The sequence below is a fragment of the Pseudomonas mosselii genome, assembly GCF_019823065.1.
In the GTDB taxonomy this organism is placed as follows: domain Bacteria; phylum Pseudomonadota; class Gammaproteobacteria; order Pseudomonadales; family Pseudomonadaceae; genus Aquipseudomonas; species Aquipseudomonas mosselii.
On the sequence record NZ_CP081966.1, the window covers coordinates 2918013 to 2974095 of the forward strand.

The following is a 56083-nucleotide window of genomic DNA, read 5'->3' on the forward strand; positions in this document are numbered from 1 at the left end:
CGGCCCCAGAACTTCACCGTGAGGCTGGCGTCGCTGACGATGGTACCGACGCTCATGCGGTGACGGCGCGCCAGCCGCGCGTCGGGTACCTGCCAGAGGCCGCTGGCGTCCGGCTCGGCACGGCGAAAGTCAGGGTAGGCGGTGAGCGAATGGCCGCCATGGCGGATGAACGCCAGCGCCCACTGCCACTGGGCGTCGGTCAACGCCCGGTACGACCAGGCTTCGCGCACCTCAGCGAGCAGCTCTTGGGCATGAAACCCATCGCCAAGCGCCATGCTCACCAGGTGCTGGACCAGCACGTCCAGCGGATGCTCGGGCGCCTGGCGCGCCTCGACCTTGCCTTCGGCCACCGCAGTGCGCGCGGCGGCGGCCTCCAGCAGCTCCAGGGCATGGGTCGGTACCAGGGTCGCCCGGGACGCTCGCCCCGGTGCGTGACCGGATCGCCCGGCGCGCTGCATCAGGCGCGCCACGCCCTTGGCCGAGCCGATCTGCAGCACCCGTTCGACCGGCAGGAAATCCACTCCAAGGTCCAGGCTTGAGGTACACACTACCGCTTTCAACTGGCCGAGCTTGAGGGCCTGCTCGACCCAGTCGCGCACCTCGCGCGACAGCGAACCATGGTGCAAAGCCAGTAACCCGGCCCAGTCGGGGCGGGCCTCGAGCAGCGCCTGGTACCAGTTTTCCGCCTGCGAGCGCGTGTTGGTGAACACCAGCGTGGTGGCGCTGCCCTCCAGCTCGGCGATGACCTGTCCGAGCATGCGCAGACCCAGGTGGCCGGCCCAGGGAAAGCGCTCGAACACAGCCGGCAGCAGGGTGTCGATGCGCAGGTCCTTGGCGGTGCGGCCTTGCACCAGCCGGCCGGCGGGCATCAGCACCTGCCGGGCGTGTTGCAAATTGCCGAGCGTGGCCGACAACCCCCAGACCAGCAGGCCAGGTTGCCAGCGGCGCAGACGGGCGAGTGCCAGCTGCAACTGCACACCGCGCTTGTTGCCCAGCAGTTCGTGCCATTCATCGACCACCACCATGCGCAGGCTGGCGAAGGCTTCGCGGGCACTGGCCTGGGTCAGCAGCAGGGTCAGGCTTTCCGGTGTGGTGACCAGGGCGCTGGGCAGTCGCCGTCCCTGACGCGCACGTTCGGCGCTACCGGTATCGCCGGTGCGCAAGCCGACGCGCCAGTCTATTCCGAGCGCATCAAGGGGCGCCTGGAGGGCTTTTGCCGTATCGGCAGCCAGCGCGCGCATCGGCGTGATCCACAGTACCGTCAGCGGGGCCAAGGCTGGTTTCCTGGCCCCACGCGTTGTCAGCGCCGCTGGCTGGACGAAGCGATCCAGCGCGGCGAACCATACCGCGTAGGTCTTGCCGGCACCGGTGGCGGCATGCAGCAGGCCCGACTCGCCCTGATCGACGGCCTGCCAGACCTCCTTCTGGAAGGCGAAGGGTTTCCAGCCTCGCTCGGCGAACCAGGTCGACGAAGGCCGTGGCCGTTTCGCCGTCACCATCAGAGCAGCCCCTGCAGCGTGGCCAAGGTGTCGGCCTGTTCTATGGTCTTGTCGGTGCGCCAGCGCAGCATGCGCGGGAAGCGCACCGCAATGCCGCTCTTGTGGCGCCTGGACAGGGAGATGCCTTCGAAGCCCAGTTCGAACACCAGGGTCGGCGTGACACTGCGCACCGGCCCGAACTTCTCCACGGTGGTCTTGCGAATGATCGCATCGACCTTGCGCATTTCATCGTCGGTGAGGCCGGAATAGGCCTTGGCGAACGGAACCAGGACGCGCTCGCCCGGGGCGCTGTCGTCCCACACCGCGAAGGTGTAGTCGCTGTACAGGCTGGCGCGGCGACCATGGCCACGCTGGGCGTAGATCAGCACCGCATCGACGCTGAACGGGTCGATCTTCCATTTCCACCACACGCCGAGGTCGCGGGTGCGCCCGACGCCGTACAGCGAATCGCGGCGCTTGAGCATCATGCCTTCGACGCCGAGCTGACGGGAGGACTCGCGCTGACGGGCCAGCGCCAGCCAGTCTTCGCCACCCAGCCTGGGCGACAGGCGCAAATGCGCGTCGCCGACTTCGTCGACGAGTTGTTCCAGCTGTGCCCGACGTTGATCCTGGCTGCGGTTGCGCCAATCCTGGCCTTGCCATTCCAGCAGGTCATAGGCCAGCAGGGCTGCCGGCAACTCCTCTAGCAGCTTCCTGCCGAGCGTCTTGCGGCCGATGCGTTGCTGCAGCAAGGCGAACGGCTGCACGCCGAACCCGTCGCCGACGGCGTCCTTGCAGATCACCAGTTCGCCATCGAGCACCGTGCCTTCGGGCAGCGCGGCGGCCAGGTTGGCAAGCTCGGGAAAACGCTCGGTGATCAGCTCCTCGCCGCGCGACCAGAGCCAGCCACGCCCGTCGCGCTTGATCAGCTGGGCGCGGATACCGTCCCATTTCCATTCCACCAGCCAATCCTGGGCAGGTCCGAGCAAGGCCTCGAACCGCTCGACCGGCTCCTGCAGCGGGTGCGCCAGGAAGAACGGGTAGGGTTGGCCGCCACGCTGGGCGTGCTCCTCGTGGGATTCAGGGGCAATCAGGGCCAGGTAGCGCTGCGGCGTCGGCCGGTGCGAAAGGTCGGTATAGCCCACCATGCGCTGCGCCACGCGCTTGGCGTCGACCCCGGCCAGGCTGGCCAGCGCCCGGGTCACCAGCAGTTTCGAGACGCCGACGCGAAACGCGCCGGTGAGCAGCTTCAGGCTGACCATCAGGCCCTGGCGGTCAAGCAGCGCCCAAAGCTGCTGCAGGCGTTCGCCCAGTGCTTGCGGAGGCAGCCCGCGTAGCGGCAGCAACTGCTCCAGCCACCATACCAGGCTGTGCTCCGAAGCCTGAGGCGACTCGGGCAACAGCAGCGAGATTGTTTCGGCCAGGTCGCCGACCGCCTGGTAACTTTCCTCGAACAGCCACTCGGGCAACTGGCAGCGCTGAATGGCCAGCTCGCGCAGCAGACGGGTCGGCACCACTTGCCGCGGGCGTCCGCCGGCCAGGAAGTAAACCGCCCAGGCGGCGTCGGCCGGTGGGGCGCTGGCGAAGTATAGCTGAAGCGCGGCAAGCTTGGCATTGCTCGAAGTCGTGGCGTCGAGCCGGGTGTAGAGGTCGGCGAAGGCTTTCATGGCACCGGCGCCTCCCCAGTGTCGTCTTCCTCGCCGTACTCGGTCTGGAAGGCGCGGGCATCCAAGCCACGTTCACCGAGGTAACGGACCAGCACGTTGACCTGGCCGTGGGTGACCATCACCCGTTCGGCCCCGCTCTGCTCGATGGCCCAGAGCAGGCCGGGCCAGTCGGCATGGTCGGAGAGCACGAAGCCGCGGTCCACGCCGCGCCGCCTCCGGGCGCCGCGCAGCAGCATCCAGCCGCTGGCGAATCCATCGCTGTAGTCGCCAAACCGTCGCAGCCAGGTGCTGCCGGCGGCCGACGGCGGGGCGAGCACCAATGCCTGGCGCAGCAGCGGATCCCCCCGGGTGGTCGCGGTGGCGGACAAGGTATCGGGCAGGTGTATGCCGGCCTCGCGGTAGACACGGTTCAGCGGTTCGACGGCGCCGTGCACCAGCAGCGGGCCGATACTGGCATCGATGCCATGCAGAACTCGCTGTGCCTTGCCGAAGGCATAGGCGAACAGCACGCTGGCGCGTCCGGCGGCGGCATTGGCGCGCCACCAGGCATCGATGTCGGCGAACAGGCGGGCTTGGGCTTGCCAGCGATAGATCGGCAGGCCGAAGGTCGATTCGCTGATGAAGGTGTGGCAGCGCACCGGCTCGAAGGGCTCGCAGGTACCGTCCGCTTCGACCTTGTAGTCGCCCGAGGCGACCCATACTTCGCCATGGTACTCCAGGCGCACCTGGGCCGAGCCGAGCACATGGCCGGCCGGGTTGCAGGCTCAGGGTAACGCCACGGTGCTCCAGGCGGGCGCCGTAGGGCAGGGTCTGCAGGTCGATGTCCTCGCCCAGTCGGGCGCGCAGTATGCCCGCGCCGGGCGCGGCTGCCAGGTAGTGACGATTGCCCCGGTGGGCATGGTCGCCATGGGCATGGGTGATGACCGCCCGGTCCACCGGGCGCCACGGGTCGATGTAGAAATCACCGGGAGGGCAGTACAGGCCCTCGGGGCGGGCGACGATCAGCTCCATGGCGCACCTTGGCCTTGGGGGTTAAAAGCTCAGAGCGTCGGGAGACGGGACAGGTTCATTCGGGCCAACGTCCGATCTCAGGATCGACGTCGGACGTTGACCCGTCGGTTAGGCGCGGAAGAACGCCAGCAGATCCTGGTTGATGACTTGCGCGTGGGTGGTCGGCATGCCGTGGGGGTAGCCCTTGTAGGTCTTCAGGATGCCCTGGGGCAGCAACTTGGCCGACAGTGGCCCTGAATTGTCGTAGGGCACGATCTGGTCGTCGTCACCATGCATCACCAGCACCGGGACGTTGACTTTCTTCAGCGACTCGGTGAAGTCCGTCTGGGAGAATGCGACAATGCCGTCGTAGTGCGCCTGGGCGCCACCCATCATGCCCTGGCGCCACCAGTTGAGGATCACCCCCTGGTCCGCCTTGGCTCCGGGGCGGTTGTAGCCGTAGAACGGACCCGCCGGAATGTCGTGATAGAACTGCGCCCGGTTGGCCTTGAGCTGGGCCTGCAGGTCATCGAATACCGACTTGGGCAGCCCGCCGGGGTTGCTGTCGGTCTTGACCATCAAGGGAGGAACCGCAGCGATGATCGCGGCCTTGGGCACCTTGTCTTCGGGATGGCGGGCCATGTAGTGGATCACCTCGCCGCCGCCGGTGGAGTGGCCGACATGGATCGCGCCCTCGACGCCCAGGTGCTTGACCACTGCGGCCACATCGTCGGCGTAGTGGTCCATGTCGTGGCCATCCCAGACTTGGCTTGAGCGGCCATGGCCACGGCGGTCGTGGGCGACCACGCGATAGCCTTCGGCGACGAAGAACAGCAGCTGGGCGTCCCAGTCATCGGCGCTGAGCGGCCAGCCGTGGTGGAAGAAAATCACCTGGGCGTTACGCGGCCCCCAGTCCTTGTAGAAGATTTCGACACCGTCTTTGCTTGTGACGTATCCCATTGTGCTTCTCCTTTTTCCAGGGTGTGGAGCGGGCAGGCCGGTGACGGTTCACTTGGCCACCGGACAACTCTAGGATTAAAGTGCGCTTGAAGGTCAATACAATTTCAAAGGTGCCGCATGAGAATAGGAGAGCTGGCCAAACTCACAGGGTTGGCTGCGTCGCGTATCCGTTTTTACGAGGCCAGCGGGCTGATCAGCTCGGTCGAACGCAAGGCCAATGGTTATCGCGACTACGACGCCGACGCGGTGTGGGTGCTGGAAATGATCACTAACGCCCAGGCTGCGGGATTCTCGCTGGAGGAAATCCGCCAGCTGCTGCCGGCCAAGGCCAAGGGCTGGCAGCATGACGAACTGCTGGGCGGGCTCAAGCGCAAGGTCGAGGAGATCGAGCGGCTGCAGGAGCGCCTGGCGCGCAACAAGGCGCAGCTGCTGCTGGTGATCGAGGGGATCGAGAGCAAGCCCGAGGGCATGCCTTGCGTGGACAATTCGCAACGGGTGCTGGAGCGGTTGCGCGAGGAGCTCGCCCAGGACAAGGCGCGGCGAGCTACTGACGTTTAGGCGCTCGCCCAGCCCTTTGGGCTGCGCTGTCGCGCAGGGAGCTGTCATCCCTGTGGGAGCAACTGTCTTGCTCAATTTTTAGATTCTGGCGCGATCCTTGTGGGAGCGGCCTTGCGTCGCGAAAGGGCTGCGCAGCAGCCCCGGCAATTTTGATGGTGGCTCAGAACCTGGGGTCGCTGCGCGCCCTTTCGCGACGCAAGGCCGCTCCCACAGGGATAACAGTTCCCTGCGCGACAGCGTAGTCCGCAGGGCTGAGGAATCTCCTACATGAGGCGATCACCGTCAGTTCCGTCTCAGTCGCCCGAGGCCAGCGCCGCCAACGGCTTGGGCGCATACAACGCGCTCTGGAACTCGGGTACGTACTCGTACTTGACCATCCGCCCCAGCCGCAGATCGCGGATATAGCGCGACAGCTCGCCATCCCCCAGCACCAGCTGCGCCGAATCCCCGCTCATGCTCGAGGCATGCAGGGTCTGGCGCGAGGTGGCATAGCCGTAGGCCAGCTGGCCCTGGTGGTCGAGGTTGGTGAAACTGTTGGTCACCAGGCCCGGTTCATCGGACAGCCCGTCGAGCTTCTTCGCCCTGAAGATCACATCCACCTTGCCACTCTGCGCATCGCCAATGTCGTAGATCACAGCCCGCGCATCCTCGCGGCGGTCGATCGCGGTCAGCCACTTGGGCAGGTTGTAGCCCACCACGCCGCGCACCCGCGCCAGCTCGGTATTGACCGGCAGCTTGAGCACATAACCCCAGAAATCCTTGGACATCGACTGGCCGATCAGGGAGAAGGGCCCGAGATTCGCCTTGCCGGGTTTGCTGGTGATGATCGACAGGGCGATCTCGTTGTAGCTGTCGTTGTCGCAGTAGTCATAGGTGTAGGCGGTAAACGCCACCAGCCCGCGCCCCGGCCACACCTGCAACGGCTGCACGTGTTCCAGCACTTCGGCGGGCATCAGGGCGCGCAGGCGGTCCAGGTCGGCGGTATAGACGGCGGTGACGCGGCTGTTCCTGTAGTAGAAGTTCGGCGAATAGGAGGTAAAGCCCATGTCGACTCGGGTCTTTTCCAGGCCCTTGAACCAGCTCAGGTCGATGCCCGGCGCCTCGGCCTGGATCACGGCCAGCGGCGGGTTGGAACGGTAGCGGTCGTACAGCCCGCCCTTGAGCACCGGCACCGAGCGCCCTGCAATGTCGATCTGCGTGGTTTCGGCGTGTTCAGGGAGGCCATTGGCGGCGTAGGCGACGGGCATCAGCAGGGCACTGGCCAAGGCGGTTGCGCTTGCGAGTTTCACGGTGCGGTATCTCCAGGGGTGGGTAGAGGCAGTCACTGCGCAATCACCCTAACGTTCAACCCAACTTGAGAGTCAATGCTCAAATGTTCGCCAATCCAGGGCTTGACCTTAAAGTTGGCTTCAAGGCTAACGTCTGCGCAACGCCACTTTCTCGAGGTATTGCCGATGGACGTGTTCTCCCCCCTGACCCTGCCCAATGGCGCGGTCGTCCCCAACCGCATCGCCAAGGCCGCCATGGAGGAAAACATGGCCGATGCCGACCATGCGCCATCGGATCGGCTGATGCGCCTGTACCAGGCCTGGGCGCAGGGTGGCGCCGGACTGCTCATCAGCGGCAACGTCATGGTCGACCAGCGCGCCATGACCGGCCCCGGCGGCGTGGTGCTGGAGGATGACCGGCACTTGGAGCGTTTTCGCCAGTGGGCCGCCGTTGGCCGCTCGAAGGGGGCGCAGTTCTGGTTGCAGATCAACCACCCCGGCCGGCAGATGCCGGCGAGCCTCGGGCAGCAGACCTGGGCCCCCTCGGCCGTGGCGTTGGACCTGGGCAACATGTCCAGGCATTTCGCCACCCCGCGGGCGATGCCCCCGGAGATGATAGACGAGGTGATCCGGCGCTTCGCCAACTCCGCGTGGCTTGCCGAGCAGGCCGGCTTCAGCGGCGTGCAGATCCACGCGGCCCATGGCTACCTGCTCAGCCAGTTCCTTTCGCCGCTGAGCAACCAGCGCACCGACCAGTGGGGCGGCTCCCTGGACAACCGCGCGCGGCTGCTTCTGGAGATCGTCAAGGCGGTGCGCGCGGTGGTGTCGCCGGGCTTTGCCGTGGCGGTCAAGCTCAACTCGGCGGACTTCCAGCGCGGCGGCTTCAGTGCTGACGATGCCCGGCAGGTGGTGCGCCTGCTCAATGAGCTGGCGGTCGACCTGGTGGAGCTGTCCGGTGGCAGCTACGAGGCGCCGGCGATGCAGGGCCAGGCCCGGGATGGCCGCACGCTTGCGCGTGAAGCGTACTTCCTGGAGTTCGCCCGGGACATCCGCACGGTGGCGAAGATGCCGGTGATGGTCACCGGCGGTATTCGCCGTCGACCGGTTGCCGAGCAGGTGATGCAGAGCGGCGTCGAGATGGTCGGCATCGGCACCGCCCTGGCCATCGCGCCGGCCTTGCCCCGTGCGTGGCAGGCGGGGCAGGTCGTGGTGCCGGAACTGCGCCCGATCACCTGGAAGAACAAGGCGCTGGCTTCGCTGGGCAACATGGCCATGGTCAAGTTCCAGCTGCGCAGGCTAAGCGAGGCCAAGGCGCCCGAACCCGGGGTTTCGCCTTGGTGGGCACTGCTGCGCCAGCAATGGACCGATGCCATTCGCGCCAGGCAGTACCGGCGGCGCATGGCACAGGCCTGACACCCCAGGGCGCCAAGGAGATGCGATAATGGCCGCGCTATCACTAGAGGCGCACCATGCTGACCATCTCCAACAACGTGCATCTGCCGGATGCCGAGATCGAACTGACCTACATCCGCGCCCAGGGCGCCGGCGGGCAGAACGTCAACAAGGTCTCCAGCGCCGTGCACCTGCGCTTCGACATTCCGGCCTCGTCGCTGCCCGCGTTCTACAAGGAGCGGCTGCTGGCGCTGCGCGACAGCCGCATTACCGGTGATGGCGTGCTGATCATCAAGGCCCAGCAGTACCGTACCCAGGAACAGAACCGCACGGACGCGCTGGAGCGTCTGGCCGAGCTGATCATCGGTGCCGGCAAGGTCGAGAAGAAGCGCCGGCCGACCAAGCCGACCCTCGGTTCGAAGGCCCGCCGCCTCGATTCGAAGTCCAGGCGCGGCACGATCAAGGCGGGGCGCGGCAAGGTGGACTTCTAGCGAACTTGGCCAGGCCTGCTTTGCCTGCCTATAGCATTCACGAATAAAAAACAGGATTGAAATTACCCATTGCCCTGATGAGCAGGATCAATTTAGTGATCGGTGACAGGCTCCTTACCCTTTTCGAGGCGCATCAAGACGCCTGAAAAGAACCCTTAGGAGTACCCCATGATCCCTTTGCTCAAGCTGTTCCAACCCGGTCGCCTGCTGGTGGCGGGCAGCCTCGCCGCCAGTCTGCTGTCGCTGTCCGTGCAGGCCGCCACCCTGACCCGTGACAACGGCGCGCCGGTGGGCGACAACCAGAATTCGCAGACCGCCGGCCCCAACGGCTCGGTGCTGCTGCAGGACGTGCAGCTGCTGCAGAAGCTGCAGCGTTTCGACCGTGAGCGCATTCCCGAGCGCGTGGTGCATGCTCGCGGCACCGGCGCCCATGGCCAGTTCACCGCCAGTGCCGACATCAGCGACCTGAGCATGGCCAAGGTGTTCCGCCCCGGCGAGAAGACCCCGGTGTTCGTGCGCTTTTCCTCGGTGGTGCACGGCAACCACTCGCCGGAAACCCTGCGTGACCCGCGCGGCTTCGCCACCAAGTTCTACACCGCCGACGGCAATTGGGACCTGGTCGGCAACAACTTCCCGACCTTCTTCATCCGCGACGCGATCAAGTTCCCGGACATGGTCCACGCCTTCAAGCCGGACCCGCGCAACAACCTCGATGACGATTCGCGCCGCTTCGACTTCTTCTCCCATGTACCGGAAGCCACCCGCACCCTGACCCTGCTGTACTCCAACGAAGGCACGCCGGCCAGCTACCGCGAGATGGACGGCAACAGCGTGCACGCCTACAAGCTGGTCAACGCCAAGGGCCAGGTGCACTACGTCAAGTTCCACTGGAAGAGCCTGCAAGGGCAGAAGAACCTCGACCCGAAACAGGTCGCCGAGGTCCAGAGTCGCGACTACAGCCATATGACCCACGACCTGGTCAGTGCGATCAACCAGGGCAAGCTGCCGAAATGGGACCTGTACATCCAGGTGCTCAAGCCCGAGGAGCTGGCCAAGTTCGACTTCGACCCGCTGGACGCGACCAAGATCTGGCCCGACGTGCCGGAGCGCAAGATCGGCCAGATGGTGCTCGACCGCAACGTCGACAACTTCTTCCAGGAGACTGAGCAGGTGGCCATGGCGCCGTCGAACCTGGTGCCGGGCATCGAGCCATCCGAGGATCGCCTGCTCCAGGGGCGCCTGTTCGCCTACGCCGATACCCAGATGTACCGTATCGGCGCCAATGGCCTGAGCCTGCCGGTGAACCGCCCGCGTGCCGAGGTCAACACCGTCAACCAGGATGGCGCGATGAACGCCGGGCACACCGACAGCGGCGTGAACTACCAGCCGAGCCGCCGCCAGCCGCGTGACGAGCAGGCCGACGCGCGTTATGTGCAGACCCCGCTGAGCGGCAGCACCCAGCAGGCGAAGATCCAGCGCGAGCAGAACTTCAAGCAGGCGGGCGAGCTGTTCCGTTCCTACGGCAAGAAGGACCAGACCGACCTGATCAACAGCCTCGGCCAGGCACTGGCGACGGCGGACGAGCAGAGCCGCTACATCATGCTGTCGTTCTTCTACAAGGCGGATGCGGACTACGGGGCTGGCCTGGCCAAGGTGGCCAAGGCCGACCTCGAGCGGGTCCGGGAGTTGGCGGCGAAGCTCAAGGACTGAACGGCCATTGCTGCGCAGGTCCTTTGATTTGAAGCTGCAAAAACGGATGTATCGGGCCAACCGGTACGTCCGCTCCCGCACGACGACCATGCTGCCCGGCGCGGCTTACTTTCTGGTGAACTTGTCGCCTGGCACATGCAAATACGACATCACGCTTTCAGTGAGGTTGGTGGCCAGTTTCACCGCCTCCTTGTTGCGCGCCATGACCCCGGCCACCAGGCCTTAGCGGCGAGGCCGGGGAGTCGGCGATGGCCAGCAGCACGTCCGGTCCGGTGATCGCGGCCAGGCGGTAGGCGGCGTTCACGTTGCCGCCTTCCATGCTGATGGCGCAGGTGTTCTTGCAGAATGGATTGTGTACTACGTGCCATGTATGAAAGCACTTTTGATCATATATTTCAGGCCTACGTGCAGGTTTTGTACGATATTTTCGCTAAATAGTATGATTTAAAAGCGCTCCGTCTTCCTGACGCATCGTGCCCGCGCATGCTCGACGTCGAACGCTTTCGTGCGGTGCGTCACTGAGGCTCGAAGATCACATGGCACTGTATCTCAGGCTCAGGATGGAGCCTGAGATACAGCGGTCAATCGGCCGCGCTCAGGAGGCCGATGCAGCCACTTGCAACTGCACCCGCCGAAGCCTGCCAGTCAACGGCACCACCTCGCCTCCCGGTGTCGGCAGTGCCCGCCCCACCAGCCCCATGCCTTCGCTTACCAGCACCGCATCCTTTACCAGGCACAAGTTGGAAGGGGTGTCCAGGTCACGGGCTAGCACGGTCACCTGCTGCGTTTGCAGATTGCAATGCAGGAGCCGCCCGCTGAAACGGGTAAAACCGCCATGCCGCGGTTCGCCTTGCCAGTCGGGCGTCAAGGGTTGCTGCAGGCTGTCGCAGAGCTCCAGCACCAGCAGGTTGCCGTCGCGGTCCAACGCCAGGCCGGTGGGCAGCTGCAGGCCAGCGATCACGATGTCGATCCGGCCACTGTCCGGCCAAACCCGGATCACCTGGCCTGCCTTGTCGGCGAAGTCGATGCCCCGGCGACCTGGATCATCGTGCAGCTCGCCGGAGAACAGGCTGATCAGCACCGCGTCGGTGGCCGGCTCGTACACCAGCGTGACAGGCACGGCCTCCTGGCCTTGGTCCAGTTCGGGCAATGCCACCAGCACATGCTCCTGCTGGCCGTCGGCGAACTCCACCAGCTGGTTGCTGTCGGGCTTCACCGCCAGCCAGCTGCGACGGGTCGGGTGGTAGCACAGCGCATTGAGGTTGCCGTGGCTGTGAAACACCGGCTCGGGCGGCGTGAACCGCAGGTCCAGCAGCCGCGAGCCGCCGACGTAGTCGGTCTGGCTGGCCAGGCAACGGCCATCACCGCAGGCGATGTCAGACAGGCCCATGATTTCGTCGCGCCACATGCGTGCCTGCATGTTCATGGCGCGAAAGCCTTGGGCCACGGTTTCCCGAGGCAGGTAGGCGCCGGGGGCGCGCGGGTCCGGTCGCAGCCGGCTGATGCGGCCGCTGAAGGCCTGTGCGGCCAGGCCCGAGCCGGCTTCTGCCAGCAGCAGGCTGCCATCGGCCTGCAGGCAGACGCCGCGGGGGTTGAGCAGGCCCTCGGCGATGAACGTGCTGGACCGCAGGGTTTCCTCAGGATGTATCGGGACAAGCACAGGCATGGGAGCTCTCCGTGAACAATAGGTCAGTGCGGCTGCTGTGGCGGCTGCCAAGGCTCACCGGTCAGATAGGCACGCAGCAGCGCCCGCTGGCTGGGCGACATCGAGCGCACCACCGGCATGAACAGCGTGGTGTTCTTGTAGGCGTCCGCGGTGCGGGCGAGGATCGGCGCCTTGGCGGCCATGATCGCGTCGGGCTGGTTCAGCGGGACGTAGCGGGACATGGCGGGGAAGGCCAGGTAGTGGAACCGCAGCACGTTGGGGTACACCTGCTGCCAGGTGACACGGCTACCCCTGGGGATGCCGAAGTCGGTCTGGGCGAATTTGCGGAAATTGGTGAAGTAGCCGCCGGCGGCCAGGCCGTTGACGCTGTAGCTCAGGGCGACGAAACCGGCCTGCCCAGCGGTGCCGGGCCTGACCTTGACGGGCACGCTGACCGTGAGCTGGCCGGGATTGACGGGCAGCGAGTCGGGAACATCGAGGAAGTCCCAGTTCTGCGGCGAGCCGTATGACGGGCCCGAGGGCGCGGTGCCAAGGTTGATCTTGCAGGGCGTGGTCACCGGACCGCCCAGGTAGCGGACCTGCAACGTGATCGACAGGCCATTGGGGTAGTCCTCGGTGTAGACATTGCGCTGGTCGGCGTAGACCCGATAGACCGACTCGCACGCATGCAGCAGGGTCCCGGCGACCGCGCCGGGCGCATCGACGTGCAGGACCGAGGATTTCGCTGCCTGTTGCTGGCTGGGGTTGAGCGGCAGGTCGACGATACCGCCATACACGTAGTAGTTGAACAGCGGATTGCTGTTCGGGTCGAGGGTGGCCAAGGGAACCGCGCCGGCGGTCAGGGTGACCGGCCCGTAGTTGGCGTTGGGCCCAATGGGGCTGGTGATGTCATCGCGCACGGCCCTGAAGGTCTGCTTCGGAATCAGGTTGACCATGTCGACGCTCAGCAGGCCATTGTCGCCCAGCTCGGCATAGGCCGTACTGCCGGTGCTCTGGTTCACCAGCTGGCGACCGGCCTGGCAATTGAGCGGTTCATTGGCGAAGGCCGGGGCCAGGGTGCCGATGACCCGGCCGATGCTCGGGTTGGGGGTATAGCGACCGGCGGCATAGTCGGCGTCCAGTTGCGCGGTGGTCATGGCCGGGCACATCTCGAACATCACGAAGCGCAGCACGATCCCGGTTGCTCCGGGCGCCTGGATGATCGCCCGCAGGCCCGGGCTGTTGCGGTTCCAGCTGACGATGCTGGTGAGCGGGAAGGTCAGCTGAAAGGTGCCGCTCAGGCGGAACGAGCCTGGTGCATCCATGGACGTGGGCAGGAGCACGCGCTTCTTCACATCCAGGCTGCTGCAGACGGTGTTGCCGTGGATCAGCAGCTGGATATTGCTGCTGGCGCCGATCTGCAGGCCACCGACGAATATCTGCGTGGTGGTGGTCGAGGTCGGGTCCAGGTCCACCATCATCGGCCCGGAGACCGGCGCCTGCCCGGTCACCGGGTCCACCGAGCCGAGCAGGTACACCGGCTGCCCCACCAGGTCGCCGGTGGTGCCGACATTGCCCGGGCTGCCCTGGGAGCTGATCAAGGCGTTCTGCAGGTCGACGACATGCTGCCCGTAGTGGTTCCAGCCGCCGGCGGTGTAGTAATCACCCGTCGGGGCATTGAGCATCGCGTTCAACTGATCGTCGGTGAAGGACTGGGCACCCGGGGCCAGGGTCGAGGTGGTCAGGTCGAAGATCGGCCACTCATCGTTGCCCTCGTAGGGAATGGTGGGCGAGTTGTTCGGCAGGCTGACATCGGTACGGATGCCACCCCAGAAGTTCAGGCGCGGGCCATTCAGGATGCTCATGGTTCAATCCTCGTCCTTGATGGGTTTGCCCAGGGGGGAATGGGCGAATTTGAACAGGTAGGAGTAGTCGGACTTGTAGGGGCTCTTCACCGGCGTCGCCATGGAGTGGCAGTTCATGCAGCTGCTGTTGGGCTGGATGTAGCTTTCCATGGTGACGTTGGCCGACAACGCGGGCGTCGGCTGGCCCAGCGGGTTGCCGGGGTTGTCGGGCATCAGCGGACGCTGGGTGGTGATCAGCTGGTAGTACTTCAGCACGCTGCGTTGCAGCCCTGGAGCGGCGCGGTAGCTGGCGTTGACCTGCTGGGTGACGTCGGCGATCGGGGTGACCCGGTTCAGCGGGTTCGGGGTCTTGAAGGTGGTGCCGGGACGGGGCACGCAGACCAACTGCGTACCCTGGGTTTGCCAGTTGCAGGGCGACTGGTTGAGGCTGGCGGCGGGCGCTGCGGGGTTGAAGTAGGCGTAGGCGGTGCCAGGCACCGGCTGGTCCACCCACTGGCCGTTCACCAGCGCCTTGGGTGGCACGTTGTCGACCTGCTCGAAGGTCGACCAGATCCACTGCGGATAACCCTTGGCCTTGGTGATGACGTGCAGGCCCACCAGCCCGAGGAAGGCTTCGGTGACCCCGTTGCGCCGGCCCTGGTCGTCGAAGGTGGCGATCCGCGCCAGCATGGTCAGGTAGCGGCTGGCGTTGTCCCGGGGTCCGAGGATGCGCCAGCTCGACTTGATCTCGATGACCCCGTAGGGGAACTGGATGTTGCGCGCCCGGGAGACGATATCGGCGTTATAGAAGCGGTTGCCGACGATGTAGTTGTAGGACGCCTCGTTGGCCGAGATGTCGTAGTAGGTCGGGTTGCCGGCCTGGTCGATCAGCCAGCCGCCGACGGCCTGGTCGATGGCGTTGACCAGCGAGCTGTTCTTCAGCGCGGCGATGTTGATGATGCCCAGGCTTCGAGGGCCCAGCGGGCTGTTCCAGGGGCCCGGATCGGCGCCGCCTGGCAGGAAGATCTCGTCAACGGTCTTGTAGGTCTGCCAGACGGTGTAGCCGGCGTCCCCGGGTTGCCGGGTGCAGTCCGGATTGCCGCGTCGGCGGTCCTGGGCGGGCCAGTTCAGGGCAATGAACAGTTGCCAGCTGTACTGGTCGAACTGCGCCTGGCCGGCCGTGGGGGCCGGCGCATTGGCCGGTGGCTGGCAGTTGAGCTGGGTGGCCAGGGGCGCTGGCAAGGCCTGTTCCCTGGCCAGCGCCGGCAGGCAGGCCAGGCCCAGCAGCAGCACGGAAAAACGCATCATCGGTTTCATGGCGATCCCTCGCATGGCTCAAGGTTTGCGTTGCATCAGCTGGTTCCACTGCGCCTTGTGGCCGTTGCTTTGCGCGGCGGGTGGCTCGAACAGCTGGCAGGGCGGCGGGTTTGCCGGGCACATGGCGCCGACACGCGCCCAGGTCTGGGCCGGGTCGGGCTTGACCATGCGAAAACCGGTGTAGTTCTGGCTGACGATCGGCGCATTGGCGACGCTGGCGTCCCCGGAAAAGTAGAACGACTGCGGTTGCCGGTAGGGCGGTTGTCCCGAGGCTTTGCGGTAGAAGGCATAACCGAACAGGATCGGCCCCTGGGGCGAGTCCAGGTCCAGGGCGTAGGCCTGCACGCTGGCGCCCAGGTGCTGGCTGCGCGCGGCGCTGTAGGGCAGGTGCTTGATGAAGTCCTGGCGCGGCGGATGGTTCATCGGCGAGAACAGGCAGCAGGCCGGCATGTCCTTGGGGCGGTCCTGTGGGTAGGTCAGGAAGTACGCCTTGTTGCCCAGCGAGACGAACGAGCAGGTGTAATTGTTGTTGCGGATCGGGAAGATCGGCAGGCAGTACTTCTCGTAGTGCTCCATCATGGCGCCGAAGCCGTCGCCGTTCGGCGGAATGTAGGTGGTGTCGTAGTAGCTGGTGCCGCGAGAGACCGTGTAGTCCGCCGGACTCAGGGTGGCGGGCGGGTTGCTGTAGGGCGGCGGGTTGTTCTGGTAGTTGCGCATGACCCGGTACATGGTCCAGTCGCTGATCCAGTACGCCGGAAAGAACGGATCGGACGGGTCGCTCGGTGCGCGCTTGGCGATGCAATTGCCGTTGCTCGCATCGCAGCCCAGGGAGTTGTGCACCCCCATGGTGAAGTAGACGGCGCTGTCGTCCGCCTGGGCGACCAGCGTAGGGCACAGCAGCAGGATCAGCAGCAACAGTCGGTCGAGGATGCGCTTGTTCATTGGACACTCCTGTGAAGTATGCCGGGTGACAGCCCCGTCACCCGGCGGTCCTTGCGGTCAAGCCTGCGGGTAGTCGCTCATGCTCAGCGGGATGGGCGGGTAGTTGCGTTTCACCAGGGCCTGCGCCCAGAGCTCCAGCACCGCCCGGCGGCTTTGCGGCATGTCACGGGTGATCGGCATCGCCAGGGTGCTTTCTTCCTGGTACTGCTTGCTGATCAGCACGATGAGCTGGTCCACGGCGCCTTCTATGCGCGCCAGCGAGTTCAGCGGCATGTACTTGTTCATGATCGGGTACATGTAGAAGAACGGCTGCAGGATGAACGGGTAGATGAAGCGCTGCCAGATCTGCTGGCCGGCATCCTGCTGCTGGTAGACCAGGTTCCAGGCATCGACGAACGCCTGCTGCATGTCCGGCTCCTGCGGCAGCACGCGCAGCGGCGCCAGGAAGTCGGTATAGGCCTGTGACAACTTGAAGCTGAACGGAACCTGCGGCGCCTGCCCGCCCTCATGCACGAAGAAGCGCAGGGTCGGGAAGCCCGGTGCCACGGCCTTGACGGTCAGCAGGGCAATCCCGTTGGCGTCGGTGGTGATCTGCGTGGTGCTGTACTGCACGTTGCCCTTTGGCTCATCCTTCAGCGAGCCCTGGCCCTGGATGGGGTTGGCGAACGCCAGGCTGGGGCTCAGGGCCACCGAGCCTGGCGTGGGCAGGTAATGCTGGTAGCTCACCGGCTTCATGCCGACGGTCGAGTCGGCGGGGTGGATCGCTGTGAGCCGACGCCCCGTGCCTTCGCTCAGCTGGCGGGTGAGTGACGGCGTACCGACAAACTGTGGCAGGTTGGGAGTATTGTTGGCGCGGTTGTCCGGATCGTCGAAAAACAGCGTGAAATCAGCCTGGTTGCTGAACGCCAGGTAGTAGTCGGTGGTGCACATCATGTAGGCGTTGTTGTACTCGGCCACCGTCAGCACGGTGCCGGCCGGCGCGGGCAGGCCGTCGTACTGCACCATGATCTGCAAGGTCTTGCTGTCGCCGACGTCGATGAAGCTGGCACTCTCGACCACCTCGGCGGTCCACATCTGCTGGGTCGCCGCCTGCACAGGCGTCGCGCCTTGCTGCTGCAGCTCAAGCGCGCCGCTTTGCAGCTGTTTCTGCGCCTCGGCGCTCAGCGGCAGGTCGAGGATCCCCGAGCGTTTGTCAAAGGCTGCCTGCTGGTAGTCGTCGTAGCCGAAACTGGCCAGCGGCGTGAACTGCCCGCCTTGGCGTATCCCCAGCTGGTAGTTGCCAGCGTTGAACTTCGCCGCTACCGGTATCTTGGCCTGGGCATCAAGCGCATAGCTGGGGAACCCGTTGAGCAGGTCCAGCGACAGGGTGTTGTCATGCACCTGTGCAGAGATCACGCCCAATGTCATGGCTTTGAAATCCACGCCGTCCTTCTGCAACTGCACCGGCGTGCAAGGAACCAGCCGCCGCCCGGCCGGCGCCGTGGGAAATTCGTCGTCGAACCACAAGCCCAGGGTGCCCGCGGTGCGGCTGTAGGCAGGGTTGAAGAAGATGCTGCCGACATTGTCCAGGCCCTTCTGGTACATCTGCTGAACATTGGCCAGATCCGCCGGTGTGGTGGAATGGGTATTGATGGGCGGTTGGTCGTTGAAGACACCGTTCTTGTCGTAGCAGGTCAGGTAGGTGGAGAAGCGGAACATCAGCCCCTTGGCGTTCTGCTGTTCCATTTGTTGCTGCAGGTTCTGCAGCAGTTGCGAGTTGCCGATCACCCAGCTCAGGTTCTCTTTCGGGAAGCAGGTCTGCCAGGTGGTGGTCACGTAGATCAGGCCACCCAGGCTTGCCCAGTTGAAATTCAGGAAACGGTCGAGCATGCGGTGCTGGCGCTTGAGGGTCAGGCCGCACTGGGCATCGCCCAGCACCAGCCGGTCGAAATACAGCGCCGTGAAGGTGTTCTGCCAAGGGCTGACGTCGACGAAGCGGGCCGGGGTGGGGGCGTCGCTGCCGAACGGGTTGCCAAACAGGTTGTAGGTCTGGTTGATCAACGGGTCCTGGCTGACGTAACCCCCGCCGGGCAGTTCACCGCCGGTGATGACGGAGGCCGTCGCCGGGATGGTGGGGTCGGTTGGGGTGTAGTTGACCGTGCCGCAGGCGTTGTCACCGAACAGGTTCCACTCGCCGGGGATCATCACACTGGGGTTCTGCGCGACGTTGCCCGGCACCTGGGTGACATACTCGGGGGCCTCGAGCAGAATCTGCGGGGCGATCACCCACGGCATCAGCTTGCTGGCGGCATTCGCCGGGTTGATCCCGTAGTACTCGAGGAAGCGCCAGTTCAGGCGCATCTTCGAGGCGTCGTAGAGTGGAAACATGTCGTTGTTGTTGGCGGTCGGCGGATTCCAGTACAGGTGGCCGCCCAGGTAGATGCGCGGAAAGTTCAGTACGCTCATGTCTTGCTCCTTAGCGTTGCCACTGGGCGCGTTTCAGCGACCAGACAAAGTCCAGTTTGTTGTATCCGGCGAATTTGGACGCCGGTACCGGGGCAGTGGGGTAGACGATGCCGTCCTGCTGCTTCTGGGCAAAGTTGAAGTAGCCCTTGGTCTTGGAGTACGCCGCCGTGCCGTGGCAGGCGAAGCAGGACGACTGGCTCTGGAAGGCCGACTCGAGCTGGGAGTTGGCGAGCAGGGTCGGATTGGTCTCGGACTGGGTGCCGATCAGTTCGTACTGGGCAAGCTGCGGGTACTGCGCCTGGAAGGCGGTATTGGCCGTCTGCGCCGCCGGCGTCGGCCCGGTGCTGTTGCTCATCGGGGTGGGCGGAATCGCGTTGGTCACGGTGTACTTGCCGTTGTTGCGATTCTCGAAGGTGGTCCAGACCCATTGCGGGTTCAGCTTGTTGACCACGTGCAGGCCGCTGAGCGCGGCGTAGCCGACCTGGTATTGGCCGTTGTCCTGCTGGTAGTAAGCCTGGGCGATGTAGTAGCCATCGTCTTGCAGTTGCTGCTGGTAGCTCGGGTCGTTGCCGATCCACAGCCAGGCGGCCTTGAGCTCCCAGGCGGTGGAGGGAAAGTCCAGGTTGCTGGTCAAGGCGGCCTGGCCGTTCACGTTGTACACCTGTTTCTGCACGATGTAGTCGAAGGTGTCCTCGCCCATTAACAATTGGAAGCGCACCGGCTGGCCCTGTTGCGCGGTCGGTACCGCGCCGCCCATCTCGAGGATCAGGCCATCCACCTGCTGGACGGCGTTGAGGTTATGGAACGTGCGGTTGAGGTCCAGGCCCTGTGCTTGGGCCGCCAGCAACACCGGAGCCGGCACCGGCTGGCTCTGGCCCCAGGGCAGCGGCGCGGCGCCATTGCTCAGGTAGACCTGATCCGAAGGCTTGAGGGTTTCCCAGACCCGGTTGGGGCTGTTGGACTCGACCGGCTGGTTCAGGCAGACGAACCAGTTCCAGCTCATGGTTTCAGGCCCCTGGGCGAACGCCTGGCGGGCCTGGTCGACGTTGCCGCCGAACTGCATGAACTGATTGCAATCGAAGCTGTTGGTGCCCTCGGCCTGGACCAGTCCGGCCAGTGCGCTGAGGACGGTTATTGAGAGGGCTCGCCGCATGTGTGCTCCTTGGCATTGGCCAGTTCGGTGTAGGGGTGCCCCAGAAAATGCTGCAGGAGCAGTTGTTTCACCGCCGTTGCCGCAAGGCGCTGCGGCAACGGCAGGTCACAATTGGTGATGAGCAGCGGGCCTTCCCGCTCACTGGCGGGCAGCCGGCCATGGCTGCCGCGCACCAGCGTGGTGTCCAGCGGGATGAGGTCCATGTAGTAACGAAAGCCGAGCTTTTTCTGCAGCAGGCGGCGCGCCACCCTCAAGCGGGGGAAGCGTATGGCCGGGTCGATGAACAGCTCCAGCGGGTCGTAGCCGGGCTTGCGATGGATGTCCACGGTGCGGGCGAAGTCCGGTGCCTTGCGCGCGTCGAGCCAGTAGTGATAGTCGAACCAGTGACCGGCGGCGGCCACGGCCACCAGCTCGCCGCTGCGCGGGTGGTCCAGCTGCCAGGCCCGCTGCTCGGTCTTGTCCAGTACCCGCTCGATGCCGGGTTGGCGCTGCAACAGTGCCTTGACCCTGGCGATGTCCACGCACTGGCGCACATAGATGTGTGCGATCTGGTGATCGACGACGGCGAAGGCATCGCTGGCACCGGGGTCGAGCAGTTCCCAGGTCAATGACTGACGCACCTGCAACAGGCCTTCGGCGCGCAGGAGGCGATTAATGGACACCGATTGGCTGACCGCCTCGATGCCGTATTCGGACAGCAGCATCACCGCCGCACCTTGTTCCTCGGCGAAGCGCAGCAGGCGCCCGACCTCGTGGTCGATGGCCCGCACTTCGTCGGCGATCGACGGATGACCCGGCCCCAGCCGTTGCAGGCAGTAGTCCAGGTGCGGCAGGTAGACCAGTTGCAGGTCCGGGTGATCGAGTTGGAACTCGGCGATGGCGCAGTCGACGATCCAGCGGCTGGAGGCAATGCCGGCGGCCGGCCCCCAGAACGCCGGGAACGGAAACTCGCCGATCTGCGCCTCGATCCGCGCATGCAACGTTGCCGGTGACGAGTACAGCCCGAAAAGCTTGCGGCCATCGGCCGGGTAGTGCGGGCGCGGGGTGATGGCGGCGTCCACGTCCGCGTACATGTTGTACCACCAGAACAACTGGCTGCAGCGAAAGCCCGGCAGCTCGCGCTTGAGCGTCTGCCAGACCTTCTCGCCCTGGATCAGGGCGTTGGGCTGCAACCAGAAGCGCACCTCGGCCTGGTCGCGAAAATACCAGCCGTTGCCGACGATGCCGTGCTCGGCCGGTGACAGGCCGGTGAGGATCGAGGCCTGCACCGTGGAGGTGACGGCGGGAAACGTCGGTTGCAGGCTGGCCATCCTGGCCGATTGCAGCAACCGGTTGATGTGCGGCGTTGCCGCGCCGAGCAGCGCGGGCGTCAGGCCGACCACGTTGATCAGCAGCAACGGTTGACGTGGCGAGTCAGAGGGCATCGGCATGCACCTCCCGCGCCTGGGGTTGCAGGAGGCGGCGCTGGCGCAACTGCTCCTCGACCCAACGCAGCTCGTCGCGGATGCCCCGGTGCTGGGCCTGTTCGTCGCTGGGTCGCACTGGCGCGGGCAGTACGCCCCAGCTGTAGGTCTCCACCTCGAGCACCGGGCGCACATCCTCGTGCGCGGCCAGGAAATCGAAGGTCTGCGCCAGGGCCATCTGGCTGCCGCCGAGTTCGGGCAGCAGCAGGTGTTCGCTGAACAGCGGAATGTGGAAATGAACCCGCAGCTCCGGGTAGCGCCCAGGCTGCGACGCACAGGCGGCGAGCGCGGCCGGCAGGTCCGCCCAGCATTGGATGCGGCCCCGGACGTCGCGCGCCTGCACCTGGTGCAGGTAGGTGGCTTCGGCAAAGCTGCCCAGCACGTCGAGAACCTGTACGCAGCGGCTCGGGTCGTCGGTCGGCAGGCGGCAGATCATCGCGTTCGACAGCTGGATCTTGCCGATGGGCACCCCGGCCTGGCGCAGGCTTTCCAGAGACTGCCGGCAGTCCTCGAACATCACCGCCTGGTGGCAGACGTCGAAGCACAGCGCCAGGTACTCATGATGCGGGTCGCTGGCTTGCCAGTGGTGGAAGAAGGCGATGGCCTGGTCGGTGGTCTGCAGCACGCAGTCCGGCTCCATTTCCAGGCACATCACGATCCTCTTGCCGGTTTCCTGGTGCAGCCGGGCCAGTGCCGCCGTGAGCTGGCGCAGGTGTTCCTCGGCCTGGTGCTGCAGCGTCGGGTTCCAGTGGGCGGCGTAGCCCAGCGGCACGCTGGAGATCGCCCCCTGCGGGCACGCCGGCGGCAGGGCCTCGGCCAGCAGCCGCGCCAGGTCCAGGCTGTACGCCAGCCGTTGCGGCTCGGCCCAGCTGGGCAGGTACACGGCGGCTTTTACCGTGCCCTCATGGAACTGCCCATAGGGAAAGCCGTTGAGCGAGGTCAGGCATAGCCCGCTGCGCCGCAGCAGATCGAAAAACGCCCGCCGTTTCGGCGGCTCCCGCAGTTCGGTTGCGGCTGCTGCGCTGATCCACAGCCCGCTGTCCTGCTGGTCGAGCCCGCGCAGCCTGCGCACGCCCTGGAAGTGCCGGTCGATGGCAACGCGCAGCGCGGGCAGGTCGCGGGCCGGGTGCACATTAGCGCAGTAGCCGAGCTGCGCGGCGGTCCAACCAAGGCCCAAGGTCATTTGATCACCGGATCCTGGCCACGCAGGGCCGAGTTTTCCTGCCAGCGGCGGCGCTGGTCGATGGGCAGCGGCGTGGCGACCTGGGCCTTGTCCAGCTGGCCGCTCTGGGCGAAGAAGTCCACCGGGTTGTCGAACAGCACCTGTTCCACCTGGGCCTCGCTGAAACCGGCGGCCAGCATGGCCTGACCGGTCTTGGGCACCTTCAGCGGATCGCTGATGCCCCAGTCGGCGGCGCTGTTGACCACCATCTTCTCGGTGCCGTATTCCTTGAGCAGGGCCACCATGCGCTGCTCCGACATCTTGGTGTTGGGGTAGATGGAGTGGCCGCGCCAGCAGTCGCTGTCGAGCACCAGCGGCAGGGTCAGTTCGTTGAGGTGGTCGATGATCACCAGGTGCTCGGCAATCCCCACTTCGCGAATCACCGCCAGGGTGCGCTTGGTGCCGCCGATCTTGTCGCGGTGTGGGGTGTGTACCAGCACCGGCAGGTTGAACTGCCGGGCCAGCTCCAGCTGGAGCGCGAGAAAGCGGTCTTCTTCCGGTGTGATGTCGTCATAACCGATCTCGCCGACGGCAACCACGCCGTCCTTGACCAGGTAGCGCGGCAGAATCTCCAGCACTTCGTTGGCCACCGACAGGTCGTTGGCTTCCTTGGGATTCAGGCCGATGGTGCAGAAATGATGGATGCCGAACATGCTGGCGCGAAAGCGTTCCCAGCCCAGCAGGGTATCGAAGTAGTCGACGAAACTGCCGACGCTGGTACGCGCCTGGCCTTGCCAGAACGCCGGCTCGATCACCCCGGTGATACCGGCGGCGGCCATGTTCTGGTAGTCGTCGGTAGTGCGGCTGACCATGTGGATATGCGGGTCGAAATACTTGGGCATGGTGAATCCTCTTCAGGGGAAGGCTTCAGGTCTCGCGGCGGTCGGTCAGGTGTTCATGCCACGCCGACGGCAGGCGTTCTTGCTGGTGAAGGCCGAGCAGGCGCTGGCATTGCGCCGGGCTGAGCAGGTCGAAGGCGATGGCCAGGTGCAAACCGGGCGAAATCGTGCGTGCTGCCGCAAGCTGTTCGTCCAGCAGGTCGAGGGCCAGCTGGTTCAAGGAGACGCCGTGACGCTGCGCCAGGCCGACCAGCCGCCGCACGTCCAGCCCCATGCCGAGCGTTTTGAGCACCAGTTGGTGAAAGGCACGCTCCGGGTAGTGGCGGGATGGGTAGGGGGTGTCCAGGGCGAGGGCGGCGAATACCTCGCTGTTGCTGGTGCGCCCGGCCTGCAGGGCCAGCGGTACGCACAGCCCCGAGCTGTCGATCCAGTCGAGGGCCTTGAGCAGCGCGACTTTTTCCTGGTCGTCGCCCCACAGGAACAGTTGGCGCAGCAAGGGCAACTGACCGTCCTGCGGCTGTTGCCCGAGGACCTGGGCCAGCAGCAAGGCGCGCGCCAGTTGCAACTGGCTGCAGTGCTCATCGTCACGCATGGCCTGTTCGTGGATCCTGCGCTTGCACTGGCCGCTCAGCAGTGCCGCGGTGTTGGCATCCGGTGACTGCCCGAGGCGCTCTTGGGCCTCGTGCCACCACTGCAACTCGATCGGTTCGAGTTGCGCGGCCAGGGCCTGGTGCCGTGCGGCCAGGCAGTCGTGGCGCATCTTGAGCGCCGCTGTTGTCGACGTAGCGATATCACTGTTCATGTCGGTTTGATCCAGCGCTGTAGGTGTGGAAGCAGGAAGAACACCAGGACGCACAGCAGGCTGCCCAGGGGCTGGTCGGCCACTGCCAGCACCAGGGCATCGAACAGCGGCAGGGCCGCCAGCCCCGCGCCGATGAAGGCGCGCACCTGGCGGCGGCGCGGATCGGCCAGGTGCAGCCAGTAGTGCCAGCCCAGCCAGCCCAGCCACAGCAGCAGCACCGGCCAGAACCACAGGGTGTCGGCGTAGGCCGCCAGGGCCAGCGGGCTCAGCATCAACACCAGCGGCAGGCGGCTGAGCAGTTGGTTGAGGTGCTCCTGGCGCGCCAGGTAGGTCAGGCCGCTGATGTACACGCCAAGCAGCAAGGCGCACAGCCAGATGGGCTGGGTCGGCATCGCCAGGCTGGCCGCCGCGGTGAGGTAGAGGGCCGAGCGGCAGGCGCCCATCAACCAGACGCTGTGGGCGTATTTCTTGTGCAGCAGGTTGTAGCCGAGGATGCAGCCCACCAGCAGGGTGACGCTGGCCAGCAGCCAATGCGGTTGCTCGATCAACCGGCTCAAGCCCAGGGCTGCGGCGGCCGCCAGCAGCAACGCCAGCCAGGTGGCCAGGCGCACCTGCCGACGGCTGACCAGGCCCAGGGTGATGGGTCGTGGGTTGTGGTGCTGCTGGTCCCAGTCGGCATCCAGCAAGTCGTTGAGCAGCATGCCCGCCAGGTACAGCAGCGACAGCATGGCCAGCAGCAGGATCCACACCAGCGAGGAAGGTGGCGCCAGGGCTCCGGCGCTGCTGGCCAACAATGCGGCGGCCAGGGTGTTGGTCCATACCGTGGGCAGGTTGGAAACGCGGCCGACGGTCATCCAGGTCTTCATCTGGCTCATTGCGCACAGCCCTCGCCGAGGGCGAGCAGATTGCCGCGATAGCTACCGAGGCGCAGCAGCGCCTGTTCCATCAGGCCGTCGTCGATCTCGTGGAGGTCGACCGATGCGCCGATGCCGCTGAGCATGGGGATGGACAGCTGGCCGCCCAGATGCTGGCGGAACTCCTCCAGCCCCAGCAGCACTCGAGAACGTCCCTGGTCATCCTTCAGGTTCAGCTCCGCAGGGCACAGGTTGAAGCCAAGCCTGAGCAACAGGCTCAAGATCCGCTCGCTGTCGATATCGTTCAACAGCCCCAGGGCATTGGCATACAACCCGTCCAGGGCCATGCCCACCGCCACGGCCTCGCCATGACGCAGTCGATGCTGGCTGAGGTTCTCCAACCGATGCGCCGCCCAGTGGCCGTAGTCCAGTGGACGACCGTTGCCGCGCTCGAAAGGGTCGCCGGCGCCGGTGATATGCCCCAGGTGCAGCTCGGCGCAGCGGCGGATGGCATGGCGGCTGGCCGGGTGGTCGAAGCGGGCGAGGGCGTCGGCCTGGCGCTCCATCCACTCGAAGAAGGAGCGGTCCTTGATCAGCGCCACCTTGACCGCCTCGGCGAGCCCGGCGATCTGGTCGCGGTGACCCAGGGTGGTCAGCAACTGGAAGTCGTTGATCACCGCGGTGGCGGGATAGAAGGCGCCCAGCAGGTTTTTCTGGCCGAAGGCATTGATACCGTTTTTCACCCCGATGCCGGCGTCATTCTGCGCCAGCACCGTGCTAGGCAGGCGAATCAGGCGCATGCCGCGATGGAAGGTGGCGCAGGCATAGCCCACCGCGTCCAGCACCGCGCCACCGCCCAGGGCGATGACGCAGCAGTGGCGGTCCAGCCCATGGGCCAGCATGTCGGCATACAGCTGCTGCAGTACCTGGGCGTCCTTGCTCAGCTCGCCGGCCGGCACGGCGATCGGCGCCGCCTTCAGGTGCAGGTCGTCACCGTAGGCGGCGAAGTACGCGTCGATCTGGCCCGGCAGGTGCGGTGCGCAGCGCAGCAGCTGCTCATCGGCGAAGATCAGCACCGTCACCCGGCCATTGCGCTGGACGGTGAGCTGGCGATGCAGGCAGGGATTGAGCGGGTCGAACAGGTGGTCGGTGAACAGCACCGGATAGTCGTAGCTGACCGTGAAGCGCCCGCGCAGTGGCCGTGAGGGTTCACGCCTGCGCAAGGCCTTGACCAGGCTGTACCCGGCAATGAACAGGCCGGGCAGAATCATGCTGGCGAGAATCGTCACCAGCAACGCGTTCTGCTCGACGAGGAAGCTGCCGATGGCGCTGTAAGCCAAGGCCAGGCCCGCGTTGGCCAAGGTGGTGACCAGCACGAAAGCGCGCATCGGATAGCGCTGCATGCCGGCGGCCACCACCGAGGTTTCCGCCAGCACCGGCACGCCGCGCAGACAGATCAGCGACAGCGTGCCCAGGCGGTACGCCAGTTGCCCCGGCTGGCGTTGGTGCAGGCCGAGGCGGCTGGACAACATCCGCAGATACCCGGCACCCAACGCGTACCCCAGACCTGCGCCCAGGCACAGGCCAATGAAGATCGTCAGGTAACCGCCGACGCTGCCCAGGGTGGCCACGGCCAGCAGCGCGACCATGCTTGAAGGTACGGGCAGCACCACGTCCAGGGCCAGCAAGGCGATCAGCAGCAGTGCCAGGTTGAACATCTGGACGGGGGTTGAAGGGCGATACAGGTCAAGATGGGTGAGGAAACCCTGGATCTGCTGTTCGAACAACAGGAAACTGGTAATAACCAGCCCTGAGAAACACAGCAGTGACAACCAGAAATGTGCGGCCGGCCCTTTTTCAAAGAGCACACGATAGCCATGGCTGCGCTTCATCAAGCGTCCCTCTTGTTGTTTTGACTGAGTTCCGTTTCAGTAACTACATGCAGCGGTAGGCGTCGCCTGGAAGAATAGATTCTCCTGCTCTGAGGGGCGGTCGTGTTGTAGTTGTAGTGTTGGCAAAGACAATCACAAAACTAGTCGGTCGCGTCGCTTTTGCAAGGGCAAAAGGCCCGTGATCATTAGATGAAACGCTGGGGCTGCGCCACGACATTAGAAGCTTTGCGAATTATTGTTTTTGATTAAATCCTTTTGATTAATTATTTTTTATGGCTTCGATAACGGGTTTGATCTCTAATGAGAATCGCTAGTGTGCGAGAGGGTGGTTGCGTCAAGGTCTGGTAATCTCGAAACCTGATCATCGTTGGTGCCCTGTTTATAAAAGTTGCAGCCTGCATATATAAGTCTCTTTAAACAGCGAAGACCGGCAGAAACTTTTGGGCGCAAGCACCACGGCTACCGGAGGCGGGCAAGGAAACATTTGTACTCTTCCTGGTTCGACGCCCTTTCAGGGGTGTCCGCTGGATCTTGCATTGAGGTAAAATTTCCCCCTGTTCCCGGCGCTCAAACCCGTCAGACAAAGGATTGTATGCCCGCCACCGCCACGCTTCGGCGTCTGTTCCTATCCGCCGTTCTCGCAACGCTCACCGGCTGCCAGCCCGAACCTGCACCGCCCCTCGACCAGCAACTGTACATTTGGCAACGCCAGTGGCGGCCGGCCCATGAACAGGCCTTGGCCGAAAGCCGTGCCGACTTCTCCACCCTGCGTGTGCTGGCCTTGCAAGCCCAGCCCAAGGCCGGCTGGAGCAGGGCGCTGGTCGAGCTGCCCAAGCTCAGGAGCGATGGCCGCCCGGTGATCGCCGTGGTGCGTCTTGATGGCCAGTTGCCCGCGCTCGACGTACAGGCGGCCGGTACCCATATCGCCCAATTGCTGGCCGACTGGCAGGCGGCTGGCGTGAACCCGAGTGGACTTGAGATCGACCACGACAGTGGCAGTGCGCACCTGCCGGGCTACACCCAGTTCCTTCTGAAACTGCGTGAGCAACTTCCACCGGGCGTAAAACTGAGTATCACCGCGCTGCCCGCCTGGCTCGACAGCCCACACCTGCCGGCGCTGTTGCAGGCGGTGGACAGCAGCGTGCTGCAGGTGCACGCGGTGAGCGATCCGCGGCGAGGCCTGTTCGATCCGAACCAGGCGAAAACCTGGGCCGAGCGCTGGGGGCGGGTCAGCGACAGACCGTTCTACCTGGCCTTGCCCGCCTATGGCGTGGCGTTGCTGGCGGATACCGGCGGCGCGCCGTTGGTGGAAAGCGAAACCCCATTGAACCGTGCCGGCGAGCGCCGCGAGCTGCTGGCCGACCCGCAGCAACTGGCGGACTTGGGCAGGCAACTGCGCGACAAACCGCCCGCCCACCTGGCCGGGCTTATCTGGTTCCGCCTGCCGTTGCCCAGCGACCGTCGGGCCTGGAGCCTGACCACCTTAAAGGCGGTGGCGCGCGGCGACGCGCTCGCCAGTCAATGGCGGCTCGAACTGTCCGGGCAGGCCGGGCTCTACGACATCAGCCTGGTCAACGTCGGCAATCTCGACCTGCCGGTACCCGCGCGGGTGGAACTGAACGTTGAGTCTTGCGATGCCGCGGACGGGCTCAACGGCTACCGCCTGCAGCAATCCCCGCAACACCTCGTCTTCAACCGCCAGTCCAGCGTGCGTGTGGCCGCTGGCGGCCGGCGCGTCCTTGGTTGGGCGCGCTGCCATGGAATCGAACAAGGAGCCTGGAATGTCTACCCCTGACTGGACCCGCCGTTTGCTGTGCCTGTCCCTGAGCGTACCGGTCGGCACGGCGCTGGCCTGTGGCCCGGACTTCCCGATGCGCCTGCTGGACGACCGGGCGCAAACCCTGGCCGAGCTGCCAGAAGGCAATTTCGGCTTCGAGGTCAATCGCCTCGGCGAACAGTTGGCAGGCCTCAAGCCCACCACCGAGATGACCTTGACCCCTTACTGGGACGGTGACGACAACGACCGACCGTACCGTGAGCAGCGCAGCCGTATCGAGGCCAGCGAGTTGCCGGAGTCGCTGCGCGAGAAGGTCGCGCAACTGCGTGCACTGGCCGATCCGCAGCAAGTGCTGAAGCAGGGCGCCGAACTGCCGGATGAACTGCGCCTGTACATTGCCGGCGCAGTGGCCTTCGATGCCGACGATCACGCCCTGGCGGCGGACTATTTCGCCAAGGTGCTGGCCCTGCCTGGCGAACAACGCAAGCTGCGCAGCACCTGGGCGGCCTACTCGCTGGGGCGGGCCTTGATGGCCCGCAGCTTCGAGGCCAGCGGCGATCCGCAACAGACGCCACAGGCCCTGCAAGCCCAGGCCCGCGAGGCCTTCCACCGGGCGCGCGCGCTCAGCGCCGAAGGCTTCAGCGACCCATTGGAGCTTGGGGTGGCCAGCCTTGGCGAGGAGGCCCGCCTGGCCAAGCTCGCCGGCGACTGGAACAGCGCCATCCAGTTGTATGCCAGCCAGAGCCGCCTGGGCTCGGGCAGCGGCTACAGCTCGCTCAGACAGCTTGCCGACGAACTGGTGAGCCTGCCGGATGAGCAACTGAAGGCGCTGCTGGCGCAGCCAATGCCGCGCAAGCTGCTCACCGCCTACCTGCTCACCCATGTCGGCTGGGACTACGACGGCCAGCCGCCGACCCAGGTCCGACGCCTGCCCGCGCTGCTGCAGGCCAGTGTTGGCGGCAAGCTCGAAGACGCCGACCGCCTGGCCGCGTTGACCTACCAGCAAGGTAACTATGCCGCGACCAGAAGCTATCTGCAGCAGGCAGGGGACACCGGCCTTGCCTGGTGGCTGCGCGCCAAGCTGGCCTTGCGCGACGGTGACAAGAGCCAGGCGGCGGCTGCCTATGCCAAGGCTGCGGCCGCGTTCCCACGTGAAGAATCATGGGGCTCGCGACAGACACCCGATTGGGACTATGAGAGCGTTAAACCCGGCTGCCGGGTCGAAGGCGAGGGCGCGATCCTGGCGCTGGAGCGCGGCGATTACCTGCAGGCCTTCGACCTGCTGTACCGCAGTCAGGAAATCTACTGGCAGGACACGGCCAACGTGGCTGACCGCGTGCTGACCCTGGATGAGCTCAAAGGCTATGTCGATGCTCATGTGCCAGCGCCGCCAGCGCCCAAGGTGGAAGAGGGCGGCTATGTGCCGCGCCCGGTGGCGACCCAGTTGCGCGAGCTGCTGGGGCGACGCTTGCTGCGCGAAGGACGCTACGACGAAGCGCCCGGCTACTTCGCCACGCCGCAATTGCAGGCCGACGCCAGGGCCTACGGCCAGCACCGCCAGGATGCCGTCTCGCGCTGGACGCCCACTGGCCGCGCCGAGGCGCTGTACGCTGCGGCAACCCTGGCGCGCAGCGCGGGCATGGAGATCCTCGGTTATGAAATGGCGCCCGACTACGCCTGGTTGGGCGGCAGCTACAGCCTGGGCAGCGCCGAAGTGCAGCCAGGGCCGTTCCTGGCTGCTGGCGAGGTGCAGCGCCAACGGGCGACCGAGGCCAAGCCCGATCAGCGATACCACTACCGCTATGTCGCCGCCGACCTGGCCAACCAGGCCGCTGACCAACTGCCACGCAGCAGTCAGGCCTTCGCCGCAGTGCTGTGCATCGCGGCCGGCTGGGTGCCCGGCAGCGAACAGGAAAGCGCGCTCTACAGGCGCTACGTCCAGCAGGGGCCGTTCGTGCAGTGGGCGGAGGATTTCGGCAAGCAATGCGAGGAGCCCCGGTTCGACCAGGCCAACAAGCGCTACCTGACCGAGAAGCTCGATAGCGTGCGCACGGCGTTGCGGCCGTACAAGGCGCAGGTACTGCCGGTGGGGTTGGTGGTGCTGGCGGGGGTTGCCTGGGCGTGGATGCGGCGGCGCAAGGCAAAGGCTTGAAATGAGATCGAGCGCCGCGAGGGCGGCGCTCGATAAACCGCCGTCAGTTCTGCGCGGTCTTCTGCCCGGCTTCCAGCTTCACCGTCTCCTCCAGGGTGAAACGCCCCAGCGGGTTCTGCAGGAAGTTCTGGATATTGCTGCGCGAGATGTTGATGTACGGGCTGTAGTACAGGTCGATCCAGTGCACGTCCTGCTTGGCCAGTTTCTGCAGCTCCTCATACATCTGCTTGCGCTTGACCGGGTCGGTCTCGACACGGGCCGCGGCCACCAGGTCCTTGACCTTGTCGTTGTGGTAGCGGGTCATGTAGTTCATGTTGGTGTCGTGGCCCAGCACGAAGGTGGTCTTCTGGTCCGGGTCGAGCACGTCGTTGGTCCAGTACATCACCGACAGGTCGTAGTCGCCGTCGACCAGCATCTGCCAGCTCTGGGTCGGGTCGACCTTCTGCAGGTTGGCAGTGATGCCGACATCGGCCAGTTGCTTCTGTACCAGCACGGCGATCTGCTCGTCGGCCTCGTTGCCGGCGTTGACCACGTAGTTGACCTTCAGCCCCTCGGCGCCGGCTTTTTTCAGCAGCTCGCGGGCCTTGGCCGGGTCGAACGGGCGCTGTGGGTTGTTGGCGTTGTGGTAGAGCGCACCCTTGGGAATGTAGGAGTAGGCCATTTCGCCGTGACCGAAGGTGACCGTGTCCACCAGCGCCTTCTTGTCGATCGCCAGGTCGATCGCCTCACGCACTTCCCGTTTGCCCAGCAGCCCCTTGGAGTGGTTGATCAGCAGGTGGTCTTCACGGGTCGAGGGGTCGATATGGATAGTGATCTTCTTGTCCTTCTGCAACTCGTCCACCTGGGTGAACGGCACAAAGATCGCCGAGTCCAGTTCGCCGGCCTGGACCTTCATCATGCGCGTGCGATCATCCGGGATGGAGATCCACTCCACGCCATCCAGGCTGACCTTGTCGGCCTGCCAGAACTCGGGGTTCTTCTCCAGGATCACCCGGTCGCCCCGCAGCCATTCCTTGAGTTTGAAAGCCCCGGACACCACCGGGTTCTGTGCGTATTCCTCCTCGCCGAGCTTGTCCATGGCCTTTTTCGACAGGATCGAGATGTTGGCGGTGGCGAGCTGGGCCAGGAACGGCACCGACTTGCTGTGCAGGGTCACCACCAGGGTATGCGGGTCGGCGGCCTTGGCGGTGTCGATGATCTTGTACGAGTCGGCCCAGAGCGAACCTGGGTTGTCGCGGATGCGCAGCAGGGAGAAGGCGGCGTCCTCGGCGGTGATCGGCGAGCCGTCGGAGAACTTGGCGTTGCGCATCTTGAAGGTGTAGGTCAGGCCGTCGTCCGAGACCTTCCAGCTCTCGGCCAGGCCCGGCACGAGTTGGGTGCCGCTGTTGTCGACGCGGATCAGCACGTCATAGACGTTGGCGAACACCCAGCTGTCGCGGTTCTGCGCACTCTTGATCGGGTCGAAGGTGGTGCTTTCCTCTCGGCAGCCGATGGTCAGCACGCCGGCTGCCTGGGCCATGCCGCTGGCCAGGGTGCTGGCGGCCAGTATGGCGGCGGTGAGAAGTTTCAATGCGGCGGGTTTCATGCTCAAGCTCCGTTTGATGGTCATGGTGGTGATGTCAGCAGGGCAGTTGCGAATGCACGCAGGCGTGGCGCCGGGCGCCCTGGATATGCTCGGGTGGCGTGGTTTCAGCGCAGCCGGGCAGCGCGTGCCGGCAACGGGGATGGAAGGCGCAGCCGGAGGGCAGGTGCAGCGGGCTTGGCGGCTCGCCGGCCAGCGGGTCCTGCGGCAGGCGCCGGGCCGGGTCGATGTCGGCGATGGACTGGATCAGCGCGGCGGTGTAGGGGTGGCGCGGGGCGGTAAAGACTTCATGCACCGGGCCTTCCTCGACGATCTGCCCCAGGTACATCACCGCCACCCGGTCGCACAGGCGGCGCACCACGCCCAGGTCGTGGGTGATGAACAGCAGCGCCAGGCCCATGCGCTCGCGCAACTCCAGCAGCAGGTTGATGATCTGCCCCTGGATCGACACGTCCAGCGCGGCGACGCATTCGTCGGCGACGATCAGCCGAGGTTCGACGGCCAGGGCCCGGGCGATGCCGACCCGCTGGCACTGGCCACCGCTCAGCGAACCGGGCCGGCGCTCGGCCAGCTCGGCGCGCAGACCGACCAGCTCGAGCAGTTCGCCGACCCGGGCCGGAATCTGCGCGGCGGGCACCTTGCGCTGCACCTGCAGCACCTCGGCGAGGATCTGGCCGATGCGTTGGCGTGGGTTGAGCGCGCTGTACGGGTCCTGGAAGATCATCGCGGTCTCGTGGCGCAGGCGGGCGATATCCGCCGGGCTGCCCTGGTTCATGTCGGTGCCGTCGTACAGCACCTGGCCGCCGCAGCTCTGGGTGAGCTGGAGGATGGCCCGGGCCAGGGTACTCTTGCCGCAGCCTGACTCGCCCACCAGGCCGAGGGTTTCGCCGGCAGCCAGATTCAGCGAGGCGCCGTTGACCGCGCTGACCTTGCGCGGGCGCAGGTTGAGCAGGCCGCTGCCTGCGGCGGGAAACTGCACCTGCAGGTCCTTGACCTGCAACAACGTGGTCATGACGGACCTCCGGCCAGCAGCGGGGTATGACAGGCCAGGCGGTGGCCGGGGCTTGATTCCAGCAGTTCGGGCAGTTGCTGCCGGCAGAGCGGCATGGCCTGGGGGCAACGCGATTCGAAACGGCAGCCTGGCGGCAGGTCATCAAGCAACGGTGGCTGCCCAGCGATGGTGGTCATGCGTAATGCCTCAGGCTGCGCCGCAGGATGGCAGGCCAGCAGCCCGGCGCTGTAGGGATGCTTGGGCCGGGCCAGCATCTCGTGCTTGGCGCCGTGCTCGCAGAGGCGCCCGGCGTACATCACGGCAATGCTGTCGCAGGTCTGCGCCACCACGCCCAGGTCGTGGCTGATCAGGATCATCGACAGGCCGCGGCGGTCGCGCAGCTCCAGCAGCAGGCGCAGGATCTGCGCCTGCACGGTGACATCCAGGGCCGTGGTCGGCTCGTCGGCGATCAGCACCTTGGGATTGCAGCCCAGGGCCACGGCGATCATCGCCCGTTGGCGCATGCCGCCGGAAAACTCATGGGGATAGTTGTCGACCCGGGACTTCGGGTCGGGGATACCGACCTGGCGCAGCACCTCGATGGCTTCGGCCCGGGCCTCGCGGCGAGACGCGCCCTGGTGCAGGCGGATACCTTCGGCGATCTGCTCGCCGATGCGCATCAGCGGGTCCAGGTGGCTGCTGGGGTTCTGGAAGATCATCCCCAGCTCACGGCCGCGCAGGCGGCGCATGCCAGCTTCGTCCAGCCGCAGCAGGTCATGGCCCGCCAGGCGCACGGCCTGGCCTTCGACCCGCAGGTTCGTTGCTGGCAGCAGGCGCATCAGGCCCCGGCAGGCCAGGGTCTTGCCCGAGCCGCTTTCGCCCACCAGGCCGAGGATCTCGCCTTCGCCGAGGTCGAAGGACAGCCGATCGACCAGGGTGATATCCCGTTGGCCGGCGCGGGCGATGACGCTCAGCCCGCGAACCTGGAGCAGGGGCGTGGTCATGAGCGGTCTCCCAGGCGTTCGGCGACGCCGTCGGCCAGCAGGCTGAAGCCCATGGCCAGGGTCACCACCGCCAGGCCCGGGAAGGTGCAGATCCACCAGGCGCTGGTGATGAAGCTCTGCCCCTCGGCGACCATGGTGCCCCATTCCGGGGTCGGCGGTTGCACACCGAGGCCCAGGTAGCTGACGGCGGCGCCGTTGAGCAGCACCAGCACGGCATCCGACATGCAGAACACCACCGAGCCGAACAGCGCGTTGGGCAGCAGGTGGGCGAACAGCGTGCGCCGGTGGCTGAAGCCCAGGCTCCTGGCGGCCAGGGCGAAGTCGCTCTGCTTGAGCACGAGGATCTGCGAGCGGATCAGCCGCGCATAGGACACCCAGCCGACCAGGGCCATGGCGATATAGAAGCTGCCCAGGCCCGGACCGAGAATGGCCATGATCGCCAGCATCAGCACCAGGAACGGGAAGGCCAGGACGATGTCGATCAGGCGCATGCAGGCGTTGTCCAGCCAACCGCCGACGTAGCCGGACACCGCGCCGATGCAGGTGCCGAGCAGGAACGGGAAGATCACCCCGATCGAGGCCATCTGCAGGTCGACGCGGGCGCCCCAGATCACCCGCGAGAGCACATCGCGGCCGAAGTTGTCGGTGCCGAAAGGGTGCGCCAGGCTGGGCGCGGCCAGGCGCAGGTCGCCGTTCTGCAGCAGCGGATCGAACGGCGCGACCCACGGCGCGCACAGCGCCAGCAGGCACCAGCCGAAGACGATGGCCAGGCCGCAGTACAGGGTCAGGCGGCCATCGCCCAGGTTCCAGGCCAGGCGTGCGCGTAGGGCGAAGGTGGCGCTCATTGGATCTTCACCCGCGGATCGAGGACGGTAGTCGCCACGTCGGCGAGGAAGTTCACCGCCACCGTGGCGCAGGCCAGCACCATGGCCACGCCCTGGACCACCATGTAGTCGCGGGTAAAGATGCCGCGCACCAGCAGCTGGCCGACGCCCGGCAGGGAGAACAGGCTCTCGATCACCACCGTGCCGCTGATCAGCCAGCCGATGTTGACCGCCAGCAGGTTGATGGTCGGCACCATGGAGTTGGGCAGGACATGCCGGCGCAGGATCGCCCCTTCGCCCAGGCCCCGGGCACGGGCGGCGGTGACATGGTCGGCCTGCATCTCCAGCAGGATGCTGGCGCGCAGGTTGCGCACCAGTACCGCCGAGAGCGCCAGGGCGATGGTCAGGCAGGGCAGCACCAGGTGGTGCAGCTTCTCGACCCAGGTGCGACCATAGCCGGATACCGGGAACAGCCCCCAGTGCACGCTGAACAACAGGATCAGCATCAACCCCAGCCAGAAAGCCGGCAAGCCGAGGCCGGCGGTGGTGAACAGGCGGATCAGGTTGTCGGCCCAGCCGCCCTTGTGGCGGGCGGCGAGGATGGCCAGCGGCACGGCGATCAGCAGCGCCAGGGCCACGCTGCCCAGCACCAGCATCAGGGTCGGCTCGATGCGGCTGGCGATCAGCGGCAGGGCGTCGACCTTGTACAGCAGCGACTTGCCCAGGTCGCCATTGAGCAGGTTCTTGAGGAAGTACAGGTACTGCGCCCAGATCGGCTCATCGAGGCCGAATTGCGCGCGGATCTTCTGGATCGCGTCCGGGGTGCTGCGCGCGCCCAGCAGCACCCGCGCCGGATCCCCGGGGATCGAGCGCACCAGCACGAAGGTGATGATGCTGATGCCCAGCAGCACCGGCAGCAGTTGTAACGGACGGATGAGGACGAACCGGTAGCGTGCCAGGCTCATCGATCAACCCCGGTTGCGTTGCAGGAAATCCAGCAACACCGGGAAATAGGCCTGGGGCTCTTCGTAGAACGGCATATGGCTGCTGTTGGGGAACACATGCAGCTCGGCACGATCATGCAGCGCCAGCTTCATGCGCATGGCGCAGGCCGGGGTCAGTTCGTCGTGCTGGCCGGTGGTGATCAGCACCGGCATGCGGAACGCGCCCATCTGCTCGAGGCGGTTCCAGTCCTTGAGGTTGCCGATATAGAGGAACTCGTTGGGGCCCTGCATGGTGCTGTAGGGGCCCATGTTCCAGTCGCCCAGCGAACGCTGGATCGGCGCCGGCCATTCATCGAGCCGGCAGACGTGGCGGTAGTTGAGCAGGGTGATGGCGGCCTGGTACTGCGGGTGGTCGAGGGTACCCATGGCCTCATGGCGCTGCATCATCGCCACTGTTTCGCTGCCCAGGGCGCCGCGCAGGCGTTCCAGCTCGGTGATCAGGTGCGGGATGTCGCCGACGGTATTCTCGAGAATCAGACTTTTCAGCGACTGCGGGTGATGAATGGCGTACTCGATCGCCAGCCAGCCGCCCCAGGAATGCCCGAGCATGTGTACACGGCCCAGGTCCAGGGCCTGGCGCACCTGCTCGACCTCGGCCACGTAGCGGGTGATATTCCACAGACTGTCGTCATCGGGGCGGTCGGAGGCGCCGGTGCCCAGTTGGTCGAAGGCGACCACGCGGATACCCTTGTCCTTGAGCCAGGCATGGGCGTCGCGCAGGTAGTCGCAGGGCAGCCCCGGCCCACCATTGAGGCACAACAGCACCTCGTCCCCTTCACCAAAGCTGTACACCACGAGATTGTGGCCATCGACCGATACGTTGAACTGCTGGTCAGGTTGCATCTCACGCCACATCGCTACTCTCCTGTTGGCCATGGCTTGCAGCTATAACTAGCGCAGGAGTTTTCGTCGCCTACAAGCTAGTGTTTCCTATAGGTTTCGTATGGCAGTCCCGCGCCAAGCCGTGGCATTCTACGTGCCGGACTTCGAGATGGAAATCCAAAAGGAATCACAGGGAGTGTCAGGTATGCAGGCCAAGGTGGCTGAACTCAATGCGCGTCTGGCGTCGGACGATAGCCTCGATGAGCAGATGGACAGCGTCGCCGAACTGGCGGCGGAACTGGGCTTCGATGCCCTGGTGTACGACTACAGCCCGGTGCCACTGGACCATGTCGGCGAGCTGATCACCCCGAGCGTGGTCCGGCTGCGCCAGACCCCGAAGGACTGGCAGGACCTGTGGTGTTCCGAGGGCTTTTACCAGATCGACCCGGTGCAGCAGGTGGCGGTGTCCTCCATCGCCCCCTTCGTCTGGTCGTACCTGCCCAAGGGCGAGACCGTTCTGCAGCGCCACATCGACCAGCGCCACGCTCCGGTGGTCGGTTACCTGCACGACGCACAGCTGACTTGCGGCGTGACCGTGCCCATCCACCTGCCACGGGGCGGGCTGGCGACCCTGACCGGCCTGCGCCCCCAGTCCAGCCAACGCGACCTGGACGACGCCCGGGAGCACCTGGGCGATTTCAGCCTGATCGCCCATGCCTTGCAGGAGGCGGCCTATCCCTTGCTGGCCAAGGAGTCCGCCACCCGCGTCATCCGCTTGACCCGCCGCGAGGTCGAATGCCTGCGCTGGGCCGCCGAAGGCCTGACGGCGGGGGAGATCGCCGAGAAGCTCAACCGCTCGCTGGCGACGATTTCCCTGCACCTGACCTCGGCCATGCACAAACTGGGGGCGAAAAACCGTGTCCAGGCGGTCGCCCGGGCGGTGCATTACCGCCTGCTTGATCAGTGAAGACACAAAAAAGGTCGAAAACCTAGAGAACTCTCTAGTTATGCCGCGCCACGCGTAGGGTTATTGTGTGCACCATGATTCGCACGGAGCCGGATGACATGGAACTCACCCAATCGCGTGAAGGTTTTGCCCCTTTCGGCGACTACCAGACCTGGTACCGCGTCACCGGTGACCTGGATTGCGGCCGCACCCCGCTGGTTATCCTGCACGGCGGCCCAGGTTGCACCTTTGATTATGTCGACGCCTACAAGGACGTCGCGGCCGGTGGCTACCCGGTCATTCACTACGACCAACTGGGCAATGGCCGCTCGACCCACCTGCCACACATGCCGGCGTCGTTCTGGACGGTCAAGCTGTTCCTCGAGGAGCTCGACAACCTGCTGGAGCACCTGGGCATCACCGAGCGCTACGCGCTGCTGGGGCAGTCCTGGGGCGGCATGCTGGCCAGCGAGCACGCGGTGCGCCAGCCGCGGGGCCTGCGTTGCCTGGTGATCGCCAACTCGCCGGCGGACATGCGCACCTGGGTGCGCGAGGCCAACCGCCTGCGCGAAGAGCTGCCCAAGGACGTCCAGGACACCCTGCTACGCCACGAGGCCGTCGGCGACTACACCGCCGCCGACTACATCGCCGCCACCCGGGTGTTCTACGACCGTCATGTGTGCCGGCTCAAACCCTGGCCGGAAGAGGTGGCGCGCACCTTCGCCCAGGTGGATGCCGACCCGACCGTGTACCACGCCATGACCGGACCAAACGAGTTCCATATCATCGGCAGTACCAAGGACTGGACCATCGTCGACCGCCTGCCGCAGATCAACGTGCCAAGCCTGCTGATTTCCGGGCGCTATGACGAGGCGACGCCGCTGGTGGTCAAGCCGTACCTCGACCTGATCCCCGGGATCCGCTGGGCGCTGTTCGAAAACTCGAGCCACATGCCTCATGTGGAAGAGCGGGTGGCGTGCATGGGGACTGTGGTGAAGTTTCTTGACGAGAGTCTGTAGCGCGTAGCATTCGACGGTTTTCCCTTCCTCAGGCCTGTCCGGGTTCATCCCGGCGGGCCTGAGTTTTATTCCTTCCTTCACATCAGCCGTCATCCCAGGCCTCGAACCAGACGATTAACAGCCTGCCCCCCCAGCGCTATTCTTTGACCATTCCCCAAAGGATTACCCATCATGCGCCGGCTGCTACTGCTGTTGCTGATTACCGCCATCCCGGGCTGCCAGTCCCCCATGCCAGCCGCCAACCCCGAGATGGCCTGGGTCGACCTTTCGCTGCCATTCCCCAACGACCGGGTGCTGCTGGCCGAACGCCTGGACAAGCAGCGCCTGGAGGAAGGCCGCTTCTTCCAGGTCACTCCCGGCAGCCATCAACTGGTGGTCAGGTTCGATTACGAAACGAGTGGCGCAGGCGGGCTGAGCATGATGGGCGGCACCACCATCCGCCAATGCTATCTGACCCTCGACTACGCCCACTTCCAGGCCGGCCAGCGCTATCTGCTTGAAGCCCGCTCCATGGCCCTCACGCCTGAGGCGAGGCTGTACAATGCCGCCCGGGAGATCGTCGCAGAGGTCAGCGAGTTCTACTGCCTGATGTAAGCCCATGTCTGTCGATGAAGGAAACCAATCGTTGTGTGACGCATGAATCGTTCGCTGTTCATTTCCCTGGACGGGCCCAAAGGCACCGGCAAGACCACGCTGCTGGAGTCCGTCACCCAGGCGCTGAGGGCGGACAACAGGAAGGTGATCCGCATCAGCGAGAAGAAAAGCGATCCTTATCGGGGCGAAACCATGGCCCTGGTCAACCAGTTCGTCAGGGACCCTTGCCGGGATCTGGAGATGAAGGTCTGTGAGCGCCTTGCGCTGAGCCGGGCCTGGATTACCCAACATGTGCTGGCCAGGCAGCCCAAGGACAGCATCATCCTGATCGATCGCTGGTACCCGTCCGAAGCCGCATTTCGCCGGCTGGTGCCGTTTGCCGAGATCTTGCGGCTGAACATCGAACACGGCGTGCGTGTGCCGGACCTGCATGTTGGTGTTGTCACCGACCCCGAAATCTCGTGGAGCAGGGCAGCGGCGCGCTCGCGTGGGCTAAGCAGTACCGTGATGCATGAACTGCATGAGCATGTGGTGTGCACGCAAGCTTTCGAGCGAGCGGTTGCCGATCACGGCTGGGTCTTGTGCCGTAATGAAGGCACCCTCGAAGCGGCGACGCGGCAGGTGGTATCGGCGATCCAGGGCGTGCTGCCGCCGTCTGATCAGTAGCGTTCCAGCGCGGCGAGGCGGCTCGACAGCCAGGCGTGCAACTGTTTCACCGCAGGCGACAACTGCTTGCGGTGCGGGCACACCAGGCTCAGCGGCAGCGTCGGCCCGGGGTGATCCTGCAACAGCACGACGAGCCGTCCCGCCAATACGTCGTCACTCACATCCAGCCAGGACTTGTAGGTGATCCCTTCGCCCGCCACGGCCCAGCGCCGGGCGATATCGGCATCGTCGCAGAACAGGGCGCCACGCACCTGCACGGTCTGCGTCCCCAGTTGCCACTTGTCGTAGACCCGACCCTGCTGCATGTACAGCAGGCACTGGTGCTCGCGCAACTCCTCGGGAGTGTGCAGCGTGCCTTGTCGCGCCAGGTACTCGGGCGAAGCCACCAGCACCTTACGGTTCCACGGCGCCAGTGGCAGGGCAATGTAGTTGGCGTCGGCGTTAAGGCCGTAGCGGATGGCGATATCCACCGGGTCGCGGAACAGATCGGCGATCTGGTCGGAGAGAAACAGGCGCAGGTTCAACTGCGGGTGCTCGCGGCGAAACGCCGTGAGCCAGGGCAACAGCACGTTGCGCCCCAGGTCGGACGGCGCGGCCACTTGCAACGTTCCGCTTAGCTGGGCGCTCTCGCGCAGCAGGTTGTCCCGCCCTTGCCGGAGCGCTTCCAAGGCGGCCAGGGCCGAGGGCAGGTACTGCTCGCCCTCGGCCGTCAGGCGCAGGCTGCGCGTGGTGCGGGCAAACAGCCGTACGTCCAGCTCACGCTCCAGGCGCTTGACCGCCTCGGCCGCCTGGCCGGGCAGCAGCTCGGCTTCATGGGCGGCCGCGGTAAAGCTGCCCAACGCGGCGCTGCGCACAAAGATGCCGAGGTCGTCGAGACGGATCATTTTCACTCCTGCAATGAAAGTGTTCACGGGCTCAGCCCGTTTTTCCAAAGTACCGAACACGCCAGACTGGATTCACGAATCAAACCATATCCAGCAGCGAGTGCCTATGAAAGCGATCGGTTACACCCAGAACGGCCTGCCCATCGAAGACCCTGCGTCCCTTCAGGACATCGACATGCCCAGGCCGAATCCAGGGCCCAGGGACATCCTGGTGGAGGTCAAGGCCGTGTCGGTCAACCCCGTCGACACCAAGGTGCGCGCCGGCACTTTCACGTCCGAGCCAAAAATACTTGGCTGGGACGCGGCCGGCATCGTCCGTGAAGTTGGCCCTCAGGTGACCCTGTTCAAGCCAGGCGACCAGGTGTACTACGCCGGCTCCATCGCCAGGCCCGGCAGCTACAGCGAATACCACCTGGTCGACGAACGTATCGTCGGGCACCAACCGCGCAGCCTGGGCGTGGCGCAGGCGGCAGCGCTGCCGCTGACGGCCATCACCGCCTGGGAACTGCTGTTCGACCGTTTAGGCTTGGTCGAAGGCGGCGGGGAGGGCGATGCCCTGCTGATCGTCGGCGCCGCCGGCGGTGTCGGCTCGATGCTGGTGCAACTGGCCCGGCAACTGACCCGCCTGACGGTCATTGGCACGGCTTCCCGTGCCGAGACCGCTGACTGGGTGCGCGAACTGGGCGCTCATCATGTCATCGACCACAGCGCGCCGTTGCACGGGCAACTGCAGGCCCTGGGGATCGAGTCGGTCAGCCATGTCGCCAGCCTTACCCATACCGAGCAACACTTCGCGCAACTGGTCGAGGTGCTGCGGCCACAAGGTCGCCTGGGGGTGATCGACGACCCGCAGACCCTGGATGTCATGCCGCTCAAGCGCAAGTCGCTGTCGCTGCACTGGGAGCTGATGTTCACCCGCTCGCTGTACCAGACCGACGACATGGTGCGCCAGCACGAGCTGCTCGAGCGGGTGGCCGGGCTGATCGACCAGGGCATCCTGCGCACCACCCTGGGCGAGCATTTCGGTGCCATCAATGCCGCCAACATGCGCCGCGCCCATGCGCGGGTCGAGAGTGGCAAGTCGCGCGGCAAGATCGTTCTGGAAGGCTTCTGAGCCCATCCGAGAGACAACGGCGGGCCGGTCGATCCGGCCCCCTTGCGATTGATCAGGAGCTTGATGTGAACCCACAAGACCATCCCCTCGTTTCCCTTGCCATCCTCAAAGCCAAGCCAGGCCTGGCAGCGTCCTTGAAAGCGGCCTTGCTGGCCTTGATCGAGCCGACCCGGGCGGAACCCGGCAACCGCGACTACATGCTGTTCGAACGCAGCGATGAGCCCGGGACGTTCTACATGCGCGAGGCGTTCGACCACCAGCAGGCCCTGGACACACACCTGGCCACCGAGCATTTCCAGCGCTTTGCCGAGCAGGCCGACCCGCTGTTGGCCGAGCCGCTGCAACTGATTTTCCTTGACCCGGTGTCCACCGCCGTCGCGCCTCATCCCTGAGGAGCACCTGCGGATCACCAGGGAACGGGGCTGCCATCCCAGGCCCAGAACGTACCTGTGTCTGACGGTCCGTGTCGGCCAACGCGTTCGAGGATGCAACTGGCGGCAAACGCGGGCGCGAACAGCTTGTCGCGCGGCACATTGCCCTGGAACGGGCGTGAAAGCAGGGTACCAGTGGTCCCAGGGTGCAGGGCCAGGACTGTCGAAGCAGGGTTGAGGCGCTTGAGCTCGATGCTTGCCGTGCGCAACAGCTGGTTCAGTGCGGCTTTGCTGGCGCGATAGCTGTACCAGCCGCCCAGGTGGTTGTCACTGATCGACCCGACCCTTGCTGATAAGGCGGCAAAGGTAACGGGCTGCCGGCGTAGCAACGGCAACAGGTGCTTGAGCAGCAGGACTGGAGCGAAGCAGTTGGTGGCGAAACTGGCCTGCAACCCCGCCAGATCCAGTTGCGCCAGCGACTTCTCGGCTCGCGCCGGCGGCGCTTGCAGCACTCCGAGGGTGCTGATGACCAGGTTCAGCTGATCGCAGTAGCCACGGACCTGATCTGCCAGTGCTTGCAGCGCTTGTTCATCACGAGCGTCGCAGTCGAGGCGAAGCAAACGGCGGCCATGCGTCTGGGCCAGCACATCCAGCTCAGGGCTGCTGCTTGCCTGTCGCGAAACAGCGAGCAGCAGCCCGACGTCATCACGTGCCAACAGTTGCGAGCACAGGGCAAGACCGATGCCTTGACTGGCGCCGCAGACCAGCACGTTGGCGGGTGTATTGTGATGGGGGATCAAGCTCATTGGGCAATCTACCTGTAAGCTGCAGGTGAGCTTAAATCTATACAAGATTTGCTTTATATGTACAAAAAACTATTCTTGTACAAGTTAAGTCTTCTTGCAGAATCGTCATGGCATTCCTTGCGCGCTTGGCCTGTCTCTGCCTGCTGCTGACGTCGATGCCAGCGGCTATTGCGGACTGGCGTGCAGCGCTGCCGGCGGCCCAGCAATTGGGCAGTGGCGACTTCACCTGGTTCGGCCTGCGGCTGTACAGCGCACGCCTGTGGACCGAGGGACCGCGCCATGATTGGAACCAGCCGTTCGCCCTGGAACTGACCTACCACCGCTCATTGTCCCGGGACACGCTGGTGCAAGCCAGCCTTGAAGAGATGCGTCGCCTCGGCGCCGGTCGCGTGACGCCGCAACAGCTCGAAGCCTGGGCCAAGGTACTGCAGGAGGCATTCGTGGATGTGCGCCCCGGCATGCGCATCACCGGCTTGTACCAGCCGGGGCAGGGCGGCCGCTTCTATGTCGATGACCTGCCCACCCGCACCCTTGCCGACCCGGCCTTTGCCCGGGCGTTCTTCGCCATCTGGCTGGACCCGCGGGCTCGGGATGCCCAGTTGCGCCTGCAGCTGCTCGGCCTGGCCGGCAAGCCCCGAGGCGGATCATGAACATGTAGAGGGCGCTGTTGCTGGTCGCCTGCCTGGTGCTGGGGAGCTGTGGCTGTTCTTCCGCCGGCTGCCGGAGCCCGCGTCCTTAACCTGAACACGCGTGGCCCCTGAATAGCTACAAGAGTAATCCCAGCCATACCGCCCCAAGAATGACCAACTGGCCGGGAATGAGGTATCGAGCAAAGCTGAAACCGCCGTTACTCAGAGCCAGAGCACATTTGGTCAGCGCGTTTGCGGTCAATGCAAGTAATCCTGATATCACCAGGTCATCAATACCGAGCCTGCCGGCGATGACCAGCGAGGCGATCGAGGCAGTGGCCGCATGGACGTCGGCCAACCCGCTGACGAACGCCGCGACGTTCGCGCCGTAGTGTCCCAGGTGCTGAAGAAGAAACGCCGAGAACAATGAGATGCCGGTTATGGCAGCGGTGACGGCCATAGCGGTCCAGAGACTGAACGCACCAGCCCCCGGCTGCGCCGCCGACCCGCCATGAGTCGAACGCCAGGGCGCCAGCAGAAGTACCCCATACACAAGCGTGGCCAGCGCACCGAGCCAGATCGAAGGCCATAAAGGCTCGAGCAAGCGACGATCAATGATGCCCAGCACCAGGGAAAACTGGGTGATGCTGGCGAGATTGGACAATATGGCAGATCCGGCGAATGACCTGGCAGCAGAGCCTTGCTGACGAGCGCGGTGTGCGAGCAAGGCAATGGTGGCAGTGCTCGAGGCAAAACCTGATGCGATTGAGCTCAAGGGCAATCCGTACCGAGGCCCCATCAGGCGCATGGCTATGTGTCCCAAAGCGCCGACAGCCATCAGCAAGACCACCAGATTACAGATCGTACGCGGGTTGAGTACGTTGTAGGGGCCTAGAAACTGGTCCGGAGTCAACGGCAGCACCACCAATGCCACCGTTGACAGCATCAAGCCATTGCGCAGCTCTTCTTCGCTCAGTTGCTGCAGCACGAAATGATGCAATTCGTGTCGCAGCGCCAACAGCACGGTCAGTACCACACCCGCAGCGGCGGCAAGCTCAGGTTCATTCAGGCTCAGTGCGCCCAGTGTCAGTACCAGAAGCAGCGCAATTTCACTGGTAATGTCAGGATCGTTGTCGACATGCTTTCGGTAATGCGCACAGAGCATCAACACCAGTGCGAGACTCGCGACCGCTACCAGCACCGCCCCTGCCAGTACCATGCTGAGGTAGCCTAGCAACGCGGTGATAGCGAAGGTCCGCAAGCCAGCGGCAGCTTGGCGTTCGTTACGTCCTTTCCTGCGTTCGCGCTCAAGGCCCACCAGCATGCCAATACCCAATGCCACGGCACCGTGGCCCACATTCACGGTATCGAGCATGGTGCCTTCATAATGGCCTTGGCCTCCCATTCACCGTCGCCTTGTTGCAGCGTGATCAGTGCGGCCAAATCGAGAATCTGCACCAGCCTGCCATGGATTTCGACGATACCCAGTGCGCGCAGGCGGGCGACGGATCGGCACACGGTTTCCAAGCGTAAACCCAGGTACGAGGCCATGTCTTCCCGGGACATCCGCAGCATGAAGCCATGGGCAGAGTAACCGCGACAGGCGAAGCGCCCGGACAACTCCACCAGGAAGCCCGCCAGCCGTTGTTCCGCAGTGAGATTGCACAGCATCAGCACGCGTTTGTGTTCGCGCACGATCTCCCGGCTCATCAAGCGATTCAGGCTTTGTTGCAGGAAAGGAAAGTCGCGCGCCAGGGCTTGCAAGCGGTGATAGGGGATCGGGCAGACTTCGCTGTCTTCCAAGGCAATCGCGTCACAGACATGGCGCTCAGTGGCAATGGCATCGAGCCCAAGCACGTCACCCGGCATCCAGAAGTTGATCACCACACCCTGGCCCTCGGCGGTGTTCATGCGGGTCTTGAAACTGCCACAGCGCACGGCATAGAGCAGGGTCAGCGGGTCATTGGCATTGAACAGCGCGGCGCCCCTTTGCATGCGCATTCGCGGGCCTATCAATGCGCCCAGGCAGCTGTTGTCGTGAACAGGCAAACCGGTGGGAAGGCACAGACCGCTGACCCGGCAATCCCTGCACAGGGACGCCGAGGGTTTCAGGTGGATGGGATTGGTCGTACACGAAACGTTGGGCGAGTCGAGCGACCTGACCTTCAATTGGCCGTACATTTTCAGGCCTCCTTCGCTCGTCGCTGATCGCCTTGGGCCCCTGCGTCAGTATGCATGCCGCGGGTGCCGCGAGGTGAACAATCAACCAGCATGTCAAGCGAATGGGGAGCCTCGAGGCGGCCTGTGAGCCGCTCGACAAATTGCTCGGCTTCGGCAGCCGTACTGAACCCCACCCGCCAGTCATCCATATGCACCCACCAGCGTTCCGGCTCGGAGCTTTTTTCGACATGGATGTTCATCAGCGCCTCCAAAGCATGGATAGGTAATGAAAGCGTCCATGCTGGCAGCGGGGGCGTGGATTACACCGTCGCGCTGTTGAGCGAACACTTCGCAGGCAACCTCAGTGTCAGCGAGCCGGAAGCGGTGCGTGACCCGCGGCGCAGTATCTACGGATACCTGAATGAGTCTGGAATATGGGAATAAAGTGCGCCAGCGAACGCTCGCCGCATTGATCCGTGTCAATGTCCCGCGTCTTGGGTAATGCCGTTGGTCTGCAGGCGCCTCCAGTTGACAAACATCAAACGTGCAAGACGTGGGAAGTAGATGCTCTTGCTTCCTAGCGCAATCCCGGAGGTGAGCCATGCAAACGCCGCAAAGACTCCTACTGATCGCATCGCCCCTGATGCGCCGAACCCCGGTCTACGACCGTGCAGCGGCCCTGGCCAAGGCCAAGGGGATGGCACTGCACATCGTGGCATTCGACTATCTGGAAGGACTTGCCACGGCAGGCCTGGTGAACGACCAGGCGCTGGCGGTGATGCGTGAGGGCTACGTGCGCCAACACCGTGAATGGCTGGAAAGCCAGGCACTGTCGATGCGGCGCAACGGCGTCATCGTCACCACCGAAGTGGTGTGGGTGCAGCATCCTTTGGACGAGATCCTGGTGCATTTGCGTGAACAGCCATTCGCCATGCTGATCAAGGCGCTCGAACATGAGCCCTGGTGGATGCGCGCCATGTTCACCTCGCTGGATATTCAGCTGCTACGCGAAACGCGAATCCCTTTGCACCTGGTACACAACGCCAGCCAGGCATTGCCACGCAGGATTCTGGCCGCGGTGGACCTGTCCAGGCCGGAAGAACAATATGAAGGCTTCAACGATCAGATCATCAGTGAAGCGTTGAAACTGGCCTTGCAATGCAGTGCCCAGGTCGAATTGCTGTACGCCTACGACCTGGGCACCCTGTACCTGGGCGTCGACGGTAGTCGTGAGCACTCGTTCCTGTTCGACTCGAACCTCGCCCAGACCCTCCACGAAGCCCAGAGCGTTGCCTTCCAGGCGCTTGCCGAACGTAACGGTATCGCCGTCGAACACCGCCACATGCGCATAGGTGACCCGGCAAAGGCCCTGGCGCTGTTCATGGATAACAATGAAATCGATGTGCTGGTGATGGGCAGTTATCACCATCATGGCGTCGGCGGGTTCATCGGTAGCACTGCCGAGCGGGTTCTGCATCGGTTGTCCAGCAGTGTGCTGGTAATTTCGCCCGAGCGCTCCCAAGGTTGAAGCACGAGGCCCGCAAGGGCCTCGCCTGCTCAAGACCGCAAATCCAGTTGGTGCAGGATCTCGCGCACATCTCCACCCGGATAGCACGATGTAAAGCCCAGAGCCTTGGCCAGCCGGTGCATGGCATAGTTGCTCGCCATATCCCTGGATACCATGCGCTCAAATCCCTCGCGGCGTGCTGCCGCGATCAGGTGTCGCATCAGGCGCCTGCCCAACCCCTTGCGCTGCCAGTCTTCGCTGACCGCCACCGCACATTCGCAATACTGGCTACCAGCAATGCCGGCGTAACGGCTGATGCCAATCTGTTGCAATTTACCGTTTGCATGCACCAAGGCGACATAGGCCATGCACGGGGGATGATCGACTGGCATGCAGTGCGTGTTTACACCAGGCAAGCAGCCGCTGAGTCCGGCAATGAAACGAAAGCGCCGGGAGTCATAAGCAATTGTGCTGAGAAAGCGCCTGTCCCTTTCGTGGTCCTCCTCGCGTAGTGGGCGGATCAGCACCGCCGAGCCATCCTCGAGTTTTTCGACCCAGTGTTCAGCTGTTTGCGGCTGTGCGGCCTGCTGCCCGTTCATGGTGCCTCCTGATGACGTGATCAGTAGCTGTTGCAGCCGTTTTAACGTGGCGGGCCAGCGTGGTTCTGACAATCATCAAGTTCAGGCTGGGTAGCGGCTTTCTGATCTGTATCAAGCAACACCGACCCTTCGCGCGGAACATTGAAGGCATCATGCCCACGAGCGCGGAGGTTCACCATGGGTCAGTATCGACATCTGCTGGTGCTGCTCACCGAAGTCGATCCACATTCCGCTGCTTTGCGCAGGGGGCTTGCGTTGGCCCAGCTCAGCGGTGCCAGCGTGCATGTGTTGGGCTTGTTCACGCCGAACCAGCAGCACCTGCTGCGCGAAGAGCGGCTGAATGTGGCCGATATCACGCGCCAATACGAGCACTACCGCGTGCAGTTGAAAGGCTTGATCGAGCGGTATCACGGCAGCGCAATAGCGCTGACGGTCGACAGCCTGAATGCAGAGGATGTCCGTAGCCAGGCGATCGATTACATCAGTGAGCTGCGGCCGGACATGGTCATCAAGGACAGCGAAGCTGTATCGGCCTGGGGGCGGCTGTTCGGTATCCCGTTGGATTGTGCGCTGATGCGTGGTTTCAAGGGTGTCAGTCAATTCGTGCCGGCGGCTGCCATCGCAGTGCCGCGGCGTATCCTGATCGCCGTGGATACGGCGTTCAGCGAGACGCCAGACATCCAGGCCCGCTTCAACCGTGGACTGATCCGTGCTGCCCAGGCTTTGGCATTGCAATGTGACGCGCAGTTGCATCTGCTTTCGGCTTACAGCCTGGCTGGGGTATTCGCCTCGGACATGAACGTCACCCAGGTTTGGATCGAAGAGATGCGCGATGCACTGCAGGCACCCTTCGAAGCGCTGGCCGACGCCGAAGGCGTTGCGCCGCAGCGCAGGCACTTCATTGAGGGCCGTCCTGTACAAGTGATCCGTGAGCAGGTCGCGGTACTGGACATCGATGCCCTGGTGATGGGCGTGGTACAGCCCAAAGGGCTGGATAAATTACTGGGCGACACCACCGAACGTCTGGTCAGCCGACCACCGTGCAGCGTGCTCGCGGTTCATCCTCAAGTCGCCGAAACCTGGGAGCCCTGGCCATGCAACTGACCTTTCTTGGCGGCACCGGGACGGTGACTGGCAGCAAGTTCCTGCTGACCCGTGGTAGCACGCGGATCTTGGTCGACTGCGGACTCTTCCAGGGTTTCAAGCAATTGCGCCTGCGCAACTGGGCGCCACCGGCGCCGGCACTGAGGGCGCTGGAGGCGGTGGTGCTGACCCACGCCCACCTCGACCATAGCGGCTATCTACCGGTACTGGTCCGGGAAGGCTATAGCGGGCCGATCTACGCCACGCCGGCGACGTGCGCCCTGGCGCAAATCCTCTTGCTCGACAGCGCCCGGTTGCAGGAAGAACAGGCTGAGCATGCCAACCGCCACGGTTACTCCAGGCACTCACCGGCACGACCGCTCTATACCGAGCTGGATGCCAAACGGGCCCTGGCACTGTTTCGCCCCGTGGAACTGCACCACCCGACGCCGATCGCCGAGGGCATGGAATTGCTGTTGCGTACCGCCGGACACATTCTGGGAGCGGCCACGGTCCAGATCAGCGCCGAAGGCCAGACCTTGCTGTTTTCGGGGGACCTGGGACGCCCCCAGGACCCGATCATGCGCGCGCCCGAGCTGGTCAGAACGGCGGACGTGCTGTTGATCGAGTCTACCTATGGGGATCGCAAGCACCCTGCGGAATCGACCGAGCAGTACCTGGCCAAGGTCATCAATGAAACGCTCCTGCGCCATGGCATCATCCTTGTGCCCTCGTTCGCCGTCGGCCGTGCCCAGTTGCTCATGCATTACCTTTACACGCTCAAGCGCGATCGGTTGATTCCTGATATCCCGGTGTACCTGAACAGCCCGATGGCCACCGATGCCACTGTCCTGTACCAACGGTACTGCAGCGAACATCGGCTGACAGCGGCTGAGTGCGCCGCCCTGTGCAAGAGCACGCACATCGTCCGCACGGTCGATGAGTCCAGGCACCTTGACCAGCTGCGCGAGCCTGCGGTGATCATCGCCGCCAGTGGCATGGCGACCGGTGGGCGGGTACTGCACCACCTCAAGGCGCTGGCCCCCAACCCACGCAACAGTATCCTGTTCTCGGGTTTTCAGGCCGGGGGCACGCGGGGCGCCGATATCGTCGCCGGTGCCCACAGCGTGCGTCTGCACGGCGAGGATGTGCCGATTCGTGCACGGGTGCATGCGATGGAGAACCTGTCTGCGCACGCCGATGCCGATGAGATCATGGAATGGCTGCGAGGGTTCACCCGGCCGCCACGTCAGACCTATGTCATCCATGGCGAGCCCCACGCTGCCGACACGTTGCGGCGGCGGATAAGCCTCGAACTGGGCTGGCAGGTGTGCGTGCCTGAGTATCAGGAAACCGTTGCCATCGACCCTGTGCGCTAGCCTGGCGCGGGAGGTGCTCATGACTATTCAAGCAAGGGCAAGGCTCAGGGCATGGATGCAACGTCCCAAGGGGAGCCTGGGCTGGATCCTGGCAATCGTTGTATTGCTGCTGGCCACGTCGGTCTACCGCGGACTGAGCCCGACCTGGCGCCTTATCATGCATGATCCGGCAGTACTGCTGGCCATACTGGCCCTTAGCGTGGCGCTAGGCTGGGCAGTGCAGCGGGGTGTGAGGCGCACGGTCGGCAAGGCTATCTTCAACGGCCAGGAGACAGGCTGGCAGGACCGCTTGGCGTTCCTGCGCTCAGTGGCCCGGGAATCGAACCTCCTGCTGGTGATGCTGGTGTGCCTGGCCTTGCTGGGCACGGGCACCTTAGGATTGGCGGGGCGTTCGGTGGCGCAGATCGCAGCGAACTGCGAGGCCAATCTGCAGGCCCAAGTCGACACACCCGAACATGAAAAGCTCAACGCGCTGGTCGGCAGACCCGTTTGCACGTGCCTGGCGCAAAGGTTCATGACACGCAATGGGATATTGCGCATGGCCTTGTTCGAAACGCCCCTTCAGGGCGTGACCGGTTTGAAAGCGCTCACGCCCGATGATGAGCAGCGCTGTCTCGAGCAGTTCGACCTGCTGCCCGAGGAGGCTCATGCACGCACGCCCTGAATCAGGCCGGCGCCACGACGGGTCATGGCGCGCGACTTCAGGTCAGCTCAGTGCAAGCCGGTGGATGACCTGGCTAGGATCATCGGGGTCGGTAGTCGTGGTGAATCCTGCGGCCTTGGCCAGCTCACGCATCGCCTGGTTGGCGGCTGAGTCGATCGAATACATTTGCCGGAAACCTTTGTTCCGTGCCTGATCAGTCAGGTGCTTGAGCAGCAAGCGGCCAAGACCGTGGTGTTGCCAGCTGTCGAGTACGGTGACCGCGCACTCGCAGTCATCTTGATCAGCACAGGCGGCGTAACGGGAAATGCCAACTTCCTGCAGTTCGCCGTCCACATGCGCCAGCGCGACGAAGGCGGCCTGGCGGTCCTGATCGACCGCCATCAACTGGTCGAGCATTGCCTCACCAGGCTCCTTGATCTGGCACAGAAAACGGTAGTGCCGTGATTCTGGTGACAGGCGTTCGATGAAGGCCCTTTCACGCTGCCGGTCCTTGGCTTGCAAGGGCCTGACAAGCACATGGGTACCATTGTCGAGTGCTTCGATCCAGTGCTCGCCAACGGGCGTAGGAAACGCCGAGGCAGCAGGTTGATGGGGAGGTTTGACGGGAGTCATGGCGATGCCCTCATGCGTCTGGAATGAACAGTGGGAAGACAGTTTCGGTGCGCAGCCTCGCTCCGACTTGATCGTTGTCAACTGCGCGGCTGGCGGCCACTTTCAGCAGGAAGACGTAGCGAGTGCAGGGGCGTGGCTGGTTAGCCGAATGGCCCCAGCGGCTATTTGGCTTTCCAGTACTTCTGCATTTCCAGAAACAGGAATGAAGCGGTCCAGGTAATCAGCACCAGGCCGGTCAATCCCTGCAGGCCCGTGAGGTACTTGAGGTGCCCGCTGGGGGCAACATCACCGAAGCCGATGGTGGTGTAGGTGGTAAAGGAGAAGTACACGCAGTCCAGAAGACTTCCGTCGAAATTGCCGTTGAGCGTGCCCCAGCCTTTGGCATGGACCATCAGGTAGTAGGCCAGGGCAAAGCACCAGACCTCCAGGGCATGGGCCAACAGAGCGCCGAATACGCCCGCCACGATACGAAACCGGCTCCAGAGCTTGAGGCGCGGTAGCCAGTCATTCAGACGCAGCAGGCATTCGTAGTGGATGATCACCACCAGGATCACGACCAGCATGTTGATCAGCGTGACGGTGAGCATCGCAGGAACTCTAGGACGGGCGGTTCGTCTCGTGCATGTCGACATGCTTAGCCAGCAGGACCGTTGGCCTCGCACTCACGACTCAGGGTGACGCTATCGCGCCGGGTGGCCTTGATATTTATCAATAATGGACCAGTGCCGGACTGAATGGGTCAACGCTGCCATGGCTTCGCGGCGCCACGGCGCAGGAGCAAGGGTAGGGCGGTCGCGAGACCCGATGCCGCGCCGCCCGGACGCGTCAGTCTTTGCTGGCGTTGAGCTTGCGCAGCTCTTCGTAGGTGGCGGACTGGACGAACCAGAAGCCGGAAACGATGCACCAGCCGAGGCTGCCGACCACGAACACACCCAAGGCAGGCAGGAACCCGCCGGTGAACAGGGTGATGAGCGCGAAGAGCCAGATAACGGCCAGGGAAACGTAGAGGACGATGTTGTTGACGCTGATGACGAAGTCTTTCACGAAGCCTATTCCTTGCGGGATTTCAAAAGATTGCCCCTCCAGGGGCGCGCGGATGCTATCACATTGCTTTCATTGAGGGCTTGACTTGCTGACGGCACATGCTGTTGAATGCGCGCCCTCGAATCCCCGCAACCTTTTCCCAAAGTGGTGAAGCCAGTGCCCTGCGCCATCAAACACGCCTGATACCGACGACGGTCCATCGTGCCTGATGGCTGCCCGCGCCTGCGCGCGGCGGCGCTTCATCCTCGTACCTACCTGATCCTGTCGTCGGTTTTTCCCTATTTCCAAGGAGAAACCCATGAACATGGATTTTCGTGCCGACGCACATTCCCTCGAACTGCTCAAATACCCCCGCACACCCCATCTGCAAGGCTCGCGCCTGCAGGACGGCGACAGCGATGCCGGCCAGGTGGCTTATGGCACGTTGACCGGCCAATGGCTGGTGGTGGAAGAGAAACTTGACGGCGCCAACGCCGGCATCAGCTTTAGCAACGGTGGCGAACTCCGCCTGCAGTCGCGTGGCCACTACCTCACCGGCGGTGGCCGCGAGCGCCAGTTCAACCTGTTCAAGCAATGGGCCGTCGCCCACGAGCACTGGTTGCTGGAGCGTCTTGAAGACCGCTTCGTGCTGTATGGCGAGTGGCTGCACAAGAAGCACTCGGTGTTCTACGACCACCTGCCGCATTTTTTCTGCGAGTTCGACGTATGGGACCGCGCCACGGGGCTGTTCCTGTCCACTGCGGCGCGTCGACTCCTGCTCGCCGACGGCCCGGTGCTGTCGGTGCCGGTGCTGTACGAAGGCCCGGCACCACGCCGTTACGCCGAGCTGATGGCATTGCTCGGCGACTCGCTGGCCAAGACCGCGCAATGGCGCGAAGTGTTCGAGCAGGTGGTGCGCCGCGAAGGCCTCGACCTGGCCCGTGCCTGGCGCCAGTGCGATCGCTCGAGCCGCATGGAGGGCCTGTACCTGAAGCTCGAAGACGAGCGCCAGACCCTGGGCCGGCTCAAGTGGGTGCGCCAGGACTTCGTCCAGGCCATCCTCGACGCCGACCAGCACCATGCCAACCAACCGTACATACCCAATCAACTGGCCGCCGGCGTCGATCTCTACGCACCGCGCCTGTCCCAGGACTGGCACGGCGCACGCCGCGGCGATTGAAGGAGCTTCCTGAAATGGATATTCGACAACTGCAACAACTGGTGCCCGACCCCGGGCACGACATGGACAGCGCCGCTTGCCTGGCGGCCATCCCGGCCCTGGCACGCCTGGCCGACACCCCGCAGGATCCGACCTATCACGCCGAGGGCGATGTATGGGTCCACACCCGCCTGGTGGTCGAGGCGTTGCTGGCGCAGCGCGCCTACCGCGACGCCAGCGTCGAGCAGCGCTTTGTGCTGTTCTTCGCCGCCTTGCTGCATGACATCGCCAAGCCCGACACCACGGTGATCGACCCGCAGACCGGGCGCATCGGCCAACCCGGCCACTCGCGCCGGGGCGCGGTGGATGCGCGTCTGCTGCTGTGGCGCGCCGGCGTGCCGTTCGCGCTGCGCGAACAGATCTGCCGGATCATCACCGTGCATCAACTGCCGTTTTTTGCCCTGCAGGGCGACCGCAGCGGACGCAGCGCGGAGTTCCTGCTGCACAAGCTGTCCTGGGAGCTGCCGGTGTGGATGCTCTGCGCGGTGGCCGAGGCCGACATGCAGGGCCGCCACTATGCCGGCAAGGCCGATGTGCTGACCGCCATCGAACTGTGGCGCGAGCTGGCGGCGGAGGAGGGATGCCTGTACGGCCCACGGGCGTTTGCCGACGACTACACGCGCATTCAATACCTGCGTGGCGCCCGTGTGCATCCGGACTATGCGTTGCATGAACCCCAGGGTTCCCAGGTGGTGATGCTCTCGGGTCTTCCGGCCAGCGGCAAGGACACCTGGACCGCCCGACACCACCCGGACCTGCCGGTGGTGTCGTTCGACGACGCGCGCCAGGCACTGGGCCTGCGCCACGGCCAGAACGAAGGCGCCGCCGCGCACTACGCCATCGACCGGGCCAAGGCGCTGTTGCGCGAGCGCAGGCCCTTTGTGTGGAACTCGACGCACCTGTCGGCGCAGATGCGCAGCCGTACCCTGGACTTGCTGTATGGCTACGGGGCGCAGGTGGAGATCGTCTATCTGGAGCGGCCGGAGGACGAGATCATGCGGCGTAACCAGCGACGGGACACATCGCTGCGCAATGACGATATACGGCGGATGCTGTTCAAGTGGGAGGTGCCGCTGCCGACGGAGGCGCATCGGGTGAAGTATGAGGTGGTGACGGGGTGAGCGGCACTCGATCGATCAGTAGCTGGCCACTGGGTTGATATTGGCGGCGCCGATTTCGTCGCTGGGACCGCAGGGTGGGTGGGACAAGGAGTTTTGCTTGCAAGGCAAGGAAGTGGGCATCTCTGATGTTCAGTACGGGACTCGGCTGCAGGGGAAGCTGTTGAGACTTCAACCAGTATGCGTTTCCCTGATTTGAGTCAGGCAGGGGCCGGGCTGACGATGCGGTATGCCTGATGCATCTTGTCATTTGCAATGGCTTAGGGCAGGGTCGATGCCATGGACCTATCTGCCAAAGGAACCGCACCATGTCGAAGATCTATCCCGGTATCGATCCCGAAGGGCTGGTCGAGTATTCGGTGGTCTACACGGACCGCTCGCTCAACCACATGTCCCAGTCGTTTCAAGGTGTGATGAAGAACATTTCAACCACCTTGAAACAGGTCTACAACGCCCAGGCGGTTGCGGTGGTTCCGGGCAGTGGCACATTCGGCATGGAAGCGGTGGCACGGCAGTTTGCCACCGGCCAGCAATGCCTGGTGATACGCAACGGCTGGTTCAGTTATCGCTGGAGCCAGATCCTTGAAATGGGCAACATCCCG

51 protein-coding genes and 2 pseudogenes (2 of these 53 only partly in view) are annotated in these 56083 nt (G+C 64.5%); 20 read left to right on the forward strand and 33 right to left on the reverse strand.

Annotated elements, in window-relative coordinates; all coding sequences use genetic code 11:
- The 4 genes and pseudogenes from K5H97_RS13530 to K5H97_RS13545 form a co-directional block, all read right to left on the reverse strand.
- Positions 1–1499 carry the 5' portion of a ligase-associated DNA damage response DEXH box helicase gene (locus tag K5H97_RS13530; RefSeq protein ID WP_051555608.1) on the reverse strand. Its footprint begins 1099 nt before the window's first position, so only the first 1499 of its 2598 coding nucleotides appear in the window; the start codon lies at positions 1497–1499; its stop codon lies beyond the left edge, outside the window.
- Positions 1499–3145 carry an ATP-dependent DNA ligase gene (locus tag K5H97_RS13535; RefSeq protein WP_028688794.1) on the reverse strand — a complete coding sequence of 549 codons (1647 nt, stop codon included), beginning with the start codon at positions 3143–3145 and terminating at the stop codon, positions 1499–1501. The genes K5H97_RS13530 and K5H97_RS13535 overlap by 1 nt, the downstream gene beginning before the upstream one ends.
- Positions 3142–4156, reverse strand: a pseudogene (locus tag K5H97_RS13540) (ligase-associated DNA damage response exonuclease). The gene K5H97_RS13535 and the pseudogene K5H97_RS13540 overlap by 4 nt, the downstream one beginning before the upstream one ends.
- A gap of 108 nt (positions 4157–4264) precedes the next feature.
- A complete protein-coding gene (locus K5H97_RS13545) occupies positions 4265–5095 on the reverse strand; it encodes an alpha/beta fold hydrolase (RefSeq protein ID WP_028688795.1) in 831 nt (276 codons plus the stop codon).
- 117 nt (positions 5096–5212) lie between these two features.
- Between K5H97_RS13545 and K5H97_RS13550 the strand changes: the two genes are divergently transcribed.
- Positions 5213–5653 carry a MerR family transcriptional regulator gene (locus tag K5H97_RS13550; protein ID WP_036985708.1) on the forward strand — a complete coding sequence of 147 codons (441 nt, stop codon included), beginning with the start codon at positions 5213–5215 and terminating at the stop codon, positions 5651–5653.
- A 293-nt stretch (positions 5654–5946) separates the two neighbouring features.
- Here the strand turns inward: K5H97_RS13550 and K5H97_RS13555 are convergent, their stop codons facing one another.
- The gene (locus K5H97_RS13555; protein ID WP_051555617.1) at positions 5947–6900 is read right to left on the reverse strand and encodes a hypothetical protein; all 954 of its coding nucleotides are present in this window, start codon (positions 6898–6900) and stop codon (positions 5947–5949) included.
- A 207-nt stretch (positions 6901–7107) separates the two neighbouring features.
- On the opposite strand from K5H97_RS13555, the gene K5H97_RS13560 reads away from it, so the two are divergent.
- From K5H97_RS13560 to katB, 3 genes are all read left to right on the forward strand, one after another.
- Entirely contained in the window at positions 7108–8334 is a 1227-nt protein-coding gene (locus tag K5H97_RS13560) for an NADH:flavin oxidoreductase/NADH oxidase family protein (RefSeq protein WP_028688797.1), read from the forward strand.
- 56 nt (positions 8335–8390) lie between these two features.
- Entirely contained in the window at positions 8391–8804 is a 414-nt protein-coding gene (arfB, locus tag K5H97_RS13565) for an alternative ribosome rescue aminoacyl-tRNA hydrolase ArfB (protein ID WP_028688798.1), read from the forward strand.
- A gap of 168 nt (positions 8805–8972) precedes the next feature.
- Positions 8973–10514 carry a catalase KatB gene (gene katB / locus K5H97_RS13570; RefSeq protein ID WP_028688799.1) on the forward strand — a complete coding sequence of 514 codons (1542 nt, stop codon included), beginning with the start codon at positions 8973–8975 and terminating at the stop codon, positions 10512–10514.
- Between the two features lie 105 nt (positions 10515–10619).
- On the opposite strand, the pseudogene K5H97_RS13575 reads toward katB, so the two are convergent.
- The 13 genes and pseudogenes from K5H97_RS13575 to K5H97_RS13635 all read right to left on the reverse strand — a co-directional run.
- Positions 10620–10863: pseudogene (locus tag K5H97_RS13575) on the reverse strand (MurR/RpiR family transcriptional regulator); the annotation flags it as partial.
- A 246-nt stretch (positions 10864–11109) separates the two neighbouring features.
- Positions 11110–12180: a hypothetical protein gene (locus K5H97_RS13580; RefSeq protein ID WP_028688800.1), complete on the reverse strand. Its 1071-nt coding sequence runs from the start codon at positions 12178–12180 to the stop codon at positions 11110–11112.
- Between the two features lie 23 nt (positions 12181–12203).
- A complete protein-coding gene (locus K5H97_RS13585; protein ID WP_028688801.1) occupies positions 12204–14024 on the reverse strand; it encodes a hypothetical protein in 1821 nt (606 codons plus the stop codon).
- Between the two features lie 3 nt (positions 14025–14027).
- On the reverse strand, positions 14028–15320 hold the full coding sequence (locus K5H97_RS13590) for a hypothetical protein (protein ID WP_028688802.1): 1293 nt from the start codon (positions 15318–15320) through the stop codon (positions 14028–14030).
- A gap of 18 nt (positions 15321–15338) precedes the next feature.
- Positions 15339–16262 carry a hypothetical protein gene (locus K5H97_RS13595; protein ID WP_028688803.1) on the reverse strand — a complete coding sequence of 308 codons (924 nt, stop codon included), beginning with the start codon at positions 16260–16262 and terminating at the stop codon, positions 15339–15341.
- Between the two features lie 57 nt (positions 16263–16319).
- Positions 16320–18707: a hypothetical protein gene (locus K5H97_RS13600; protein ID WP_028688804.1), complete on the reverse strand. Its 2388-nt coding sequence runs from the start codon at positions 18705–18707 to the stop codon at positions 16320–16322.
- Between the two features lie 10 nt (positions 18708–18717).
- Positions 18718–19860 (reverse strand): hypothetical protein, encoded by a 1143-nt coding sequence (locus K5H97_RS13605; RefSeq protein WP_028688805.1) that lies wholly within the window; start codon positions 19858–19860, stop codon positions 18718–18720.
- Positions 19839–21284: an alkaline phosphatase family protein gene (locus tag K5H97_RS13610; RefSeq protein WP_028688806.1), complete on the reverse strand. Its 1446-nt coding sequence runs from the start codon at positions 21282–21284 to the stop codon at positions 19839–19841. The genes K5H97_RS13605 and K5H97_RS13610 overlap by 22 nt, the downstream gene beginning before the upstream one ends.
- The gene (eboE, locus tag K5H97_RS13615; protein WP_028688807.1) at positions 21274–22506 is read right to left on the reverse strand and encodes a metabolite traffic protein EboE; all 1233 of its coding nucleotides are present in this window, start codon (positions 22504–22506) and stop codon (positions 21274–21276) included. Before eboE ends, K5H97_RS13610 begins: the two co-directional genes overlap by 11 nt.
- The gene (locus tag K5H97_RS13620; protein WP_028688808.1) at positions 22503–23387 is read right to left on the reverse strand and encodes a TatD family hydrolase; all 885 of its coding nucleotides are present in this window, start codon (positions 23385–23387) and stop codon (positions 22503–22505) included. Before K5H97_RS13620 ends, eboE begins: the two co-directional genes overlap by 4 nt.
- A 25-nt stretch (positions 23388–23412) precedes the next feature.
- Entirely contained in the window at positions 23413–24186 is a 774-nt protein-coding gene (locus tag K5H97_RS13625) for an EboA domain-containing protein (RefSeq protein ID WP_028688809.1), read from the reverse strand.
- Positions 24183–25052, reverse strand: coding sequence for a UbiA family prenyltransferase (locus K5H97_RS13630; protein ID WP_371877797.1), 870 nt, complete (start codon positions 25050–25052; stop codon positions 24183–24185). The genes K5H97_RS13625 and K5H97_RS13630 overlap by 4 nt, the downstream gene beginning before the upstream one ends.
- A gap of 5 nt (positions 25053–25057) precedes the next feature.
- The gene (locus K5H97_RS13635; RefSeq protein WP_028688811.1) at positions 25058–26932 is read right to left on the reverse strand and encodes a 3-dehydroquinate synthase; all 1875 of its coding nucleotides are present in this window, start codon (positions 26930–26932) and stop codon (positions 25058–25060) included.
- A 592-nt stretch (positions 26933–27524) separates the two neighbouring features.
- Between K5H97_RS13635 and K5H97_RS13640 the strand changes: the two genes are divergently transcribed.
- Both K5H97_RS13640 and K5H97_RS13645 read left to right on the forward strand, forming a co-directional pair.
- Positions 27525–28727 (forward strand): DUF3142 domain-containing protein, encoded by a 1203-nt coding sequence (locus K5H97_RS13640; protein WP_036985711.1) that lies wholly within the window; start codon positions 27525–27527, stop codon positions 28725–28727.
- Positions 28714–30861, forward strand: a complete 2148-nt coding sequence (locus K5H97_RS13645; protein ID WP_028688813.1) for a hypothetical protein — start codon at positions 28714–28716, stop codon at positions 30859–30861. Before K5H97_RS13640 ends, K5H97_RS13645 begins: the two co-directional genes overlap by 14 nt.
- A 43-nt stretch (positions 30862–30904) precedes the next feature.
- Here the strand turns inward: K5H97_RS13645 and K5H97_RS13650 are convergent, their stop codons facing one another.
- Genes K5H97_RS13650 through K5H97_RS13675 form a run of 6 tightly spaced genes read right to left on the reverse strand, consistent with a single transcriptional unit; the run spans position 30905 to position 37121 of the window.
- Positions 30905–32446, reverse strand: coding sequence for an ABC transporter substrate-binding protein (locus K5H97_RS13650; protein ID WP_028688814.1), 1542 nt, complete (start codon positions 32444–32446; stop codon positions 30905–30907).
- Positions 32447–32480: 34 nt separating this feature from the next.
- A complete protein-coding gene (locus K5H97_RS13655) occupies positions 32481–33455 on the reverse strand; it encodes an ABC transporter ATP-binding protein (protein WP_028688815.1) in 975 nt (324 codons plus the stop codon).
- Positions 33452–34438: an ABC transporter ATP-binding protein gene (locus K5H97_RS13660; RefSeq protein ID WP_028688816.1), complete on the reverse strand. Its 987-nt coding sequence runs from the start codon at positions 34436–34438 to the stop codon at positions 33452–33454. The genes K5H97_RS13655 and K5H97_RS13660 overlap by 4 nt, the downstream gene beginning before the upstream one ends.
- The gene (locus tag K5H97_RS13665) at positions 34435–35283 is read right to left on the reverse strand and encodes an ABC transporter permease (protein WP_028688817.1); all 849 of its coding nucleotides are present in this window, start codon (positions 35281–35283) and stop codon (positions 34435–34437) included. The genes K5H97_RS13660 and K5H97_RS13665 overlap by 4 nt, the downstream gene beginning before the upstream one ends.
- Positions 35280–36227: an ABC transporter permease gene (locus K5H97_RS13670; protein ID WP_028688818.1), complete on the reverse strand. Its 948-nt coding sequence runs from the start codon at positions 36225–36227 to the stop codon at positions 35280–35282. The genes K5H97_RS13665 and K5H97_RS13670 overlap by 4 nt, the downstream gene beginning before the upstream one ends.
- 3 nt (positions 36228–36230) lie before the next feature.
- Positions 36231–37121, reverse strand: coding sequence for a proline iminopeptidase-family hydrolase (locus tag K5H97_RS13675; protein ID WP_028688819.1), 891 nt, complete (start codon positions 37119–37121; stop codon positions 36231–36233).
- A 172-nt stretch (positions 37122–37293) separates the two neighbouring features.
- Here K5H97_RS13675 and K5H97_RS13680 point away from each other — a divergent pair, with 172 nt between their 5' ends.
- The 4 genes from K5H97_RS13680 (at position 37294) to K5H97_RS13695 (ending at position 40313) form a co-directional block, all read left to right on the forward strand.
- On the forward strand, positions 37294–38055 hold the full coding sequence (locus K5H97_RS13680) for a LuxR family transcriptional regulator (protein WP_028688820.1): 762 nt from the start codon (positions 37294–37296) through the stop codon (positions 38053–38055).
- 98 nt (positions 38056–38153) lie between these two features.
- Positions 38154–39053, forward strand: coding sequence for a proline iminopeptidase-family hydrolase (locus tag K5H97_RS13685; protein WP_028688821.1), 900 nt, complete (start codon positions 38154–38156; stop codon positions 39051–39053).
- Between the two features lie 171 nt (positions 39054–39224).
- Positions 39225–39647: a PA0061/PA0062 family lipoprotein gene (locus K5H97_RS13690; RefSeq protein ID WP_028688822.1), complete on the forward strand. Its 423-nt coding sequence runs from the start codon at positions 39225–39227 to the stop codon at positions 39645–39647.
- A gap of 42 nt (positions 39648–39689) precedes the next feature.
- A complete protein-coding gene (locus K5H97_RS13695) occupies positions 39690–40313 on the forward strand; it encodes a dTMP kinase (protein WP_028688823.1) in 624 nt (207 codons plus the stop codon).
- Here K5H97_RS13695 and K5H97_RS13700 read toward each other — a convergent pair.
- Positions 40307–41197 carry a LysR family transcriptional regulator gene (locus tag K5H97_RS13700; RefSeq protein WP_028688824.1) on the reverse strand — a complete coding sequence of 297 codons (891 nt, stop codon included), beginning with the start codon at positions 41195–41197 and terminating at the stop codon, positions 40307–40309. The two genes, K5H97_RS13695 and K5H97_RS13700, sit on opposite strands and share 7 nt — an antisense overlap.
- Positions 41198–41303: 106 nt before the next feature.
- Between K5H97_RS13700 and K5H97_RS13705 the strand changes: the two genes are divergently transcribed.
- Positions 41304–42311 (forward strand): zinc-binding alcohol dehydrogenase family protein, encoded by a 1008-nt coding sequence (locus K5H97_RS13705; RefSeq protein ID WP_028688825.1) that lies wholly within the window; start codon positions 41304–41306, stop codon positions 42309–42311.
- A 65-nt stretch (positions 42312–42376) separates the two neighbouring features.
- A complete protein-coding gene (locus K5H97_RS13710; protein WP_028688826.1) occupies positions 42377–42703 on the forward strand; it encodes a putative quinol monooxygenase in 327 nt (108 codons plus the stop codon).
- A 14-nt stretch (positions 42704–42717) separates the two neighbouring features.
- On the opposite strand, the gene K5H97_RS13715 is transcribed toward K5H97_RS13710, so the two are convergent.
- Positions 42718–43488, reverse strand: coding sequence for an SDR family NAD(P)-dependent oxidoreductase (locus K5H97_RS13715; protein ID WP_028688827.1), 771 nt, complete (start codon positions 43486–43488; stop codon positions 42718–42720).
- Positions 43489–43595: 107 nt separating this feature from the next.
- Here K5H97_RS13715 and K5H97_RS13720 point away from each other — a divergent pair, with 107 nt between their 5' ends.
- Positions 43596–44138 (forward strand): chalcone isomerase family protein, encoded by a 543-nt coding sequence (locus K5H97_RS13720; protein WP_028688828.1) that lies wholly within the window; start codon positions 43596–43598, stop codon positions 44136–44138.
- 115 nt (positions 44139–44253) lie between these two features.
- On the opposite strand, the gene K5H97_RS13725 is transcribed toward K5H97_RS13720, so the two are convergent.
- The 3 genes from K5H97_RS13725 to K5H97_RS13735 are packed head-to-tail and all read right to left on the reverse strand — an operon-like array spanning position 44254 to position 46537.
- Positions 44254–45492, reverse strand: coding sequence for an MgtC/SapB family protein (locus tag K5H97_RS13725; protein WP_028688829.1), 1239 nt, complete (start codon positions 45490–45492; stop codon positions 44254–44256).
- A complete protein-coding gene (locus K5H97_RS13730) occupies positions 45477–46298 on the reverse strand; it encodes a helix-turn-helix domain-containing protein (RefSeq protein ID WP_028688830.1) in 822 nt (273 codons plus the stop codon). Before K5H97_RS13730 ends, K5H97_RS13725 begins: the two co-directional genes overlap by 16 nt.
- Positions 46299–46300: 2 nt before the next feature.
- A complete protein-coding gene (locus K5H97_RS13735; RefSeq protein WP_028688831.1) occupies positions 46301–46537 on the reverse strand; it encodes a hypothetical protein in 237 nt (78 codons plus the stop codon).
- Between the two features lie 341 nt (positions 46538–46878).
- Between K5H97_RS13735 and K5H97_RS13740 the strand changes: the two genes are divergently transcribed.
- Positions 46879–47805 carry a universal stress protein gene (locus K5H97_RS13740; RefSeq protein WP_028688832.1) on the forward strand — a complete coding sequence of 309 codons (927 nt, stop codon included), beginning with the start codon at positions 46879–46881 and terminating at the stop codon, positions 47803–47805.
- A gap of 29 nt (positions 47806–47834) precedes the next feature.
- Here K5H97_RS13740 and K5H97_RS13745 read toward each other — a convergent pair whose 3' ends face one another.
- A complete protein-coding gene (locus K5H97_RS13745; RefSeq protein ID WP_028688833.1) occupies positions 47835–48383 on the reverse strand; it encodes a GNAT family N-acetyltransferase in 549 nt (182 codons plus the stop codon).
- A gap of 177 nt (positions 48384–48560) precedes the next feature.
- Here K5H97_RS13745 and K5H97_RS13750 point away from each other — a divergent pair, with 177 nt between their 5' ends.
- The 3 genes from K5H97_RS13750 to K5H97_RS13760 are packed head-to-tail and all read left to right on the forward strand — an operon-like array spanning position 48561 to position 51509.
- On the forward strand, positions 48561–49487 hold the full coding sequence (locus tag K5H97_RS13750) for a universal stress protein (RefSeq protein ID WP_028688834.1): 927 nt from the start codon (positions 48561–48563) through the stop codon (positions 49485–49487).
- Positions 49478–50845: an MBL fold metallo-hydrolase RNA specificity domain-containing protein gene (locus K5H97_RS13755; protein WP_028688835.1), complete on the forward strand. Its 1368-nt coding sequence runs from the start codon at positions 49478–49480 to the stop codon at positions 50843–50845. Before K5H97_RS13750 ends, K5H97_RS13755 begins: the two co-directional genes overlap by 10 nt.
- Positions 50846–50864: 19 nt before the next feature.
- On the forward strand, positions 50865–51509 hold the full coding sequence (locus K5H97_RS13760) for a hypothetical protein (RefSeq protein WP_248691131.1): 645 nt from the start codon (positions 50865–50867) through the stop codon (positions 51507–51509).
- Between the two features lie 42 nt (positions 51510–51551).
- Here K5H97_RS13760 and K5H97_RS13765 read toward each other — a convergent pair whose 3' ends face one another.
- From K5H97_RS13765 to K5H97_RS13775, 3 genes are all read right to left on the reverse strand, one after another.
- Positions 51552–52121 (reverse strand): GNAT family N-acetyltransferase, encoded by a 570-nt coding sequence (locus K5H97_RS13765; protein WP_028688837.1) that lies wholly within the window; start codon positions 52119–52121, stop codon positions 51552–51554.
- A 161-nt stretch (positions 52122–52282) separates the two neighbouring features.
- On the reverse strand, positions 52283–52708 hold the full coding sequence (locus K5H97_RS13770; protein ID WP_028688838.1) for a potassium channel family protein: 426 nt from the start codon (positions 52706–52708) through the stop codon (positions 52283–52285).
- A 238-nt stretch (positions 52709–52946) separates the two neighbouring features.
- Positions 52947–53165 carry a hypothetical protein gene (locus K5H97_RS13775; protein WP_023630431.1) on the reverse strand — a complete coding sequence of 73 codons (219 nt, stop codon included), beginning with the start codon at positions 53163–53165 and terminating at the stop codon, positions 52947–52949.
- 298 nt (positions 53166–53463) lie between these two features.
- On the opposite strand from K5H97_RS13775, the gene K5H97_RS13780 reads away from it, so the two are divergent.
- The 3 genes from K5H97_RS13780 to K5H97_RS13790 all read left to right on the forward strand — a co-directional run.
- On the forward strand, positions 53464–54324 hold the full coding sequence (locus K5H97_RS13780; protein ID WP_028688839.1) for an RNA ligase family protein: 861 nt from the start codon (positions 53464–53466) through the stop codon (positions 54322–54324).
- A 14-nt stretch (positions 54325–54338) separates the two neighbouring features.
- Positions 54339–55484 carry an AAA family ATPase gene (locus K5H97_RS13785; protein WP_028688840.1) on the forward strand — a complete coding sequence of 382 codons (1146 nt, stop codon included), beginning with the start codon at positions 54339–54341 and terminating at the stop codon, positions 55482–55484.
- A 305-nt stretch (positions 55485–55789) separates the two neighbouring features.
- Positions 55790–56083, forward strand: partial view of an aminotransferase class V-fold PLP-dependent enzyme gene (locus tag K5H97_RS13790; protein WP_028688841.1) — the 5' portion only. Its footprint extends 840 nt past the window's final position; only the first 294 of its 1134 coding nucleotides appear in the window; the start codon lies at positions 55790–55792; its stop codon lies beyond the right edge, outside the window.

What these genes read in the sequence shown, in the direction of transcription:
- K5H97_RS13535 (WP_028688794.1), bottom strand. Translation starts at nt 3,145, where the DNA reads ATGAAAGCCTTCGCCGACCTCTACACCCGGCTCGACGCCACGACTTCG.
- K5H97_RS13545 (WP_028688795.1), bottom strand. Translation starts at nt 5,095, where the DNA reads ATGGGATACGTCACAAGCAAAGACGGTGTCGAAATCTTCTACAAGGAC.
- K5H97_RS13550 (WP_036985708.1), top strand. Translation starts at nt 5,213, where the DNA reads ATGAGAATAGGAGAGCTGGCCAAACTCACAGGGTTGGCTGCGTCGCGT.
- K5H97_RS13555 (WP_051555617.1), bottom strand. Translation starts at nt 6,900, where the DNA reads ATGCCCGTCGCCTACGCCGCCAATGGCCTCCCTGAACACGCCGAAACC.
- K5H97_RS13560 (WP_028688797.1), top strand. Translation starts at nt 7,108, where the DNA reads ATGGACGTGTTCTCCCCCCTGACCCTGCCCAATGGCGCGGTCGTCCCC.
- arfB (WP_028688798.1), top strand. Translation starts at nt 8,391, where the DNA reads ATGCTGACCATCTCCAACAACGTGCATCTGCCGGATGCCGAGATCGAA.
- katB (WP_028688799.1), top strand. Translation starts at nt 8,973, where the DNA reads ATGATCCCTTTGCTCAAGCTGTTCCAACCCGGTCGCCTGCTGGTGGCG.
- K5H97_RS13580 (WP_028688800.1), bottom strand. Translation starts at nt 12,180, where the DNA reads ATGCCTGTGCTTGTCCCGATACATCCTGAGGAAACCCTGCGGTCCAGC.
- K5H97_RS13585 (WP_028688801.1), bottom strand. Translation starts at nt 14,024, where the DNA reads ATGAGCATCCTGAATGGCCCGCGCCTGAACTTCTGGGGTGGCATCCGT.
- K5H97_RS13590 (WP_028688802.1), bottom strand. Translation starts at nt 15,320, where the DNA reads ATGAAACCGATGATGCGTTTTTCCGTGCTGCTGCTGGGCCTGGCCTGC.
- K5H97_RS13595 (WP_028688803.1), bottom strand. Translation starts at nt 16,262, where the DNA reads ATGAACAAGCGCATCCTCGACCGACTGTTGCTGCTGATCCTGCTGCTG.
- K5H97_RS13600 (WP_028688804.1), bottom strand. Translation starts at nt 18,707, where the DNA reads ATGAGCGTACTGAACTTTCCGCGCATCTACCTGGGCGGCCACCTGTAC.
- K5H97_RS13605 (WP_028688805.1), bottom strand. Translation starts at nt 19,860, where the DNA reads ATGCGGCGAGCCCTCTCAATAACCGTCCTCAGCGCACTGGCCGGACTG.
- K5H97_RS13610 (WP_028688806.1), bottom strand. Translation starts at nt 21,284, where the DNA reads ATGCCCTCTGACTCGCCACGTCAACCGTTGCTGCTGATCAACGTGGTC.
- eboE (WP_028688807.1), bottom strand. Translation starts at nt 22,506, where the DNA reads ATGACCTTGGGCCTTGGTTGGACCGCCGCGCAGCTCGGCTACTGCGCT.
- K5H97_RS13620 (WP_028688808.1), bottom strand. Translation starts at nt 23,387, where the DNA reads ATGCCCAAGTATTTCGACCCGCATATCCACATGGTCAGCCGCACTACC.
- K5H97_RS13625 (WP_028688809.1), bottom strand. Translation starts at nt 24,186, where the DNA reads ATGAACAGTGATATCGCTACGTCGACAACAGCGGCGCTCAAGATGCGC.
- K5H97_RS13630 (WP_371877797.1), bottom strand. Translation starts at nt 25,052, where the DNA reads ATGAAGACCTGGATGACCGTCGGCCGCGTTTCCAACCTGCCCACGGTA.
- K5H97_RS13635 (WP_028688811.1), bottom strand. Translation starts at nt 26,932, where the DNA reads ATGAAGCGCAGCCATGGCTATCGTGTGCTCTTTGAAAAAGGGCCGGCC.
- K5H97_RS13640 (WP_036985711.1), top strand. Translation starts at nt 27,525, where the DNA reads ATGCCCGCCACCGCCACGCTTCGGCGTCTGTTCCTATCCGCCGTTCTC.
- K5H97_RS13645 (WP_028688813.1), top strand. Translation starts at nt 28,714, where the DNA reads ATGTCTACCCCTGACTGGACCCGCCGTTTGCTGTGCCTGTCCCTGAGC.
- K5H97_RS13650 (WP_028688814.1), bottom strand. Translation starts at nt 32,446, where the DNA reads ATGAAACCCGCCGCATTGAAACTTCTCACCGCCGCCATACTGGCCGCC.
- K5H97_RS13655 (WP_028688815.1), bottom strand. Translation starts at nt 33,455, where the DNA reads ATGACCACGTTGTTGCAGGTCAAGGACCTGCAGGTGCAGTTTCCCGCC.
- K5H97_RS13660 (WP_028688816.1), bottom strand. Translation starts at nt 34,438, where the DNA reads ATGACCACGCCCCTGCTCCAGGTTCGCGGGCTGAGCGTCATCGCCCGC.
- K5H97_RS13665 (WP_028688817.1), bottom strand. Translation starts at nt 35,283, where the DNA reads ATGAGCGCCACCTTCGCCCTACGCGCACGCCTGGCCTGGAACCTGGGC.
- K5H97_RS13670 (WP_028688818.1), bottom strand. Translation starts at nt 36,227, where the DNA reads ATGAGCCTGGCACGCTACCGGTTCGTCCTCATCCGTCCGTTACAACTG.
- K5H97_RS13675 (WP_028688819.1), bottom strand. Translation starts at nt 37,121, where the DNA reads ATGTGGCGTGAGATGCAACCTGACCAGCAGTTCAACGTATCGGTCGAT.
- K5H97_RS13680 (WP_028688820.1), top strand. Translation starts at nt 37,294, where the DNA reads ATGCAGGCCAAGGTGGCTGAACTCAATGCGCGTCTGGCGTCGGACGAT.
- K5H97_RS13685 (WP_028688821.1), top strand. Translation starts at nt 38,154, where the DNA reads ATGGAACTCACCCAATCGCGTGAAGGTTTTGCCCCTTTCGGCGACTAC.
- K5H97_RS13690 (WP_028688822.1), top strand. Translation starts at nt 39,225, where the DNA reads ATGCGCCGGCTGCTACTGCTGTTGCTGATTACCGCCATCCCGGGCTGC.
- K5H97_RS13695 (WP_028688823.1), top strand. Translation starts at nt 39,690, where the DNA reads ATGAATCGTTCGCTGTTCATTTCCCTGGACGGGCCCAAAGGCACCGGC.
- K5H97_RS13700 (WP_028688824.1), bottom strand. Translation starts at nt 41,197, where the DNA reads ATGATCCGTCTCGACGACCTCGGCATCTTTGTGCGCAGCGCCGCGTTG.
- K5H97_RS13705 (WP_028688825.1), top strand. Translation starts at nt 41,304, where the DNA reads ATGAAAGCGATCGGTTACACCCAGAACGGCCTGCCCATCGAAGACCCT.
- K5H97_RS13715 (WP_028688827.1), bottom strand. Translation starts at nt 43,488, where the DNA reads ATGAGCTTGATCCCCCATCACAATACACCCGCCAACGTGCTGGTCTGC.
- K5H97_RS13720 (WP_028688828.1), top strand. Translation starts at nt 43,596, where the DNA reads ATGGCATTCCTTGCGCGCTTGGCCTGTCTCTGCCTGCTGCTGACGTCG.
- K5H97_RS13725 (WP_028688829.1), bottom strand. Translation starts at nt 45,492, where the DNA reads ATGCTCGATACCGTGAATGTGGGCCACGGTGCCGTGGCATTGGGTATT.
- K5H97_RS13730 (WP_028688830.1), bottom strand. Translation starts at nt 46,298, where the DNA reads ATGTACGGCCAATTGAAGGTCAGGTCGCTCGACTCGCCCAACGTTTCG.
- K5H97_RS13735 (WP_028688831.1), bottom strand. Translation starts at nt 46,537, where the DNA reads ATGAACATCCATGTCGAAAAAAGCTCCGAGCCGGAACGCTGGTGGGTG.
- K5H97_RS13740 (WP_028688832.1), top strand. Translation starts at nt 46,879, where the DNA reads ATGCAAACGCCGCAAAGACTCCTACTGATCGCATCGCCCCTGATGCGC.
- K5H97_RS13745 (WP_028688833.1), bottom strand. Translation starts at nt 48,383, where the DNA reads ATGAACGGGCAGCAGGCCGCACAGCCGCAAACAGCTGAACACTGGGTC.
- K5H97_RS13750 (WP_028688834.1), top strand. Translation starts at nt 48,561, where the DNA reads ATGGGTCAGTATCGACATCTGCTGGTGCTGCTCACCGAAGTCGATCCA.
- K5H97_RS13755 (WP_028688835.1), top strand. Translation starts at nt 49,478, where the DNA reads ATGCAACTGACCTTTCTTGGCGGCACCGGGACGGTGACTGGCAGCAAG.
- K5H97_RS13760 (WP_248691131.1), top strand. Translation starts at nt 50,865, where the DNA reads ATGACTATTCAAGCAAGGGCAAGGCTCAGGGCATGGATGCAACGTCCC.
- K5H97_RS13765 (WP_028688837.1), bottom strand. Translation starts at nt 52,121, where the DNA reads ATGACTCCCGTCAAACCTCCCCATCAACCTGCTGCCTCGGCGTTTCCT.
- K5H97_RS13770 (WP_028688838.1), bottom strand. Translation starts at nt 52,708, where the DNA reads ATGCTCACCGTCACGCTGATCAACATGCTGGTCGTGATCCTGGTGGTG.
- K5H97_RS13780 (WP_028688839.1), top strand. Translation starts at nt 53,464, where the DNA reads ATGAACATGGATTTTCGTGCCGACGCACATTCCCTCGAACTGCTCAAA.
- K5H97_RS13785 (WP_028688840.1), top strand. Translation starts at nt 54,339, where the DNA reads ATGGATATTCGACAACTGCAACAACTGGTGCCCGACCCCGGGCACGAC.